The following is a 57,671-nucleotide window of genomic DNA, read 5'->3' as shown; positions in this document are numbered from 1 at the left end:
TAAAAGCTGAGACATTTCACTAATTTCTTCCTCTCCTGCTCTAATTGCCTTCCAATTAATTAAAGAAAGGCTATTATACAGAAAGTGTGGGTTAATTTGAGCCTGTAATGCTCTCATTTCATATTTTCGCTTTAATATTTCACTTTTATATACTTCTTGTATAAGAGTTTTAATCTTTACAATCAACTTATCGAAACTATTTATCAGAATTCCAATTTCATCTTCTGAATTGTTTTTTACTGTAACTTCTAGATGCTCAATATCCATGTCTTTCATATTTTCAGTTAACTCTTCAATACGATTTACAACCATATAAGATACTCCATATCCTACGATTAATAAAACAGCAAAACAAATAGCTACTACAAATAAAACAGTATAAATTATATTTTTAGAAGACTGCACAACTAAATATGATGGTTTATACAAATACCCAGTCCATCCTGTACTTTTGATTTCAGCTTTTACTAAAATATAATCTACGTTGTTATAATTAAGTTCTCCATTTTCTGCGTTATCTAACTGATTAACTGGAAGTAAATAATCCACCCCATTATCATAATTTCTATTTTCAAAAACTATATTCTTACCTTTATCTAAAATAACAACGCCACAATTATCATTAGAAATATTATATAAGGATTTAAAGAAGTCCCTATAATTCAGTTTTACATATAAAATATTTTCTATGTTCTTATGTTCATCACTAATAAATTTAACTGCTAAAGATAAATTTTTATTATTATCTAAAAACCAATAAGGTTTATATTGTCTATATATATGTTTATACCATTCATCTTCTTTAATGTGATTAATTGGTATTATGTAATCTGAATGCTTAGTAATATTATTACTAGTATATACTGTCATTTGTTCTATATCATTATGCAAAGCTTTAATCATATCAATATATGGATCTAAAACATTCTTAAATCTATAATACATTTCATAATAACTGTTATAATCATAATTAACTGTATCTAATATAGAAGATGTAAATGTGGTATAAGTAGATAAGTTATTATAAATATTACCTGAGTTATCTATTCTAGAAATTTCTTCTGAAAATGCTTCTACTAAGTTTTCCTTTTCTTGATTAATTAATAATTTATTTGTTTCTTTATAGCAAAAAACACCTAATATTGTAATTGGAATAATGCTCACTATAAAATAAGTTAAAATTATTTTTTTTCTAAACTTTAAATTTATTAAAAAATTTTTTATTCTATTCATTTGTTTCATCTCTTTGTCTATATTTTTCAGGTGTTAATCCATAAAATTCTCTAAAGCTTTGGCAAAAATAAGATATATTTGTGTATCCAACCCTATTTCCAATATCCTTAATTCTTATATTTGTGTTTTCTAACATATCTCTGGCTTTTTCCATACGATAATTTTTAATAAAATTATTAATCCCCATATTAGTTGTTTTTTTAAATATGCTACTTAAATAACTTGGAGTCATATAAACATATTCCGCCAATTTATCCAAAGACAAATCACTACCATAATTTTTATAAATATAATTTTTCACCATTTCTACATCATGTCTCTCATTGGACATTCCTTTAGAAGACTGTTCCTCAAGTTTATTTATAATATTATTTAATATTTCACTAATCTCTTGTATTGTTCTACAAAAATAAATTTTATCTATTTTCTCATTTAGATCAGTTTCATTAACTTTTCGTATTTCTTCATATACTTCCTTGTATATATTAGATAAAATAAATTTCACATACATCTGTGAGAAACTTTTGTGCGAACCATATTTCCTAATTAAACAATCAACATGTTTTCTTAAACTAAAAAATTCTCTAGATTTTATGTCATATTGAATATTTTTAAACATTGTGTCATCAAATTTTTCATCTGTTGACTCTAATTGTAGTTTTGAATCATAAAAAAACACATAATTATTAGCTATAAAAAATCGCTGTTCCATAAGTTGTTCTATATTTGAATATTCTTTTGTAAGCGTATACGAAGATTTCAATAAATTACTTACTGCAAAATAACAATTAATCTCATAATCATTAAAAATTCTATTATGAACCTTAATTAATATATTCTTTAATTCTTCCTCTTCTATAGTTTCAAAAGTAAATATTATACTTTGCTGAGGATTTAAATTTAAATAATCTATTTTAATATCTATGTTATTTCTAATTTCTTCCATATATTTTTGATTATCATTAAAAAACTCATCATCAAATTCCATTAAAATCATATTTTTATATTTATCCATAAAATCTATATGTTTGTCCATAAAAAATTTCTCTTTTAAATCATCTATGGAACTTCCATTTATTATCTTTAATAAAATATATTCCTTTTCTCTAAATTGCCTAAGTTCATTATTTTTATTTTCTTTCTTCTCCTCATTTACATCATTAATAACCTTCTCCATAGTTTCTTTAAATTCCTTTGGATTTATCGGCTTTAATATATAATCACTTACACCAATATCTATGGCTCTCTTGGCATATTCAAACTCACCAAAGCCACTAAAAATTACTATTTTTAAATTTGGATATATTTCTCTAGCCTTTTTTGATAATTGAAGTCCATCCAAAAAAGGCATCTTAACATCAGTAAATAAAATATCCACTGTATTTTCCTTTATATAATTTAAGGCTTCCTCACCATCACTGCATTCTTTTATATCTAATTCAAAAGAAAATTTGTTAATTAAAAATATAATTCCATCTCTTTCAACAAATTCATCATCTGCAATTAAAATTTTTATCATACATTCCCCCCCTTACATATAATATAACATTCTATATTTTTCTACAATAAATCATCAATAATATACAAATTTAGTTTAAATTCTCTACATATAATTCTTTATTTTATATAATTAGGTATCAAACTAAGAAAAATATGCGATATATCATATTCATAAATTCATTATACTAATAGATATATCGCATAAAATTTCTTAATGAATCAATCTAATCATATTATTCTATGATAAAAATAAATAAACATTATCAATTTGTAAATTTGTATTTTCTTGTGCATCTTGATAAAAGGACACATTAAGCCTTCCATTTTTAACTTCTACTGTTCCATGGATTTCTATATAAGAATCTCCATGTGGTATATTTACATGTACATCCTCTCCACCATAATTAGTAAGTTCCATTCTGCTTATATTTGTATTTCCAGTATTTTGTTTAACCATGGCTTTTACTGTGTATTTTCTATTTTCTAATCCAGTTATTGTTTGTTCTATTTTTTGAGTATAGCTTTCAGTGCCCCAAAAATAACATTTATAATCACCATCTTGCACATCTACATCATCTACTCCAACATTTGTACCAGTTGCTATCCATCCATCTAAATTTCCATTTTCAAAACTTCCATTAATGATTTCATTATCTAACTGGCTTATTGGTTCATCTTCACTCATATAAATCATATCCCAATATTCTAATGATGGAACTGTAAATTCTATATATTTTCCTGTATCATCTGAAGATTTTTTCTCAATTTTGATATTTCTTGTTTCACAATTATATTCTGGATCTGGTGATGCTACATAAACAGAATTTATGTCATCTGTATAATAATATTTCACTTTAATATTAGTCTGCTTATCTGGTGTCTTATCACTATTATCATAATTTGCCCATTGATTATCCTTTATTCCTATTAAATTAATCATTTGAATAATTTGATATTTATCATCAGCTTTGGTGCTATACCATATATTTCCCGTCTCATCTTCTCTGCTTGCTGATTTATCATAAATATACACTTCATTATCTGTTTCATTCTGTCCATCTCTTAATAAATTTTCATAAGCAACTATAAAGTCATACATATTACGTTCACGATTAATTAATTCATCACTCATCTTTAAATTTTCAGCTGGAAAATATTCGTGATTTAACATTTTACCATCATCGCCAAGCTCCAACCTGGATCCTCCTGCTGAATAAACTGCTGCATCAGTTAAAATAACAGCTCCTGTATTAAAATAATTTCCTGGATTATCTATACCATAATCCTTTTGCATATAAGCTGGAACTATTAGGGATTTACCACCACTCTCAATTCTTGACTGTTCAACCTCTTTCTTTAATGCTCCATAAGTATTATATTGAATCCCTTCACTATCATGATCCCAAGGCCAGATCTCAGTATAAAGAACATCTACATTACTTCTATTTACATTTTCTATTCCTTGTGCTCCAACTGGATTACACATTAGGTATTTATCACCAAGAGCTTGTTTTGCATTGTTCAAAAAATCTGTGTATGTATCTTTTACTGTTATGTAATGTCCATCAGCAGTTTTCATTTCTCCCCATTCACCTATAGTATCTCCATGCCAACCATCATATCCTAAAGCATTTAAAGACTCATTTTCTTTTTGAAAAATGTAATCCTGCCATCCTTTATTCCATAAATTGAAGAAGTATAATGTACTATCTCCTGTCGGTGTGTCTCCCATAAAGAAGGTAAATCGTTCACCTCTTTTATCTACATGTTGATTATTTTCTGAGTACCACAATCCCCATCCTTCATCAACACCATCATCCCAATAATTACTTCCATCAGTACTATTAGAAGTTGCTGCATAAATCATATTATATTGCATATTTACCATATTTGATGCTCTAGCTGAAGAAATATAACTGCGAATTGTATCTCCATAAATATCTCTTCCAGTCCAATCTTCCCAAACATCTGTATTATCTGCTGCTGGTTTATGGTGTCTATATTGTGCATCATAATATTCAAGTCCATTAATATGATAATTTTTAAGAGTCCAGATATATTTTGCTGTATCTACATTTTCTGAAAAATCAGTTAAATATCCATATCTAGGAAACCTTCTCCAATCTGATGATACATCAACTCCAACAGTTTCTGTATCTAAAATAATACCATCTTCATTTTTGCATATGGCTTGTACAAGATACCCTTTATAATCTTCATTAGGAACAGTCCACTCGTAATTTATATAGGCTTCTCCACCATTACTAATTGCCGAATACGTTACCACCTTTGAATCACTTACTTCTTTTTCAAGATGCTTAAATTTAAAAGTAATTGTTCCATCTTCTATATTATCTTCAGTATCATTCTTAATATCAAGATAAATTTTAACTATGTCCCCTGGATTGTACATAGATTTATCAGTATTTAAATCTTTTATCATTTTCCCTGTACTAGATGATGTTGCTAACACTTGGCTACCTCCTGTAATCATAATTGAAAAAATTAAAATCAATGAGAACAATAAACTTTGAAGTCTTTCTAATTTATTTTTTCCATCTTTCATAAATTAAAATCCTTCCTATATTAATTTTTTATTTATCAGTCATTTCATATATAATTAGAGAAATAACTTTATTTTAATTGTATTTAAATAATTCTAATTCAATAACTTTAAATATTTTAATAAATTATATTTGTTTATTTATTATGATTTTAACCTACAATAATGGTGCTAGAATCTATAATTTCACACAAAAACTATCTTCCTCCAATTAATTATTCTATTATCATTATTAGATTTGCTATCCAATATATCTCAGAGCATCTTTAGCTTACAAATTTGCCTTTCTTATCTGCTGTTTTCTCAATCAAATCATTTTCATTCTTATATATACCACCACCCAATAACAATAATTTCAAATTAATTACACTTTCAATATTAGCTAAAGCTTTTTCTAGTTATGGTTAAATTAATATGCTAATTTATCACCATTCTTTTCAAAATCAAAATATCATTAGCTGATAAATCTTAAAAATCTTTTAATTTAAGCTTTCCTATAATTCTTTAAAGATTCATCAGCTAAATTAGCAACGTTAATTGCAATTTAAATAACTTTACCTATTTATTACTTTAATTATAAAGTGAGTTTATATATCCTAGCTTCATATGGCTTTAATTCTATACTATCTATTGGGTCATTTATATCTACCTCATAATTAGAAATGAGCAATTCTCTACAAGTAAAATTAATTTCTCTATCTAAATTGAAATTTGTATTGTTCTCTGTAAAATTACATATGACTAATAATTTTTCATTTTCTAAACTTCTTAAATATGCAAAAATCTCTTTATTTTCTTCTAAAATTAGCTCATATTTTCCATAAACAACTACTGGATTTGCTTTTCTTATTTGTATTAATTTTTTATAATATTTGAATATGGAATTTTCATCTTTTAACTGAGATTTAGCATTTATTTCTTTATAATTAGGATTTACCTTTATCCAAGGCTTTCCACTTGTAAATCCAGCATTTTCACTATCATCCCATTGAATTGGAGTACGTGCATTATCTCTTCCTTTTGCATATATAGACTTCATTATTTCTTCGTGTTTATATCCTTTTTCAATCCTTTCTTTATACATATTTAAAGTTTCTATGTCTTTATAATCTTCTAAATTATAAAATTTTATATTTGTCATTCCAAGTTCTTCTCCTTGATATATATAAGGAGTTCCCTTCATCCCATGTAATAAAGTGGCAAGCATCTTTGCACTTTCTACTCTGTATTCTTTGTCATTTCCCCATCTTGAAACTATTCTTGGCACATCATGGTTATTCCAAAACAAACTATTCCATCCTGTACCTTCTAATTCCACCTGCCATCTAGATAAAGCTTTCTTTAAATCTAATAACTCCAACGGCTTTAAATCCCATTTTTCTTTACCTGGCTGTTGATCTAATAAGATATGCTCAAATTGAAATATCATACTAAGCTCAGTTCCATCAGGATTTGAATATTGCTTTGCTATTTCTGGATTAGAACACCAAGCTTCTCCAACTGTTAATAAATTTTTATCTCCAAAAGTTTTTTTATTCATTTCTTTGATGTATTCATGAAGTTTTGGTCCATTTTCTTTGATTTTTTTATCTGGAATCTTACCTATTAATTCAATAACATCCATTCTAAATCCGCCAATTCCTTTATCAATCCAAAAATTCATCATGTCATAAACTTTGTTTCTAACCTCTTCATTTTCCCAATTTAAATCCGGTTGTTTTTTACTAAATAAATGTAAATAATATTGTCCTGACTCTTTATCATATTCCCATGCACTTCCGCTGAAAGTTGATGTTAAATCATTTGGTTCCCTTCCATCTACAGGATCTCTCCATATATAATAATCTCTATATGCATTGTCTTTTGATTTCTTGGATTCAATAAACCACTTATGTTCATCAGAAGTATGATTAACAACTAAATCCATAAGAATTCTTATCTCCCTTTTATTAGCTTCAGATATAAGATTATCCATATCTTCCATTGTTCCAAACTCATCCATTATATTTTCATAATCACTTATATCATATCCATTATCATCATTAGGAGATTTATAAACTGGAGATAGCCAAATAACATCTATTCCAAGCTCTTTTAGATAATCTAATTTTTCTATAATTCCTCTTAAATCTCCAATTCCATCTCCATTGGAATCATTGAAACTCCTTGGATATACTTGATAAACTACACTTTCTTTCCACCATTCTTTTTTCATTAAATTTCCCTCCATTATATTATTTATTTCTATACTTTAAGCAAACATTTACTATAGATTTTTAAAACAAATTCTAGATATTATTACGTATATTTTGCTTATTTTTACTTAAACGCTTACGTAAATTTCAAAAATAAAATTACTATTATTTTAGTAATTTTACTGTCTCTCTTTCAACAATCTTGTGAGAAAGAATTACATTATCTCCGCTATTCCCTGTTTCTAAAACACTTAATATTTTAGCGAATGCTTTTACTCCCATTTCGTAAAGAGGTTGAGCAACTGTAGTTAGAGGCGGATTACTCATTTGAGCTATTAAAGTATTATCATATCCTATAATAGATATCTTTTCTGGAACTTCAATCTTATTTCTATGCATAACTGATAAAGCTCCAAGTGCCATCTCGTCACTAGTTGCAAATACAGCTGTAAAATCTTCTTTTTCCTGTAAAAGATCTTCCATGCACATAATCCCACTATTATAAGTAAAATCCCCATATTTTATTATATTTTCATTAATATTTATATCATAGTCTTGAAGTGCATTTCTATATCCATTCACTCTAGTTATTCCAGATATTTTATCTTCCTTGCCTCCACTTATTAATGCAATTTTTGTATGCCCTTTTTCTATTAAAAATTGTGTTGCTGTATACGCTGCTTGTTGATCATCAACTTTTATGTAAGGTATTTTATACTTATATGATAAAGTTGATACTAAAATATATGGTATTTTTAATGAATTTAGCAAATTATAATATTCATCATTTATAGTTAAGCTAACTACTATTATTGCATCAACTTGACGTTCTCCTAACATTTTTATATAATTTATTGCCCTAACTCCATTAACTCCAGTATTACAAAGAAATATTCCATAGCCATTTTCATTAGCTTTTTCCTCTATTCCATTTAATATCTCAGCATAAAGATATGCTGAAACAATTGGTATTAGAACTCCTATTGTCTTTGTTGTCTTAGTTACCAATCCTCTTGCTATAGCATTTCTTTGATATCCTAACTCTTTTATTGCCTCTAAAACTTTTTCTTTAGTTTCATCGCTATAACCATCAAGATTATTAACAACCCTTGATACTGTTGCTACTGAAACATTAGCCCTAGTAGCTACATCTTTAATTGTTGCTTTCATAAAAATTCTCCTTTAGTTTACGTAAACGATTAAGTACAAGTTAAATATAACATATATTTTCCTAATTGTCTATTAACCAATATTAATTTTTTATGAATTCATTTTTTTATTAAAGTTACATCATTATCTTTTGTGGATTCAATTGCTTTCTTTGAAATATATCGATAATTTTACGTGTTTCTAAAATTTCAATAAATTATCATGGCATTATTATAAATGAAATACCTTATATGAATTTTATTCATATAAGGTATTTCATTTTATAATTCTAGTATAAACTATCCAGATTATATTACATTAATGATTTTCCATAAACATCTGTGTCAAAAATTGCTTTTACAAATTCTTCTTTAGTTATTTCATATGGTGCACAATACCATTCAGTAACAGTTGAAGCCTTTTCAACTATTGTAGCTACATCATCTTCACAAAGATCAATATCTCCTAAGCATACAGGAAGTCCTATTGACTTATTAAAGGCTGCAATTTTATCTCTCTCTTCAAATTGTTTGTCATAAGTAAGAAGACATAAAACCCCAAATGAAACAATCTCTCCATGAAGATGCTTAGCTGCTTTTTCAACCATAGTTGAACCATAATATACACAATGTGCAAGGCTACTATTATAATAATATGACGGATCCGAAGTCATATTTGAAACTATTCCAGTTGAAATAATTATATCTAATGCAACTTGCTCTAATTCATAACTTGCTTCATTGTTCTTACAATCTTCTAATGCTTTCTTTCCACATTCTAATAATGGTGCTCCACATGCTTTACTTAATTGAGCTCCCATAAGGGTAGTATGAAATAATTTCTCAGCACGTGTTGCAAATAATACTTCTGGTTCTTTTGACAATGCATCCCCTATTCCTGCCCAGAATAAAGAAACTGGTGCTTCTGCAATTATTTTTGTATTTATGAATGTATGATCTGCTGGTGTTTTAGGATAATAGTATTCTCTAAAAGTATCATCCTCATTATATATTACTGAAATAGCTGTGCATGCTGCACAGTTAGATGCAATTGTAGGAAATGTAAATAATGGTTTGTCCAATTGATCGCAAACAACTTTACAAGTATCTACTGCTCTTCCTCCTCCAACAGCAAATACCATATCTGCTTCTTTTACTAATTGGTTATTTTTCAAGTTATCTACATTTTCATATGTAGAATTACCACCATACCAAATAAAATCAGAAATTGTTACTTCAGAATCCTTTATTCCCTCTAAAAGTTCATTCTTAGCTTTTTCAATTGCTGTTTTTCCTCCAATGACAACTGCCTTTTTTCCATATCTTCTTGTTATCCATGGTATTGCTTTATAAGATTCAACTCCTACACTATAATTAGGTAAAAATCCATTGTAATATTTCATATTTTTTCCCCCGTTCTTTTATTATATTGCTTATTAATTATAAAAATTTGTATATAAAAAGGGCTTGTCCATATATTAAGACAAAACCCTAGTTCTGCGGTACCACTTAAATTGCTGTATTGCTACAACCTCTCTTATTACATCTTAAGCTGATTCTTGCTAATGTAAAACATTTTAACGGGTGTTATCCGTCCTTGCTTAATTGAAATTTCTTCTTTCAGCAGGCTGTTCATGAGTGATTTTCTAAATACAAAATATATACCACTTTTCAGCATACCATGGCTCTCTTTAATAATTTTGTAAGTATACTCTTCTCAATCAACACATTTATATTTTTCATTATATTCCTTTATTTTTGTTTGTCAATATCCCATTATTTAATACATTCTTATCCATTTAACTCTTTAAGCCAATTACCTTTTACGTAATATGCAATAAAACATATTGAACATATAATCCATGATACTGGATAGCACCAGCTTAATACTTTTATATCACTTTTAATTGGAAGTGCTACAATCATCCATATAATACGAAGTACACATATATTTAATGCTGTTATTACCATAACTTGAACAGCTGATCCTGCACCACGTATTGCTCCGCCTAAAATTTCTGTAAATGAATGTGTCCATGTAAAAGGTGCAAGTATAAACATCATTAATATACCTATATTTTTAACTTCTTCATTATCTGTAAATACATTTAATAATCTACCACCTGTAAGCAAAACTATCGCACTTCCAATCATTGTCATTATTACAGACAATACTAAACATACATTTACTCCTTTTTTTATCCTTTCATATTTTCCTGCACCAATATTTTGTCCAACAAAAGTTGAAATTGATAATCCCAAAGCCATCATTGGCATATACAAAAATCCATCTATCTTTTCATATGCAGCACATCCTGCCATTGCAACTGATCCAAAATCATTTATTTTTATTTGAACAATCATATTTGAAATATTAAACATTGATGATTGTAACCCACAAGGAACGCTAATTTTTATTATTTGCTTGGCTGTTTCTTTGTTGAACTTAATCTTACGAATATTTAATCTATAGCTATATGGTATTCTTACAAGATTCATTATTACCAAAAATGCTGAAAAAAATTGTGAAATTGCTGTGGCTAAAGCAGATCCAGCTACCCCCATATTAAATCCTGCAACAAAAATCAAATTAAGTATTAAATTTAAAATACCACTAAACATTAAATAATAAAGTGGGTGCTTTGAATCACCACAGGCACGTATAATACCAGATCCAACATTGTATACAAGCATTCCTACCATTCCTAATAAATAAATTCTTAAATATGTAGTAGCTAGATTTATTACATCTTCTGGGCAATGCATTATTTTTAATAAATCAGTTGTCCATATAAGTCCAATAATCATAATAAAAATACCACAAATAATACTTAACATCACAGCAGCATTCATTACGTCTAAAAGCTTCTTTTCATCATCTGCACCAAAATATCTTGAAAATATTACACCTGTCCCTGTAGAGATTCCAAGGAAAAATCCAACTAATAAATTAATAAGTGCATCTGTGGATCCTACTGCAGCTAGTGCTTCACTTCCTGCAAAATTCCCAACAACAGCACTATCACATGCATTATATAATTGTTGTAATAAATTACTCAGCATTATTGGAATAGCAAATAATACGATTTTCTTCCATATAACACCTTCAGTCAAATTTTCTATTTTGTTTTTCATTTGATATGCCCTTTCTTTTAATAAACAGATTATATATTTTATATAATTAATTGTTTTATTCTACTGGCTATACTTAATAGATAATTATAGATTTCTATTAATAAACTAGCTAATAATCCACATAAAAAAGAATCATGATAAACATGATTCATTTATTATTAACCCTCAAAATATATTTTTTTAAAGTTTTCTTTTAATCATTAAAAAATTTCATATTAAGTTTATTTTCTCTTTGGATTTTTAGGGAACCAACCCTTATTTACTCTTTCTTCTTGCTCAAATAATTCTTTTATACTCCAAAAGCAAGTAAAACCTAATGCTCCAAGCAAGATGCTTACTATATCATTTGTGCAAAATAGTGATACAACTGAAAAAATTATTCCCATTATTAAAAATGCAGGCCAAATTTTTTTAGTGAAATAATACTCTGCCTTAATCACAATAGGATGAAATATACCAATAATTAAAAATACCGACACTCCTATAATCAAACCATTAAACTGCATGTCCTTCCTCCTGTTATATTATAAAACACAAAGTTTATATAATAGTCAATTTCAACTTTCTAACTAATTATATCATAGTTTTAAAATTTCTCCATAAAAATACAATAAATATATTATATAGTAAGTTTCATCAATATCAAGCAAAATTCACTATCTTATATGCTCGATTATAGAGATATCTATTCATATTCATTAAGATTCACCCCAAAATGCAAAATTTAAATTTCATATTTATATGAAACAAATAAATAAAGCTATTATTTTCTGCAGAAACTTTTCATTCAAATAAAAAAAGGTTAGAATTTTTGCATAAACAATTATCCCAAAATTGTTTCTCCATTTTTTATATGATTAATTATAACCTTTGTTCAATAATATATAGGCACATATCATGGCTATAATTATTGAAACAACAACATTAATCCTTCTTTGCTAATTTTTATTTTAGCTGCATAGCTTGATATACTATCAAATTTAATACTTCCGATTAAAGTTCCAATAATTTTATCATTTTCTTTAATTGGATAAGATATAAAAATAGCTGTAACGCTACATGAAATGTGTATAGCGTTACAGCTATTTTAATTATAAATATATTATTTATACATATATTCTCTTGTCCATGGCAAATCATTATTTACTCCTTTAGTAAATAAGAATTGATGTAAATTAATATTTCCACAATTGAATGAAGCTGCACAAGAGTTTAAATACATCCTCCACATTCTTATGAAAGTTTCATCCTTCATCTTTTCTATTTCAGGCATCGCATTTTCAAAATTAGATGCCCAGCATTCCAATGTTTTTCCGTAATGTAATCTAAGATTCTCAACATCTATTACATTAAAGTTTTTCTCCGACATATAATTAACTAATTCTTGAATTGATGGTACATATCCACCTGGGAATATATATTTATTTATCCAGCTGTTAGTTCCACTATCAGAAGTGTTAGTTATGCAATGAAGCAAAGATACACCTTTATCATTTAATAATTCTTTTACGGTAGAAAAATACTCAGAAAGATTATCTTTACCAACATGTTCTAACATTCCTACACTGACAACTCTATCGAATTTTCTATTTTTTATTTCTCTATAATCTGTAAGTTCAACTTCAACTAATTCATTTAGTCCTTCACTTTCTATTCTTTTTTTAACTTTTTCAAATTGCTGAGTACTTAGTGTTACGCCCATAGCTTTAACTTTATACTTTTTAGCTGCAGTAATTATTAATTCTCCCCATCCACATCCTATATCTAATAAAGTTTCTCCTTCTTTTAGGTTCAACTTTTTAAGTATGTGATCAACCTTATTTTTTTGTGCATCAGTTAATGAATCATTTTGAGATTTAAAGTATCCACAAGAATATGTCATAGTATCATCTAGCCATAACTTATAGAAATCATTTCCTACATCATAATGGAATTCAATATTTTTTTTGCTATTTTTTATATTATTCTTAACCATCTTTATTAAATTAGCATACTTTTCATTACCTAAAAAGCTCTCTTTACTATTATATAATGATTCTATAACATCTTGAATACTTCCTTCTATATCTAATTTCTTAGTCATATATCCTTCACCAAAAGCAATTGATGGATCTTTAATAATATCCGCTTTTGGAATTGGTTCATTAAAAATTATCTTAAATTTTGGTTCTCCTTCACCATAAATCTCCGAACTTCCATCCCATAGCTTTAGTTCAAATGTGTCTACAAATAAATTTTTAAATAATGTTTTATAAAACATTTTATCACCAATCATAATATACCTTCTTTCTTTATATATAAATCAAAGGATATAGTAGTGTTTAAAGTAAAATTTCACATACTTAACATGTATCCTTCTATTTAAATAATGCCCAACTCTAAATGTTTTTTTACATATTCAGAAGCTTTCTTAGAATCTCGACTTTCTAAGGCCTTGTATATTTCTTCATGTTGAAGTTTAACCACTTTTTTATTTATATTGTGAATACGAGAACTATCAATATATTTCTCTATGAGAGATGAAATTGAAAACATTATTGTAGAAATCAAATGATTTCCTGAAGCCTGTGCTATTTTATAGTGGAATTTTTTATCTAATTGTGCACAAATTTCAGCATCTAAAGAATTATTTAATTCTTTCATTATTTCTTTTAAATCTCTAAGCTCAGATTCTGTTATATTTTTTGCAGCAAGACCTGCTGCTTCTGGTTCTATTATTCTTCTTAATTCAATAATATCTTCATTTTTACTTCCTATAAGTAAAAAAACAATAGATAATGGCTCTAATAAACTATTTTCAAAATTACTTTTTATAAAATTACCTTCACCATGTTTAGATTCTATTAGTCCAAGCATAGTTAAGGCTTTCAATGCCTCTCTCACTGATGTTCTGCTCACTTCAAGCTTATCAGCCAGTTCTCTTTCGGATGGAAGTTTCTCTCCGCTTTTTAATTCTCCCTTTTTAACAATATCTTTTATCTCTTCCATTATTACTTCATATACTTTTATATTTTTTACTGGATTCAGCATCTATAACTTCCTTTCATTAGCTATCTTTTCTGTTAAATATGAATTTAACTCAGAGTAATTCTTTTCTGCTAAATCTTCTCTACCTTCAAAGTTCTTTATTTCGCAATTATGTTTATCAATATTATCTTTAAAATTAGCTAATGTACTAAGAAGTTCTCTTTTAAATAATGGTATTACATCAATTATTCTCTTTATTCCATATAAATATTCATTATCACCAATAGAGAAACATTGAAATAATCCAGATGTTAATCTACCGTCAGAAAACATATAAATATACCTATCTTTCATATCATCCGATAAATCTACTTCTATCTTATGCTTATATAATCTAAAAGTAGCATTATTATCATTTATAAATATAGGAAATATACTGTCAAAAAGTTTAACTACACTTTCTTCTTCATCAATTATTCCTGTAAAATCACATTCATTAAGCTTAGCTAATATATCATCTGTAAAAATACTGTTTTTTATTTGCTTGCTTAATTTTGCTTTTAATCTTTGTTCTTTTCCTTCTATCAATAACTTATCAATGGAGCAGATAATTTTTCCTATTGACATTATATTTTTTCTTGAGTTATCAGCCATACCTATTCCCCCTTAAATTACTAATTAATAAGTTTTAGAAAAAAATTCCACAATATAGGTGCCAACACAACTGTTATTATCCCTGAAATTGCAATAGTTAAGCCGCTCATTGCGCCTTCTGTTTCACCTATCTCCATTGCTCTTGCCGTACCAACTGCATGAGATGAATTTCCCATAGCTATTCCCATTGCAACTTTATCATTTATTTTTAATAGCTTGTACAAAAACGGTCCAATAATTGATCCCAATATTCCAGTTACTATAATTGCAACGACTGTAATTGATGGCATACCTCCTAACTGTTCTGATAATGCCATTCCTATTGGCGTTGTTATTGATTTAGGTATTAATGATTCTGTAAGCTCATTTGAAAGATGAAATAACTTTGCAAATCCAATAACACTAATTATTCCTGATATAGCCCCACATAAAATTCCAGCCAAAATAGGCAGTGCATTTTTCTTAAATAGAGAAAACTTCTTATATAATGGTAATGCCAAAGCAACAGTGGCTGGTGCTAAAAAGAAAGAAATTATTTCTCCTCCCTTATTATAATCACTATATTGAATATTAAATTTTGATAATATTATAACTAAAAGTATTATTGCAATTAATAATGGATTAAAAATTGAGAACTTTAATTTGTCTTTAATTAGGCATCCTGTTAAATAAACAGCAATGGATATTAACACCCCAAATACAGGAGAACTAATTATATCTTTCACTTAGAACACACCTTTCTTAAAAATTTCACTACATATGCAGTAACCACCCATACAATAACAGTTGAAATTATTATTATAGCTGAGAAAGCCATAATTTTTCCTTGTAAAAATTTGAAACTAGTGATTAATCCAACACCTGCTGGAATAAATAAAAAAGACATATGGGATATTAAAATCTCACACATATCTTCAATCATTTCTGCTTTAATTATTCCACTATATAATCCCAAGAAAAGTAAAATTAATCCTAATACAGTTCCTGGAATTGGTAAGTTAAAGACAACTTGTACTACTATCCCTAAAATATATGCTGCTAAAATAATCATTAATTGTTGTAAATATTTCATCAAATTCACCTCCTCACAAAAGCAATTGGTACAGTGGTAATACCACTATACCAATGTAGCACTTTTTTTACATTTTTTCAATAAATATTAATGTTAAATTTTTTAATATTATTCTATTTATAACTTAATTAAATATAGTAATTGTATTCTAATAACTCACCAGTCACATAATCTATAAAAATAGATATTTGTCTACTTGAATATTTATTTTTATAATAAATCGCAAATGTTTCTCCAAAAAATTCATATTTATCTATTTCAAAACTGTCTATATCATATATTTGAAGCTTCTCTATATTTTCTTCTGCAATATCCAATAATTCCTCTAAGGACTTTTGCGTATCTTTAGATTTAACTTCAACTTTTTCAAGTTTTATTAAGCTATTTAAAATTCCTTCATCTATATTAAAACTTATAAAATAACCTGTTGTCTCTTTTGTTAAGAAGTAAGCATAAAAAATACTATCTGATGATAAATTTATATCAATGTTAAATTTGGTAAAATCATTTTCATTATATATTGCTGTTAGTATTTCTTTTGATTTTTCTATAATTCGAGTGTCATCAATGTCAAGCGGTGCACCTTTACCAGCAGAAAAATCTATATTTTTAGTATATATTTTGTTTTCTTCAATTTTAGTACTTGTATGATTATACGAAATATAAGTTACTATAAAAATTACTATTACAATAACTACTACTTTTTTCACTCTCTTAAGCTCCCTTTAAAATTCAATATTATTTCTGTTCCCACATCAATTTCACTTTTTATTTCAATGTTTATATCTAATAAATTGCTAATTTCTTTACATATACTAAGTCCTAATCCAAAGCCATCTACAGATTTATTTCTTGATTTATCAGCCATATAAAATGGTTCAAATATTTTATTTATATCACTTTTTGAAATACCTTTACCAGTATCCTTTATTATCAATATATTTTTATCAACTATTGATATAACTTTTCTTATATCTCTATCAATTGTTGCTTTAATTGCATTATCAATAAAATTAGAAATTAAAATAGTTAATAAATTTTTGTCTGAAAAAACTTCAATATCATCGCCTTTAATAAGTAGCTCCACATCATATTGAATTATTTTCATGTTTAATGCATTCCTAACATCATACAAGATCTCTTTTAAACTATAGTTATTTAATTTTAATGATTTTTTATCTAGCGTAATTAATGAAACAAGATTTGATGTCAGTGCTAAAATACGTTTTCCTTCCCTATTTATATTATTAAAGGATTTATAAATTAAATCTATATCTTGTACTTTCTTATTCATCATTAAATCAGAATATCCAATAATTGATGTTAAAGGTGTTCTTATCTCATGGGTTAAATTATCAATAAATCTCTGTTTAGAATTATTTTGTTCTCTAAGTTGTTTTATTTTTTTCTGTATTTCCTCATTCATAAGTGAAAAATTATTGGAGATTGAATTGATTTCAGAAATATTGCTTTTATAAGTAAATTTTTTGTTATAATTTCCTTCTATAATATCTTCCATACTATCAATTAAATTATTAATTGGTTTTGTTATTTCTATTGATATTAGATATATAATAAATAGTAAAAAAACCCCAATTACCACATTTAGCTTTATAAGAGTAAAAATACTCTTTATCCTATCGTTATATAAATTATCCAAGTTGTTCATATATGTAAAATAGTATTTATTATTATTAATTGAAATAATATTAGTTATTAAAAGAATCTTATTATTTTCTTCTTTATATATCATATAATTACTTAAATTATCTTTAATATTATAAATCTTTTCCGAGTATAATATATCTGAATTCTTAGTACTATAAAACATCTTCTTATCAAGTGTTCTAAACTCTAATGAGATATTTGGGTTATTAATATTTTTAAGGTATGAATCACTCTTTATTTTAATAATATCTCTATTAGTTAAAAAAATATTACTCATTGTTTCTTTAGATTCAAGATTAGTGTAAATAACCGAATATTCACCTAATGAAGCATTCACTGTATTTTTAACTGTTAAATTAAAATTTGATTGAATTAATACCATTCCAAATATATTTATCGTAAAAAAAAATAAAATACCAAAATATAAAAATAACTTATTTGTTAGTTTCATAAAATCTCCCTCAGTCTTTTAATATATATCCTACCTTATACACAGTCTTTAAATACTCTTTCAAATCTAGCTTATCTCTCAATTGCTTAATATGCATATCAACAGTCCTAGTTTCTCCATAAAAGTCAAATCCCCAAATTTTTTCTAATAATACTTCTCTAGTAAGTACATTATTAATGTTATTTAAAAATATTAATAGCAAATTATATTCCTTTAATGTTAGCTGCACTATAACATCATTAGATTTTACTAATCTCTTATTAGTTTGTACTAATAGATGATGATATTTAATTACATTTTCTTCTTTCTTACTGCTTTTTTTTCGTCTTAGAACAACTTCAATTCTTGCCAATAATTCTAATGGCTCAAATGGCTTAGTAATATAATCCTCTGCTCCAAGCTTTAATCCTAAAATTTTATCTTGAACTTGAGATTTTGCAGATAAAAATATAACTGGAACACTCTTATCATCAATCATTCTTATTAATTTGAATCCATCTATTTTAGGAATCATTATATCTAAAAGAATTAAATCAAATTTCTCATTTTCTATCTTGCTTAATGCTTCTTCTCCATCTTTTGCAGTAATTGTAGTATAATTTTCCATCTTTAATGTCAACTCAATTAAATCCCTTATACCATAATCATCTTCAACAACTAGTATTTTTATCATTTTCTTCCTCCACATATTTTTATTTCTTCTATATTTAGTATATACATATTATTATCATATACACTAAAATACAACATGATTTTACAACTTTATTACAATTTAAAAAAATTTATCATATATTTAGATGTTAATATTAACTTGTTCAAAAGATTTAATATTTATGAGGTAAATTGTTATGATAAAAAGAAAAAACAAATTCATGTATCAAAGAATTAGACAAAAGAAGCTACGTAGAAAAAGAGCTATAAAATTAACCCTTAATGCATTAATTCTTATTACATTAGCTAGTGGAACATTTTCAATTATGGGTGGAGTAAAAACCAATGAGGTTATTGCATCAGATAATTTAAATACAAATTCAGATAATTTAAATACAAATAATGAAATTGATAAAGAAGAAAATATACCTATTCATAAAGACACTGATATTATAAAATCCAGTAACATTACTTATGGAGGAGAAAAATATTCAGTTCCTGCAAAAAAAGTGCAAGAAATTGTTAATGGCTCTTCAATTGATGAAAATAAATATGTATTTTTAACATTTGATGATGGACCAAGTCCTAATACAGAAAAAGTATTAGATATATTAAAAGAAAAAGATGTAAAAGCAACATTCTTCGTTCTTGGACAGAACTTAGAAAATAATACATCTTCTCAAGAATTATTGAAACGTGCTATAAAAGAAGGAAACGCTATTGGAAATCACTCATATTCACATAATCTGAAAAAGCTTTATCCTAATAACAAAATAAATATAGATGCTTTTATGGATGAAATAAATCGTACTAATAATTTACTAAAAAATATCTTAGGTGATGATTTTGATACCAAATTGATTAGAATGCCAGGTGGATATAATAGTAGACAATATTATAATGACCCATTTCTTCCAGCTTTTAATGATAATTTAAATAAAAATAATATTGTGAGTATAGATTGGAATGCATTAAATGGAGACGCAGAAGGTAAAAATTATTCTACTCAAGATATGCTAAATTATGCTATAAAAACTTCAGAAAATAAAAATCAAATAGTAATTTTAATGCATGATACATATGGAAAAGAAAAAACCGCTCAAATGCTACCAGAACTTATAGACTATTATAAAAATCACGGATATGAATTTAAAACAATTCAATCATAAGGCATTATCCAAAAATAACAAGTCCAAATATGCCTAATAATTAAAATCTAATATGTATTAAATCTCCTCATTAAACACAATATATATTTAAAATATACTGTGATTAATAAGGAGATTTATTATGTCTAAAAAAAACTACATTTATTACATAAATGATATAAAATCAAAAATTAGTTCTATAGAAACATCTGTTACTGAAGCTCATTCTTTAGCAGATATTTCTGATAAAGCAGAAATCGAAAAATTAATGGTTGATATTCAGTCATTTAAAAGCACTTTAAATGAGATTGACTAAAAAACAAATAAATGTAACGGTACACTAATATTAGATATAGCGTTACATTTAACTATGTTTTTATATAAATATAATTATTTAAGTCATATTCTCAAACATTTTATAAAAATTCAACACCCCATATCCCCAATTGGGATTTGGATATAAATCTCCAGGCCTTTGAATAACTCCTCTTCTAATAAAAGTTTTTATACTTTGCACATACATATATGGGTACTTTCCTTGAACTATTCCCCATTGTAACAGTAAGATACATGCTCCTGCACCGATTGCTGCTGATAAACTTGTTCCATTTATAGTTGCAATAGAATTATCTAATCCAACTGTCTTTGTATTTACACCACCTGCTGCAACATCTATTTTATCTATATTCTCTTCTCTAAATCCAATTCCAGAATAAGGTAATAAACTATTATTGTTTTGATTATATGCAGCCATTGTAACAATAAAGTCTGAATCTCCTGGTATAGTTATAGTTCCATACGGATCACTAGACGTAAATCTTGTGCCTTTAGATACTATTCCACTTTGCATAATCCAGCTATTATATGTTGCCATTTCCCCTTCTCTCATTCTTAGCTTTAATGTCCATAATCCTGATGTTATATTTCTAAAGTTTATTGATATTAACTCCTCTCCAGAATACTCCTCAGGTAAATAATATGCTATCCTCATTGTGGTGTTTGCTAAAATGAATGAATATTTTTTTTCCATATTTAACATAGCTTGAACAAATCCTGTTTCTTCACCAGCAGGTGATACTACACTTATATCAATTATATTCGGTAAATCAACCCATATTTCTACTGATAAATTTATCTGATCTTCTGAAATTAGTAGACCTATAGATTCTACTCTATCTTTATTTTTAATAACTCCTGACACATGTCCATCTTGGAGTGCTTCATTTCCTGTTCCTGTGACTATAACTATTCCTACATTACCTAATACACTTTCTATAAAACTATCAAATACATTATCCCCTTTGTGGTTACCATTATTACTACCCAATGGCAATAATATAACTACAGGTTTCCTTTTATTAAATAATATTCTTCTTAAATACCCTACAGCCACCATAATTGGGGGCAAATTGTATACTGGTATATCTAAATTCGATAGTTCTTCAAAAAAATTTGCTTCAGCTAATTTTACTGCAACAAATTTGCATTCTGGTGCTACTCCTTTAAGCTCAATATTTTTACCTGTTGCTCCAACGATTCCGGCCATAGCGGTTCCATGCCCATTTTTATCTACACTTGGAACAATGCTATATGGATCACCTCCAGATTTATATAGTTTTATGGCTTCGTTTATTTGATCTTTCGTATAAATAGTTCCAAACGGTACATTACTTTTTTCATTTGTAGATGGAGGTATAGTTTGATCCCATATTTCCTCTATCCTTGTCTCTCCATTCATATCCATAAATTCTTCATTTAAGTAATCTATACCTGTATCTATAATTCCAACTATAACCCCACTCCCAGTTAAATTTAAAGGTACATTTGCCTGCAATGAACTAACTTGTGCAGCTTCTATTGCTGATATTTCTTGCAATGTATATAATTGTGGTAATGATACAAATCCCAATCTAAAATTCTGATCAGTCAAATATTTTTCTAGTATAGTCCTAACTTCATTATTGTCTAAATAATCTTCTAAAAGTGTTTTTTTTATAGAAGCTATAGCATATTCATTATCTATTAATGTAATATATATATCTTTATTCTTATCTATCTCGCTATCAAAATTCCCAATATATTCAACTATATACTGAATATAATTCGGACTATTAAAAATATTGGTTACATTCGCATATTGGTTATTTTCCATTAATTATATCCCTCTCCTCCAAATAAATTTGATTAGTCGGATATCTTATAAATAACTTATTTGCATAATACTCTGTATATTCTTGTTTATTTCTGTGAATTCCACTGAATACATTAAAAACACCTTCTAAATCTAACTTTCCATACCCTATATTTTCATTTGGATAATCATATATTTTTTCCCTTTCTGCCCCATATATTAATTTACTTCTTAATTGAGTCGAAAAAATATTTCTTAGTCTCTTATCACCCATTCCCCATTGTATTAATATACAACATGCTCCAGTGACTATTGCAGTAGCTGCTGAACTTCCACTCACTGTAGTTATTTTGTTATCTATTCCTGATGTTGTAAGTATATTAATACCAGGAGCCGCGATATCTGGATTTATTAGATAATTTGTATTGAATCCTTTTCCAGATGATGCAAGTATAGAATTATTAATACTGTCATAATGTGATACTGTTACAACTCTTCTTGCCGTAGATGGTATAGTCAAAGTATTATATGGGTTAGGTTTCAAAAATTTTGTTCCTTCTGGTAAAAGCGTTTTATCAGGTAACCATATATCATATCTACCAGTTGTAATATATTCTCCTCTAAGCTGAAACTTCCAAATTCCTTCTTTTATATTGGTAAAATCAATAGCAAATACTTCGTGACCTGTAAAATTTTCTGGATCAAAACATTCTACCTTAACATTAGTATCAATTAAAAAGAAATTTTTACTTTCAATTGAATATATTCTTGGACTAGTAAATCCAAGTTCCTCCCCTACAGGATCTATTATATTTAATGACATTCTATCTGGTTTCCCTACCAATATAAAAAAGTTTAAGGACTTCATTGCTTTTGAAATTTTTAGTTCTACAGTGCTAATCCCACCAACATTTTTCACAAAATCCGTTACATGCCCCTCTGAATCTCCCGAATTTCCTGTTCCTGATGCAAAAACAATCCCAGCTTTACTTGCAATTGAAGTAATAAAACGTGCTGTTATATTATAACCATCATGACTTCCTTCATGACTACCAACTCCAAAAAATACTATCATTGGTCGTCCTAATTCATAGTATTTTTTTCTTAAATATTCAATAGCTGATAAGATTTCTGAATTGCTATAAACAGGAACTTCAGTTATATTATTATCTCGTAATGTCTTTTTATAACTAGGTGAAGGTAATAATTTTACAGCTATAAAATCACAATCATTAGCTACACCTTGCATTTCCCCATTATATCCCCTTGCTCCTATTATTCCTGCCATTTTTGTTCCATGATCCATTTCATCCTTACTTGGAACTATACTATATGGATCCCCACCACTTTTGTATACCTCTATAGCTTTATTTATCTCTTCACTCAAATATTCGGTTCCAATATAAAAGTCATTTTTTTCTTTGCTTTGCACTGTCTGATCCCAAATTGAAAGTATTCTTGATGTATTATCTTCTCTTATGAACTCCTGGTTTATATAATTTATTCCACTATCTATTAGACCAACCACAACTCCTCTTCCAGTCAAATTTAAATAGGGATTGATTTTGATTGTTTTTATATTGTCCGCTTCTGATGGATTAATTTGCTGTAATACATATATACTCCTTGCTTCTATAAAGATAATTGATGGAACATCTTTTCTTAATCTATCTAAGTTTTCCTGATTTACTGCTATTACCCCTAATGTTTCCGTTATAGCATCACCACATGCATAGTCTAGTTTACTTATTTCTTCTTTAAATGATCCTCTATACTCTATTACATAATGCTGATAATTTTCATCTAAAAATTTTTCACAATCTATCCTACGTTTCATTAAATGCTCCTTTCTACGTTTTATAAATATATATTAGTAATAAAATGTATTTATTAGTAGAATTCACTTTGTACACAGTAATCAATAATTTGCTTATCTATCCCTAATCTTATTTAATTTTTCAGTATGATATTTAAATATTCAATATAAAAAAAAGAAATGCAGATAGATTTGTTTACATCTATCTGCATTTCTTTTTTTCAAGTTTTGTAAAATATAATCAATTCACATTGTTTAATAATTTTATCTCATATAAACACTACCATATAAATGGAGTTCTTTATATTTGAAAGTTTGCTTTTCATATTTTTACTTACTATTCATTTCCTATTATTCTTCTTGCTTTATCCGGATAATTGGTTATTATTGCATCAATATTATTTTTATTTAAATACTTCATTTCTCTTTCATCATTTACTGTCCAAACGTGAAGCTTTATATTTTCTTCTTTACATTTTTCTATAAGATTATCATACTTAAGATTGCAGTTCCATGGATGCAAAGCATCAACTTTTAATTTTTTTGCATAATCTATAACATCTATCCATCCATCACAATACAGCAACCCTATTTTAGCATTTTCATCTAATTCTTTTACTTTCATTACTGAATAATGATTAAACGAAGAATATATTATACGTTCTTCCATTTTCATTTCTTTTGCTAGAGACAATACTTTTTCCTCTATTCCTTCATAAAAAAACACACCTGTTTTGAGTTCAACATTAATATCCATTTCAGTTGATTTCAAAAGTTCGAAAACTTCTTTTAAAGTCGGAATATTCACCTTATGGTACTTTGAATTCGAGTGATTAAAATTAAACTTTTTAAGCTCTTTTAATGTATAGTCTTTAACAAATCCTTTTCCATTACTTGTTCTATCTATTTCTTCATCATGTATTACAACAAGTTCTCCATCTTTTGAAAGCTGAACATCAAGTTCTATTCCATCTGACCCAATATCTACTGCAAGTTTAAATGCTTCCAAAGTATTTTCCGGTGCATAAGCTGATGCACCTCTATGTGCCCATACTTTTGTATTGTTCATACCTACTCTCTCCATATATCTTATCAACAATTTTATACTACACATAAAGAGTATCACTAATTTTTAATTAATGATACATTTTTATTATTAAATTAATATAATTCTTTACTAATAATAGCTCTGTTAATATTATAATGTTTTATTGTAAGTCTCTTTTATTTTTTTTCATATGTTATATAATAGTAGCAGAACATCTTTTGAGAGGAGTTAATTTTTATGCATAACCAATTAACATCAGAAAATATGAAAAAACTTCAGGAAGAATTAGAATATAGAATGACTGTTAAAAGAGCAGAAATAGCAAAAGAAAAATTAGTTGCTGCTGCACATGGAGATAGATCAGAAAATGCTGAATATAAGGAAGCATGCAGAAATTATAGAGAGAATGATAATAGAATACAATACTTGTTATCTATGATTAGTACAGCTACCATAATAGATGAAGATGATATAGATAAATCCGTTCTCGGAGTTAATAGCAAAGCAAAAATAAAATTTGTAGAAGATGACGATGAGGATACAATAACCCTTGTAACTACCATGGATGTAGACCCTGAAAATATGTGTATAAGCATAGAATCTGACCTTGGTAAAGCTTTATTAGGAAAAAAATCTGGTGACATAGTGGAAGTTAATGCTCCTGGTGAAAATTATACTGTAGAAGTGTTGGAAATCTTATAAAAAACAAAGATTAAGTGCTATCTTACAAACTAGAATTTGTTTATCAATTCTCAATAGTCAACTTTCAATAATCAATGAAGGAAAAAAGCTTACAGCTTTTTATTATATATATTGCATTGCTATGGCATTAGCCATAACATTCGCTGGCATATAGTGCTTAGTGAAGCATGAACTTAGCACTATAGCCAATATTTTTCTGGAAGAAAAATATGTTTCCTAATCAAACAGCGAATTACATTTGCTTTGGCAAATATAGATGCAATACTATAGTCTTAGAAAAACTGAAAGTTTTTCATCCTTCATTGAAAATTGATCATTGATAACTGATCATTAAAAGACAAATTCCAATTTATATTACATACAAAAAAGCTGATGTCTATTACACCAGCTTTTTTACTAAAGTGTCCCCATCCTAAGCTTCATATATTCTTTTATGCACCCTACTGTTTTTTCGAATCCTAATTTTCCTGTATCAATACACAAGTCATAGTTTTTCATATCTTCCCATTTATTTCCTGTGTGATAAGTATAATATTCACTTCTGTAGGTATCCCATTTCTTTATATATTTCATTGCTTCTTTTTTCTCTGTACATAAATAGTAAATTTCATGTTCAATACAGAAATCATCAGAAGCATATAGGAAAATTTTAAATACATTTGGCTTGTCTTTCAATACATAATCTGCACAACGCCCTATTACAACATATGATTCTCTCTCTGCAAGTTCACGTAATACTTTTGCCTGATAATTAAACAAGTTATTATCAGAAGCAAAATTATCACTTTCAGGAGGTATTAATTCTCCCTTGTAAACTTTTTTAGATACACGATATAACAAACTATTTTTTATTCTTTCATCTGCATTTTCAAATAGAGCCTCATTAATGCCACTATCTTCTGATGCAAGTCGGAGAAGCTTTTTATCATATAAATCTATACCAAAGTCATCAGCAAGCATTTTACCAATTGTAGTTCCTCCACTACCTGCACGTCTTGTAATTGCAATCACAAATCGTTCCATATAATCCTCTCCCTTATAACTTATATTAATCACCAAGATATGCTTTTCTTACAGCATCATCATGTAGTAAGTCATCTGCACATCCTTCCAAAACTATATTTCCTGTTTCAACTACGTAACCACGATCTGCAATTTGAAGTGCCGCATTTGCATTTTGCTCAACAAGCAGAATTGTAGTATTTTCTTTACGTATGCTTTTAATAATTTCAAATATTTCTTCAACAACTATCGGCGCAAGCCCCATTGATGGTTCATCCAATAATAATAATTTAGGTGAAGCCATAAGTGAACGTCCAATTGCAAGCATTTGCTGCTCTCCGCCTGAAAGTGTTCCTGCTAATTGATTTCTTCTTTCTTTAATACGTGGAAACCATGCAAAAACTTTTTCCATGGATTCATTAATTTGTTTTTTATCTCTTTTTAGATAAGCTCCTAAAAGTAAGTTTTCTTCACAAGTCTGATCTCCAAAAACACACCTTCCTTCTGGGACCTGACTTATACCTGCAGCCACAATTTTATGCGGTGCAATATTACTTATAATTTTACCATCATAGCTTATAGATCCGCTTTTTACTGGATTTAAACCACTAACTGCCCTAAGAGTTGAAGTTTTTCCTGCTCCATTTGCTCCAATCAAAGTAACTATTTCTCCATCATTTACCTCAATACTTAAATCATGTATTGCATGAATTGCTCCATAGTATACATTAATATTTTCAATTTTAAGCATGCTTATCAGCCCCCCTTCCAAGGTATGCTTCTATTACCTTTGGATTCTTTTGTATTTCTTCTGGTACTCCATTTGCTATAATCTGACCAAATGAAAGAACATAAATATATTCACAAACATTCATAACCAGCTTCATATCATGCTCAATAAGTAATACAGATATTTTAAATTCATCCTTAATCCATCTAATCATATCTGTTAATTCCTTTGTTTCTTGTGGATTCATTCCTGCTGCTGGCTCATCTAATAATAATAACTTAGGCTTTACAGCTAAAGCTCTGGCAATTTCTAACCTTCTCTGCTCTCCATATGGTAAATTTTTTGCAAGCTCGTTAGCTTTATTCTCTAATTTCATAATTTTTAAGAAGTTCATTGCTTCTGCTTTCATGCTTTCTTCTTCTATAATTTGCCCTGGAGTATGAAGAACAGATCCAAGCAAACTTGTTTTAGCTTGACAGTCAAAGCTTGTCATTACATTTTCAAGAACGGTTAATTCTTTAAATAGACGAATATTTTGAAATGTTCTTGAAATTCTTTTTGACGCTATATCATAAGGCTTAATACCATCAATTCTTTCATTATTAAATTCTATCTTTCCATATGTAGGTTTATAAACACCTGTAAGCATGTTAAACAATGTTGTTTTTCCAGCTCCATTAGGTCCAATAAGGCCTACAAGACTTTCCTCTCCAATTTCCATATTCACTTCAGAAACTGCTGTCAATCCTCCGAATTTTATTGTTAGATTTTCTACATTCAATAAAGCCATGCTATGCACCTACCTTTGTTTCTGATTTAGAAGTTTTCTTAGAAAATAATTTTTTTATCCATTTAACTATACCTTTTACTGTTATTTCTTTAGAGCCTAAGATTCCATCTGGCCTAAAGATCATCATTAAAACAAGTAAAAATGCATATATTAACATACGATTTTCCTTTAATGCATCACCTAAACCACGTAATGATTCTGGCAAAAATATTAATATAGATGTTCCAATTACTGTTCCTGATAGGCTTCCCATTCCTCCAAGTACAACATAAGTAATTAATTCAAATGATTTTGAGAAATTAAATGTTACTGGATCAATAAATGTATTAAAATGGGCATACAATCCTCCTGCAAGCCCAGCCATGCCACTTCCGATTATAAAAGCGATCATTTTATATTTTGTAGTGTTTATTCCCATTGCTTCAGCAGAAATTTCATCTTCACGGACTGACATTATAGCCCTTCCCTTAGATGAATGCAGTAAATTTTTAAGAAATGCAAAGCATCCACATACACACAAGAAAATAATTAAGAGACTTGACTTTGTAGGTATGCTTGTCATTCCTCTAGCACCGCCTACATAATCGATGTTTTGAATAATAACTTTAACAATTTCACCAAATCCTAATGTACATATTGCTAAATAGTCACCTTTTAATCTTAAGATTGGATAACCTATTGCTGCGGCTAAAATACATGCTACTATAGTTCCTACAATTAATGATACTGCAAAAGGCATATTAAAATTTTGAGTCATTATTGCAGAACCATATGCACCAATTGACATAAAAGCTGCATGTCCCATAGTAAGCTGACCAGTAAACCCTAGTATTAAATTAAGTCCAAATGCCGCTATCATAAATATACCAACCTGCTTTATAATTCTTAGGGTATAGTTATCCATAATACCCATTTGAATCATCATCAATGCTATCCAGTATATAATCAATATAACTCCGAGAGTAACAGCATTATTAATGTAGGTCTTTTTTATACTTTTTTTAAAATTCATTTTTTCTGCATTAATATCCATAAATCTTTTCACCTACACTTTCTCTCTTGCATTCTTTCCAAATAAGCCATCTGGCTTTACTAAAAGAATAATTATAAGTATTGAAAATGCTATTGCATCTGATAAACCTGAACTAATATAAACCTTTGATAAAGTTTCAATTAGTCCCATAATAATTCCACCAACCATTGCTCCTGGAATTATTCCAATTCCACCAAGAACAGCTGCTACAAATGATTTTAAACCTGGCATAACCCCCATTGCTGGTGTTAGTTTTGGATATAACATACCAACTAATACTCCGGCAGTTCCTGCGAGTAACGATCCCAATGCAAAAGTTAATGAAATAACTCTATTTGTATTAATTCCCATTAATGCTGCTGCATCCATATCAAAAGAAGTAGCTCTCATAGCTCTCCCAACACTTGTCTTCTTAATAATAAATTGTAATATAATACAAAGTAATAATGTTGTAAGAACAGCAATAATTTGATAATTGCTTATGATGATACTTCCTAATTTATATGATGTTAAAGGTAATATTTCAGGAAATGATTTTGTATTTGGTCCTGCGAGGACATTTGTTTTAATTAAATTTTGTAACAATAATTCCACACCCATTGTAGTAATAAATAATGTAACTTTTGGTGAATTACGCAATGGTTTGTATGCAACTCTTTCTATGAGCATTCCTAATGCTGCACATGCTACCATAGCAAAAACTAATGTTCCTGAAAAACCAAATCTGCATACTGAAACAGCAAAGTATCCTGCGTATGCTCCAAACATATAAATATCACAATGTGCAAAGTTAATTAATTTTATAATTCCATATACCATGGTATATCCTATTGCTATGAGTGCATAAACACTCCCCTGACAAATACCATTCACGATTTGCTGCACCAAAGTATTCATCTTTTTTCGCCTCCCTATAATCTGTACTATAAGCTATATAAAATGCTTGCATTATTTTATACAATTTGCTGCAAACATTTTATATAATTTCCCCTAATCTTCCCTATTTAGGTTCAATTTCTTTTACAAATTCGAATTGTCCATTTTTAACTTGATTTATTACAACACTCTTAATAGGATCTCTATTTTCATCAAATTTATAGTGTGTAGTTCCACAATCTTCATCTAGTTTATTTAATGCATCTTTAATTGCATCTGAGTCTGTACTTCCTGCATTTTTAATTGCTGCTGAAATAATGTATACTGAGTCATAAGCCAATACTGAGAATGCACCTGGATCTTGTCCAAATTTATTTTTATAAGTCTCTGCAAACTTAGCTAATTTTTCAGATTTAATCGATACGTGATCTGTAAAATATGCACCTTCAACTGCATCTCCTCCAACTTCTATAAGTCCTGGATCTGACCATGAATCACTACCTAATAATTGAACTTCCAAACCAATTTCCTTTATTTGTTTTGCAATTAATCCTACAACATCATAATCATCAGGTATATATAGTACTTTTACACCTTTATTTTTTATTTCTGTTAAGTAAGATTTGAAATCACTTTCTCCAGTATTATATTTTCCTTCATATGCAATTTCTCCACCTAAACTTGTAATTGTTTCTTTAAATGTATCTGAAATTCCAACACAATAGTCTTTTCCAACATCATATAAAACTGCAACTTTTTTTGCATCTAAATCGTTATATGCATACTCTGCTGCTATCTTCCCTTGGAATGGATCTATAAAGCACGCACGGAATACATATTCTCCACCTTCACTTGTAACCTTAGCATTTGTAGAACCAATAGAAAGCATAACTTTTTTATTTTGAGCTGCAATTGGGGCCATTGCGATTGAACAACTACTCGCATATGTTCCGAGTACTGCATCAACTTTATCCTGTTCTATTAATTTTGTAATAGCATTTGGTGCAGTAGCTGGTTTATTTTCATCATCTTCAATAGTAGCTTTAATTTTTTTTCCATTAATTCCACCAGCATTATTAATTTCTTCAATTGCTAGCTCTGCACCATTCTTCATTGCACTACCAAGATTAGGAACACTACCTGTTAAAGGAAGTACAAAGCCTAAATTGATAGTATCAGACTCTTTACCGGATGAGCTACTGCCCCCACTTTTAGTTTCACTACATCCTGTAAATGACAGCATACACATTGAGGCTACAGTAACTATAGCAGCTATTTTTCTTAACACTTTTTTCATAAAAATCCCCTTCTTTCAATGTAATAAAATTTTTTATTTTCATTCGCTAAATAAATGTATTTCTATATAAAAACAAACAAAGACATTAATATAATTTATACATAACGCCTTTGTTTGTAATTATTTTATATATATATTGATTTTTTTGTAATTATTTATTTAAAAAATAGCGAAGCTTAATCTTTTAAATAAGCTCCGCTGCTTTATTATTTATCTTTTTTTCATTATACTACCTGTTAATTATATATTTCAACTTGCAATTGAATAATATTCTTTGTGCAATTGCACATTTTCTTTATTATATTAATTTTTTAACATAATATCACATATAACTTCAACTTATTTTTTAAATTAATTATGTCCAACTATAATTTTATATGTTTTTAAGAGTATCTCTATTTTATATTTGTCTTGCCACTTCTACAGCCTCTGCAATACAATTTAAAGCCCTACGAGCTCTAACTGCATCTCCAATAGTATAATATTTTATATTGTTTTTATCACAATAATCTGATATTTCATTGAATTTACGAGATTTTGCTCCAATAGATACAACTACTGAGTCACATTCAATTTCTTCTATACTTCCTTTATTATCTATAACAACTGAGCTTTCTTTTATTTCAATACATTTAGCATTCGTAATAGTATTGATTGACTCAGCAAATAAATTTTCCATAACACAAATTTTACGAAGTTGTCCTAAGTCTTTTGCAACTTGGTCAAGCATTTCAATTACAGTTATCTTATCTGCCTTACCTGAAATATATTCTGCAACCTCTAAGCCAACAAGTCCTCCTCCTATTATTACAACTTTTCCTGAAATATTAACTTTTCCTGAAAGTACATCATGTGAATTAGTTACATTTTCTAAATCAGCTCCTGATACTTTTAAATTAATTGGTTCAGATCCAACTGCTACTATTACTACATCTGGATTTATTTCTTCAATAACCTTAGGGGTAACTACTGTTGAAAGCCTTATTTCTATTCCTTTTCGTTTAGCCATTTCTCCCATAGAAATTGCGGCTTCTTTCATTTCTCCCTTTCTAGGAGCTGCACCTGCAAGAACAAACTGTCCTCCAAGTGAATCAGAAGCTTCACAAACTATTGGATTATGTCCTATATCCTTTAAATTTATTGCAGCTTCTAACCCAGACACTCCACCACCTATTACTAATACTTTTTTAGGTGAATCTGTCTTTAATAAACCATATTCCGCTTCTCTTCCCAGTGCAGGATTTCTCATACATGTTATAAATGGAACCTCTGGAGATGCATATCCATCATAACAGCCTTGATTGCAACCTACACATCTTATAATATCTTCTATTTTTCCATTCATAGCTTTATTGCAGAACTCAGGATCTGCTAATTGAGCCCTTCCAATTACAACCATATCTGCTTTACCACTTCTTATAATTTCATCAGCTTGTTCAGGGGCATTTATTCTTCCTACTGCAACTGTAATCATTCCAGTTTCTTTTTTAATTCTAGCTGCGTTTTCTACATTAAATCCTCTTGGCAAATCTACTGGTGGCACTTCATATTTTATCGCAGCACTTGAGAAATTTCCTCTAGACACATCTAATACATCTACGCCTGCCTTTTTAGCTGATTTACAAAATTCAATAACTTCTTCAATTGTAAGTCCATCTTCTAAACAATCATCATGAGCATCGATACGCATAAATAAAGGCATATCTTCTGGAATATTATTACGGATTGATTCTATACATTCAATCAGGAATCTCCCACGATTCTCTAAGGTTCCTCCATATTCATCTGTCCTTTTATTAAAGGCTCCACTTAAGAAAGAATGCGGTGTATAATTATGTCCCGCATGAAATTCTATAGCATCATAACCAGCTTGCACAGCACGTTTAGCTGCTTTTCCAAATGCAGCAATACATTCTTTAATAACCTCTATACTTGCACCTGGTATCACATAGTCATCTCCAACCTTAAATTCGCTTGGAAGTACTACATTAACATCTGTATCACCACTAAACATTACAGCTGATCCACCTAACCAAAGCTGTACACCTGCTTTAGCCCCTGCCTCATGAATTGCATCAGCTAATTTCTTTAATCCTGGAATGTACTTATCATCTGAAATCGCTAAAAAATTCTTAGGTGAAGCTTTTTCATAAACTGAACATACTTCAGTAAAATTAATACCATTTCCTCCACGTGCTCTAGCCACATGATAATTTATTAATTGGTCAGTAACATATTTACTACCATTTAACATCTTAGTTCCCATAGCTGGAAACTCCACTCTATTTCTTATTTCCATCCCTCTTATTTTTATAGGACTAAAAAGATTGTTATAATACATAAAAAGACCTCCTCTATATTTAATAGTTAACGATTTCATTGACTTTATTATCAACTAAAACCTATGAATAAAATTTCATACTGTTTATAAGCAAATTATAAAGCATTTTAAATTTTAAAACAATATGTTTTAAACATTTTGTTTTATTTATAACAAATTAAAAAGTCATCTAATTAATTCTATTAGATGACTTCTATAATTTATCTATTTCCTTTTAATATTTTTAATATGTATTTTATGTAATTTATTCTTCCATCTTTATTTTTTAAAAATTCTTCATTAAATACTTGAATATTTTTATCACTTGTAGGATATAAAACTGATGATAAAACAATCATTCTATGATATTTAAAATCTTCTTCTGAGCTATCCAAAACCTTTATTAAAATTTTATCAAGCTTCTCATTCATACTAGCTGTTATATTTATAATTTGATTAGACATTTCATCCTTAACTTCAGCATTTACTGCTTCTTTATGCATTACAATAACTCCTGGGTATCTTAATGAATATTCCATTATTTCATTAAGACATAAAACTACCTTTTCTTCATCATTTAGTTCATCATTATCTAATGGTAAATAAGCAGCTATTGTATTTTCTATATAAAATCTCTGAACAGTTCTTATCATTTCATCTTTGCTTCCAAAGTAATAATTTATTGCCCCTACATTTACATTAGCTTCTTTTGCAATAGTTCTTATGGGCACATTAGTAGATCCATTTTTACCAAAAAGGTAAAGTGATCTATCTAAAATTTTTTCTTCAACACTCTTTAGTTCTCTCACATTTTCACCCCAGTTAATTAAATACTAAATATAATAAATTACTATATTTAGTATAAACTACTTTTTCATAATTTTACAATAAGTTAATTATGAAAATTAGTTTTGATTAATTTAATTATGCATTCTTACTATTAACTTTATCTAATAACCAAATTGAAATATCGTTCATTACTTCCTCTTTATTATCTTCATTCAATATTTCATGGCGTTTATCTTTATAAAGTTTATATTTAACATCCTTAATTCCATTATTCTTTAGTTTTTCATATAAATTCATTATTCCTTTCCCAAAGAATCCAACAGGGTCCATATCTCCAGCTAATATATATATTGGCAATTCATTCGGTATGGATATAAAATTTTTCTCATTATGAATTTCCTTAAGTCCTCTTAAAAGATCATAATAAAATGAGGAAGAGCACACAAATCCGCAATGTTCATTAGCAATATATTTATCTACTTCGCTATCTACACTGCATAACCAGTCATAAGGAGTTCTATTGGGTTTAAATTTTTTATTAAAATTTCCAAAAGATAATTTATCCATAACTTTACTAGTATGTTTTCTTCCAAAAAGCTTAATTTCTAATCTAGATATTAATATTCCAAATGGTGTTAATTTAGTTGGTTCTCCATTACTTCCTGATAGTATTAATCCATCTATGTCTTTTCCATGTAATTCTACAAATCTTTGACTAACAAATGATCCCATGCTATGTCCAAATAAATAAATTGGTAACCCTTTATTCTCTTGTTTAGCATTAGAAATTAATTCATATAAATCTCTAACTAACCAATCAAATCCTTCATTATCAGCTATATATCCTAAATCTTCTTTTGTCCTTGCAGTTAATCCATGTCCTCTATGATCATGACCATATACAATAAAACCTTTATCATTTAAATATTCTGCAAATTCATCATATCTTAGTACATTTTCTGTCATTCCATGAGATATTTGTACTATTCCTATTTTTTCATCTTTAGGAATCCATTTGTATACATTTAATTCAATACCATCACTATCCTTAAATTTAAAGTTTTCTCTCATATTTTCACCTCATATATTAAATATATCTTCATCCTGTCGAATTATGTTTGATTATATCAAATCCAACTTAATTGTACTAGCAAAATTCTCTTTGTTGCTATTTATTAAGAAGCATAGTAAATCGTATTATATTTTATTCCAAATATATGTCATGAACTTTTTTTGCTGATTAATATCAATCATTTTAATATCTTTTACTAAATAAGCCTGCTCCTTCTATAATTTTTTGTTCCATAAACAAATTCGCAATTTCTTTATTATAATCTATTAAATTTTGCGCTTGCCTTATTTTTTTAATATAGTTCTTATTATCTGAAAACATATAAATCATATATGACCACAACTCTTTCATTTTAAATAAAGCACCTGTTTCTTGTGGAAATAATTCTATATATTCATTCAAAATATAATCATGAAACTTTTTTAAAGTTTTTTTATCTATATTGATATTATTCTCAATTTCATTTATTAATCCTGGATTCGCTAATATTCCTCTTCCAATCATAATTGTATTTACACTCGGAAAAGTTTCTATTAATTTGTTATGATTTTCTACGGTAAAAATATCACCATTATAACATACTTTATTTGTGCTTAAAGATAATGCATCTTTAAATACTTCTAAGTTAGGTTTGTTTCCATAAAAATCTTCTCGTGTTCTAGGATGAATAATTAATTCTTCCAAAGGATATTTATTATATATTTTTATAAGTTCATAAAACTCTTCTGGTCTATCTTTTCCTATTCTCGTTTTTATAGAAATCTTCATATTATCTATTTTAAATATTTCATCTAAAAATTTATCTAATTCATCCCTGTTTGCTAGAAATCCTGCGCCTCTCCCCTTCCCAACCACTGTTCCAGAAGGGCATCCTAAATTCAAATTAATTTCATTATAACCTAACTGCTTTAATTTATTTGCAGTTATAATAAAACCTTCTGCATCATTAGTTAGTATTTGAGGAACTATATTTAATCCTTTATTATTTTCAGGTTGAACATCTATTAGTTCTTTAGTTTTTAAACTTTTGCTTTCGTTTGGAATAATGAAAGGCGTAAAATATTTATCAAAACTAGGAAAGAATTTTGCATATGAATTTCTATATATGTATCCTGTGATTCCTTCCATTGGTGCTAAATAATATTTCATTTACTGGCTCCTTAAAATTTATATAATATTTACTTTTATTATAATATCATTACTTGAAATTATCTTCTACTTAAATGTTAGCTGAGTTTCCTTGGCATATACTGCTTGGTGAGGTACAAACTTAACATTCTATCCCATATTAATCTACTAATAAATATGTTTCCTTAATCAGAGAACCAAAATCTGCGATTTGGTGTGAAGCGCTTATACCTACGAATGTATATGAGTAGGTATTTCCTCTAAAAGAATTCCTTCTAACCCTCATAAAATAAGAAAAGATCCGTATTGCAGCATAGCCGCTCTTTTTATGGGTGCATATTCTTATATTCTTAAGAATATATCTTCTAAAATTCTTAAGTTCTTAAGATCTAAAATTCTTAAATTCTTATATTCCAAAGAACTCATTTTGCTAACTTAATATTTTCTCAGTAATTTTTTTAGAAAAAACTATTCATAGTACTTGTTAATTTTTTAAAATAATTTGAAATTTAAATAAATTTCGTTATTATGGATAATCTAATATAGTAATACTTTTCAAGGAGGATACAAATTATGAGCGATAAAAATATTCAGTCTAATGTAGATGTTACTTTTTCAGATCCTGCATCACCAAAATATAGCAAAAATATAAAGAATAAGGCACATGAAAAAAGTCCTTATGGAGAAGCTGAACCTTCTACAGGTACTACTTATAAATAAAATATTTAAAGGAGATAATATATATGTCTAATATAACTGGTATTGTTAAATGGTATAATAAAGAAAAGGGCTATGGATTTATTTCATGCAATGATGGAAAAGATGTTTTTGCACATCACTCACAAATTAAAGAAAAAGGACCTGAAAAAGATTTACATGAAGGAGAAAATGTAAGCTTAGATATACAAGATGGTCAGCGTGGTCCAATGGCTATAAATATACAAAAATTATAGCTTTATAAAAGAATCGTTTAAACATAATACTTAATTAATTTTATTAATTAAAATAAAATAACTTCAGCCCAATATTATTAGGCCTGAAGTTATTCAATTATATAGTACAAACAAAATATTTACTATTTTTAAATTCAATTTTCAATATATTCTAATTTTCATAATTGATGTCTAGAGTATCCCTATAATTGAATATTTTTATTTCTTTCGCATCTAAATATTCTTTATTCATATCTATTGCATTTATTCTATTATTATAATATGTATTATAATAATAAATTCCTTTCTGCTGACACATGCATGAAGTATAAAGAGTTATATCATTTTTCCCTTTTTGGGTCCTTACGGCACCATTTACCATAGCTACATTATTCAATATATGAAAAAACTCAATTATTCCACGTTCTAAATCACTAACTGTATTAATTCTAGATTTAAAAAATGCTGTTCTCACAAATCTAGATACCGTAGAAAAATCCCCAGGTATCCCCATAGAGCCCAAACCTTGCCCTAAAGGAGTTAATTCTTGATTATTCCATACTGTATTTTCTGGCTGAAGTGAACTAATGCCCATATACTGTCTTAAATTAGTTATATGCCAGTCAAATGTTGGAGAATTAGTTAAAACTCCAACTTTATTTTCGTAAACACTCAATTTCTCTTTTGTTTTTTCTATTACTATAGAATTTCCATCTTTATCTGATACCATCCAATGGAGAGTTGGTAATGGAGTAAATTCATTAAATGGCTTTTTAACTATATTTACATTTTTAATTTCTTTTCTAACCTCATCTACAGTTTCAAAATTAGATAATATCCAAAGTATTAAATCATATGGTGCTAAATTTATTTTATTAGGGATTACTTTATCCTCATAATAAGCATATCCAGGAAAGTTTAATCCTGCACAAGCTAATCCTTTTTCATTTAATCCATCTGCAAATGCTGGATACCCTTCAAATAAAGTTCCCATGCCTATTATTGCATATTTAGTTTTTTTCATTTCACCTGTTACATTATCTTTATAAGCAAATTTTCTAGGTACTAAATGTATCGATTGATTAAATGAATATTCTATATCCATATTCCTGCCAAATAGGTTATATCCATCTTTTGTTTCTAATGCTAATGCTGTACACATACTACTTTCCTCCGAATAATTTATATATTTATTATTTTAATCTAATAAAATAAAATTTATTCATCTATAAATTCTTAGCAACATCATATATCTTTTTCTTTAATCCAATTAATTCATTTCTTATAAAATTTAAATCTCCGCTGACTAATTTCTTATTTCTTACAACAATTTTACCATCCACTAGCACAGTATCAACATTTGCTGGATTAGCAGAATATACTATAGATGCATAGTAATCATATATTGGCTGCATATTTACTGATTGAGTTTCTATTAATACTAAATCAGCTTTTTTCCCTTTTTCTATTGAACCAATCTTTTTATCTAATCCAAGGACTTTCGCCCCACCCATTGTTGCCATTTCAACTAACTCTACTGATGGAAGCACTGACCTATCATTTGAAAATAATTTATGTATCTTTCCAACTAAATTCATTTGAGTAATTATATCTATTGTATTTCCACTCATAGGGCCATCACTTCCAAGTCCTATATTTATCCCTTCTTCTCTCATTTTTAAAATAGGAGCTACCCCTTTTGCACCCTTTGCATTTGCGCCAATATTATGAGATACTTTAACTCCTCTCTCTTTTAAAATATTTATATCTTCATCATTAACTAATACACTGTGGGCTGCTATAAAATTTTCATCTAATATTCCTAATTTATCGAGATATTGAACTGGTGTTAAATTATATTCTTTTACATACTTATCATACTCATAATCCATTTCAGCTACATGCATAGTTAATGGTACATTATATTTTTTGCTTAATTCATAAGCTTTTTTTAATGATTCATCATCATTAGTATATGGAGCATGTGGCGCAATGCCTGGTATTATTAAAGAATCATCTATCCATTTTTCTATAAATTCTTTTGAATACTCTAGTCCACCAAAAGGCTCTTTTGAATCTGGGGCAGGAAAATTTATAACTGATTCACATAATACTCCCCTAATGTTTAATTCCTTTGATGCCTTTGCAACTTCATCTTCAAAGTAATACATATCGCAAAATGTTGTTACTCCCCCTAACAGCATTTCACATATTGCATATTTTGCACCTATATACACTAATTCTTTATTAACTAGCTTTTGCTCTAATGGAAATAAATATCTTTTTAATCTATCTTTATAATCATCAGCTAAGCTTCTAAATGGAATCATAGATGCATGAGTATGACAATTAACCATTCCTGGAATAAGTATTCCTTCATCACCATCTATAACTTCAGCTTCTTTATATTTTTCTCTTATTTCATTATTTCCTACTTCTAATATTTTGTCATCTCCTATTACTACAACACCATTTTCTATAATATCTCTATTTTCATTCATAGTTAGTATTGTTACATTTTCTACTGCTTTTATATTTTTCATATAATAAAATCCTTTCTTTAATTTATACCACCTAATATCTTTAAAGCGCTACTTCACAATTAAAACTAAAATTGCAACTAAGTTTCTTAAATAATTATACTAGCTGTTATCTTTATTTGTTCATTTATAATTCAAGCCATTATATTTAATTCTATATAATTATTATTAATTAATCTAATAATACCGTTTTTAAAATTAAATAAAAGCTGCCTGCATCGCTTTCTGCAAACACCCTTTATTTATCTTTGTATTATTTAGACAGTAAAACTATATTATTTCCTTTAAATTAGTTCATTATTCTATTCCAAGTATCTAACCAAGTACTCATTTGCGAATTAATGTATTCAAAGTTTAGTACTTTTGCATTATCAACAACTGATCCATAAGTTAAATTTTTAGCTTCTTCATCAGTTAATTCTACTTTTGTATTTACTGGTGATTCACTTAAAGCTTTAGCTGCCCTTGCTTGAACTTCTTCACTTAATGCATAATTTATAAATTCATATGCTAAATCTTTATTTTTTGAATTCTTGTTTATATTTATAGTATTAAAGTTTAAGTATGTTCCGCTTTCTGGTACTACATATTTTACTTCAGGTTTTGCTTTAGCAATTGTTTCATAAGCAAAATTTGCTGATACAGCTGCTACTATTTCACCACTTGAGAACATGTTTGCAAGGTCTGATGATTTGCTATATGTTTTAACTACGTTTGGCTTTAACGCTTCTAACTCTTTAAATGCAGCTGCTCCATTATCACTTTCTAAATCTACTCCAGCTTTTTCTGATGCCATGGCAACAATTGCAGGACCATTAGTTGTTGTTATATCTGGTATTGCAATCTTACCTGCAAGTTCTGGTTTCCATAAATCCTCAAATGAATTAATTTCTACTCCTGCTGAAGGATCAACAACAATTCCTATACTATTTAATGTATAAGCAGGACCAAATCCTCTTTCTACAGTTGTTTGTGCTTTTTCATTTAAAAGCTCTGCATTAGAAACCTTTGAGTAATCTATTTCTTCAAATAATCCTGCTTCTATTCCTTGTTCAGCAAATGATTCTGCAAGGTATATTAAATCTACATTTGAGTTTGGATTGTTTTGAAGCTTAGTTAATCTTTCTGAGTTGTTTCCTATTTCTAAAACTACATCCACTCCATACTTTTCTTCAAAAGGCTTAAATACATTTTCATTTAATAAGTCTTCACTTAATCCCCATGTTGATATAACAAGTTTCTTTCCAGATTCATTTGATGATGCGTTGCCACATCCTACTAATGTTGTTAAAGTTAATGTTCCTAATAATATTGCTGCTAAACTCTTCTTTATCATTTGTAATTCCTCCATTATATAGACTTATTATACTAATACTATTTTATTACTTGGTAATTCTAATGTTATTTTGTCCCCTTTATCATAAACAGCTGTGTTTTCACCATTAACTATGATATTTCCAATTGAAGTTTCAACTTCATACTGATAAGACTTTCCAAGGAATGTTCTTATTAATATAGTTCCTTCAATAGTGTTTTCTTTTTTAGAATCAACTATCTTAATATCATCGGGTCTTATTGTACCTTTTACTTTTTCTTTTGTATTGCCTTTATTTACATTAAATATTACTCCAGATTCATCTTTATAAACATTATCTGAAATCCTGCTTAAGTTTATGAAATTTTCAAACCCTACAAACCTTGCTACAAATTCTGTACTTGGATTTGAATATATATTTTCCGGTGTATCAAATTGCTCTATTACACCTTTGTTAAGTACTGCGACTCTATCTGATATTGAAAAACATTCTTCCTGATCATGAGTTACAAATAAAGTTGTTATTCCAAGCTTTTGTTGAAGTTTTCTTATTTCAACTCTCATTTTTAATCTTAATTTTGCATCTAAATTACTTAAAGGCTCATCTAAAAGTAATAAACTTGGTTCTATAACTAAGGCCCTTGCTATAGCAACTCTTTGTCTTTGTCCTCCTGATAATTCCTTCGGATATCTTTTAGCTAAGTGACTCATATCAACTACTTCAAGCATTTCAGAAACCTTTTTATTTATTTCATCTTTACTCATCTTCTTCATCTTTAATCCAAATGCAACATTTTCTTCAACTGTTAAGTGTGGAAATAATGCATAGCTTTGAAATACCAATCCAAAGTTTCTTTTATGTACAGGCATCTTTGTATAGTCTTCATTATCTAACATGAATTTACCACCAGTTGGCTCTATGAATCCTGCTACGACTCTTAAAGTTGTTGTTTTTCCGCATCCACTTGGTCCTAAAAGCGAAACAAGTTCTCCCTTTTTTATTTTTAAATTCAGGTTTTCAAGTATATTATTTTTGCCATCATATGATACATCTATATTTTCTAACTTAATTAAATCCATTTTCATCCTCCGTAATTTTAGCTTATTTTTATGCTACAAATTTACCTAGACCTAAAGTCTTTTCTGCTACAAACATAACTCCAATAGTTATTATCATTAATAATACTGATAACGCTGAAACTGTTGGGTCATAATTATATTCCACATAATTCATCATTGTTATTGGCAGTGTGCTAACTCCAGGTCCTGTCAAAAACATTGATACTGGTACATTATTAAATGAGTTAATAAAAGCTAACATAAATGATGCAATTATTCCTGATGTTATATTAGGAATTACTACTTTAAAGAATGACTGAACCTTAGTACATCCAAGGCTTACAGCTGCTTCTTCAATAGAGTAGTCTACTCCTTCTAAACTAGAACCTACAACCCTTATAATATAAGGCACTATTACTAATGTATGACCTATAAATAAACTAAGATATATTGGTAATCCTAGCTTTACAATAAGAAATTGGAATAAGGAAAAACCTACAACTATTCCTGGAACTATAAGTGGTGAAAAGAAAAAACTTTTTAAAGCACTTTTTCCTTTGAAGCTTCCCCTGCTTAAACCATAAGCTGCAGGAACACCTATAATAAGCGCTATTAATGTTGATATACCTGATATAGTAAAACTAATGCCCATACTGCTCATAAAACTATCTGAATTAAATACATTTAAAAACCACTTTATTGAAAAACCTTTAGGTGGAAATGCTATGTAATTTTCTGTTCCTATACTTGTCATAGCTATTATAACTAGTGGAGCAAATAAGAAAATATATACTAATACAACGAAAATACTTAATAATTTCCCTTTTTTCATATTATGAAACACCTCTCTTATCCATTTTTGATGCTAAGAAATTAATTCCTTTAATAACTATAAGAGTTGTAACTATCATTATAGTTGCTACTACTGCTGCTCCTTGCCAGTCACCAAGAGTCATTGTCTTTTGATATATAAGAGTTGCTAAAACAGTATTTTTATTTCCTCCTAATAATTGTGGCGTAGTATATGCAGTTAAAGAACCTGTAAATACTAAAACTGTTCCAACAATTAATCCTGGTAAACTTAATGGAAATACTACTTTAAAGAAAGCTGTAACTTTATTTGCACCTAAACTTTCAGCTGCTTCTAATAAATCTTTTTCTATATTTTCCATAACACCTATTAGTGAAATAATCATTAGTGGTAAGAATATATATACTGTACCAATTATTATTGCGCCTTCAGTATATAACAAAGATAATGGTTCATTAATTAAATTTAGCTTTAATAATATGTTATTTATAACTCCATTTTTTCCAAGTATACTCATCCATGCAAATGATCTAACAACTGAGTTTGTTAATATTGGGAAAACAGTTAAAGCTATAAATAAACCTCTAAACTTTTGAGATGTTCTTGATATGTAATATGAAACTGGTACTCCTATAATCATACATATGATTGAAGATACTAATGATATTTTTAAAGTTCTATAAAATATATTCATCATATATTCATCTTTAAAGAAATCTGTATATAATTTCAATGAAAAACCGCTATCATCATTAAAAGTTGGAATTATTGTTCCAAGAAGTGGCGTTATCATGAAGTATAAAATCAATATTAAACATGGTATAAACAGAAAATAAATCCATTTCTTCTTCATTTGTTAAATCTCCTCTTTAAAATAATATTACGAACATTAATTTTATTTTACAAGTTAAAATACGTGTTTATTTTAAACTTTTCAAGTAATGCCTGCCAATATTTTTTGTAGATTTCTATCATATTTAAAAATTTTAATTTAATTTAGTTTTATTTAATATAAAAACATTTAAATAATTTTACCCTTAAATATAATTATTTTGTCAAAATTGAGCAGTATATATAATTAAATCATTATTTTTATAAAGATTCGCTAGAAAGGTTTTTAATATAAAAAAATCGCCAAGGCGACTTCCTAACTTTTTCCTCTCAAAGAAATAAATACATTAACAGTCAATAACTTTAATTAAAGTTATTATGAGCCGTCGATTTTTTTAGCGCATTCTGGATTTTCTGAACTTGCCGAAGAAAAGTCCAGGCGCATATATTTTATTCTTTAGGAAACTTTTCTTTTATCTTCTTCTAAATTACAAATTAAGTTATCCACATATTAAAAGATAATATAATTTCCTAAAGAATAAAAATAGACTATGTTTTAGTCTATTTACTAAAACATAGTCTCATAAATAAAATTCATATTATATTTATAGTTGTCCTACTATTTTTAAAATTTTTTTTACATTCTTTTCGCCATTTTTTATTCCCATATTAATAATTATTGATGAAATTGTACACACAATCATAATAATTATTCCTATAACTCCAAAAGCAAATTGTAATGTAGTTCCTTGAATTCCCCAACAAGCTATAACTAAACCTATAGTTGAAAATCCCATAAAGTTTCTAAGCCACTTTTTTAAATTTTTCAATACCTTAACTTGCTTATCAGCTTCATCTATTAACAATTTCTTCTTTTCATTTAACATATTATAGCCTCCAGCTCTGGATATATCTCTAAATTAGTATTGTAATCCAGGGTTAAAGAATCCTACAAGTACTCCTATAAATGCTATTACTACAAGAATAAGCATAACTTTTGTAGGTGACATTTTCTTTTTGCTCATTAAGAACCAGCAAAATATTACTGTTAATAGTGGCAATAATTTAGGGAAAATACCATCACATACATTTTGAAGATCAATAATTATCCCGCCTTCAGAATTAAACATTTTAAATGAGGTTGTTACACTTATCCATGATGCAGCAACTGCTCCTATAACTATTGTTCCAAGCATAATAACTGATTCACGTATAGCATTTGCTTTTTCACCAACTATAATCTCAACTGCTTTTCCACCTAATTCATATCCTTTGTAATAAAGAAATCTCATCCCTAAAGTAATAACTAAATTCCATACAACAATATAAAATATTGCACCTAATGGTGATCCATTTGTTGATAGACCTAAAGCTATACCTAATAATATTGGAATTAATGTACCTACAACAAGAGAATCTCCTATTCCTGCTACTGGTCCCATAAGTCCTGCTCTAATACCATTAATCATTTCTCCATCTATATTATCATCACCATTAGCTCTCGCCTCTTCAAGACCTGCTGTAATACCAACTACAACTGTACCTAATTGCGGCTCAGTATTAAAAAATGCTGTATATGTTTCAAGTGCTTCTTTTTGTTCTTCCTTTGTATCATATAAGTCCTCAATTATTGGAAGCATTGAACATAAATATCCGAATGTCTGCATATGCTCTTGAGAGAAACAAGTTAAATGTCCATAATACCAATTTCTAAAAGATTTCTTTAATGCCTGTTTAGATATTTTTTTATTACTTTCAGCCATTTTATATCTCCTCCTCATCATCATATACTGCATTTCCTCCACCGGAGGCTACTGGCTTTGCAATTTGAATCATCTTAATTTTATAATTAATTACAGCAAAGAAACCTCCTACTATTGCAGATCCAATTAAATTTACTCCCATAAATGCTGCTAAAATGAATCCAAATAAAAATGTAAGCATATCTGTTGCTTTATTTACAACTTGCTTTAATAATATTGCTATACCAACTGCTGGAAGCAAACTTCCTACAGTAAATAAAGTTTTCATAGCTAGTCCATCCATAGGCAATGTTGTTTTTATTATATCAACCATATTAGCACCCATCTTAGTGATAATTAATGTTGGGATAAAGCTAAAAAGTATGTGTGAAACCCAAGGTAATATCATATCTACAGCATAAAGTTTCTTGAAATCACCTTTTTCAACTGCTTTCCAGCCTATATGCTGCCATACTAAGTTCATAGTAGCAGTTCCATAAAAAAGTACTGTTCCAAGTGTTCCAACTGCTGCTCCTAAAGCTGCTGCCATTTGAGCAGCTTCAACTGTTGAAGGATCAATTCCAAGTCCTTTTATTGCTGCTATTGATAATGGAATTCCTATATAACTTATTGCACGAACATCAGCTGATACTGTTCCACCTGGTGTTACTAATGCTATATATATAACCTGAATAGCTGCACCAACCATAATACCTGTTGAAACATCACCAACTATTAATCCAACTATTAATCCTGCAACTAATGGTCTTCCTAAAGTATAGTTTCCTATTGCTGTACCTCCCATACCTGGCATACTTGCTAGACATGCAAGTAATCCAAATAATATTGCCTGAATCCAAGTAATTGTCATTTACACCATCCCCCTTTATTATTTAAATCCAAATTGACCTCTAAATTTTTTCCAATTTCCAATTGCTTCTTCTTTTAATAATGCAAATTCAACATTATAACCAGCATTCATAATCTTTTCTAAAGCTTCTGCTTCTTCTTGTGTAATTGATTGATTATTACCAAGTTTTATTGAACCTGGTCTATCATTACATGGACCTATAATAACTTCTTTAATTCCTGGTTCAAATTTATCATCTACTAAAATTTGAGCCATAGAAATTGGATCTTTTGTTATTAAAAAATAACGGCTTTTACTTTCCATTACCTTTTGGGATTTTTCTTTCCATTCTTCATGCGTCCATACAAAAGTCTTTTTCCCACTCGCACTTTTGTATGCTGCTTTTAATACAGGTGTATGTGCAGCTTTATCATTTACAGCTATTAGTCCATCACAAGGATATTCTAATGCCCAGCGTGTGCATGTTTGACCATGAATCATTCTATCATCTACTCTAATAAATGAAATTGACATAATTTATTCCCCCTTAAATATCATCATCATTTCCATCTGAATCTAATTCAAATTCTTTTATAGATTCTTTTGACTCTTCGATTAGTACTTGTTTAAATTCATCTTGTTTTAGAACATCTTTCATTAATACTGCATTAAGCGCTAATGATAAATTCATTCCACCAAAGACCATTGTGTTTTTTAACATATCTTTTTTACTTAAAACATTTAAAGTTGTTGTTAGTGGTGATCCACCTATAAGATCTGCAAGTAATATTATTTGGTCCTCTTGAGTAATTTCTTGAACTAGTTTCTCAACTTCACCTTCGAATCTCTCTACAGTCATACCATTAATTAAATTAGTGCTTAAAATATCATTTCTATCACTTCCAGCCATCATCTCTAACACGCTATGCAGTCCATTTGCAAAAGTTCCATGACTTACTAATAACACATACTTCATATTTCATCCCTCCCCTTAAATATAAATTAAACATTTATTTGTTTGATTAAAGTGTAACAATTTATTAGAACGATTACATGTGTCTATAGTCATCGTTTTCATATTACATTTGTCATGATCATAATGATAAATGTAATATGAAAAACTTTTCTTCCCTATTATTCATCAAAGAATATACTATCTTCGTATTTAAAATATTATATTTCTTACATAATGTAGTTATAGATTTATCTTTATATAATAATTTAGAGTATAAAAATAGCCTTCTTAAAATTATAAGATGGCTATTTTTATATACTATTTAAAACTATATTTTTTTAATACTTCAAATATACCCTCATTGTTATTATCTAATGTCACATAGTCAGCTTGCATCTTTACTTCTTCTGGAGCATTTCCCATGGCATAGCTTTTTCCAGTAGTTTTAAGCATATCTATATCGTTATAGTTATCTCCAAATGAAATAGAATGTTTAATATTTATATTCATAGAATCACATAATATTTTAACAGCATCAGCTTTATTAGCCTGTCCCTCCATTATTTCTAGATAAGTATCCTTGGACTTGTAAATTGAAAGCTCTGGATATTTTTCTTTTAATTTATTTACAGCCTCATTAATAATATCAGCATCTCCTATACATAGTATCTTATGAATTTCTTGATTATTTTCTAATACATCTGTAAGTTCTCCTATTATTGGAATTGCTTTAGTTATCTCACTTTCTTGAATGATCCACTTATTTTTTATATCATCAGCAATCCAATTATTATATGAATAGACACTGCAGCAAATATCTTTCCAGTTATCTTTTACATATTTTTTAACTTCAATGGCTTTACTTACTTTAATTCCCCTACTATCAATTATTTTGTTTTCTTCATCTATTATTAGACCACCACTATAACATACGATTGGTGATTTTATATTTAAAGCTTTTTGAACTAGATAAATACCTTCTGGCATTCTTGCTGAAACCAAAACAAATGGTATACCTAAATATTCAAGTTCTTTAATTTTCTTATTAGTATTTTCGCCTATCTTATTCTCGCTAGTTAAAAGTGTTCCATCAATATCACTAAATACTATCTTACATTTATCCATTATATATCCTCCTCCAATATCTCAATCTCCACATTAGCTTCTTTTAAACTTTCTACAATTTCTTTAGGTGGCATTTTATTTGTAATTAGTATATCTATATCACTTAGTCTTGCTCCTTTAAACTTGCTAGTCTTTAAAAATTTACTATCATCAGCTACTACGCATACTAAATCTGATCTTTCTGAAACCTTCTTTTTAATATAAGAATCTTCTTGATCTTCAACATATATTCCATCTTTTTGAATTGCTGCAGCACCTAAAAACGCAATATCAAAATGAATATTTTCTATTTGTAATATTGTAGCTGCACCATAAAGAAATCTGTTATTCTTATTAAGTTTTCCTCCGAGTATATTAACATCACACTCTTTTTTATAAAGTCGTTCCATATTGTCTATTGAATGAGTAACCACATAAATACCATTTTTAACATAATCACATATCTCATTTAAGGTTGTAGATACATCAAGAAAACAAACCTGTTTGTTTTTTAAGTGATTTGAAGCTTTTTTAGCTAACTCTATTTTTACTGATGAATTCATATTGATTCTTTCCTTATAGTATCCTATTTCAGAAAACAATTCAGGTATTGTAATTCCACCATGTGTACGCACTGCCACCCCCTCATCAACAAGTTTTAATATATCCCTTCTTGCAGTATCCCTAGATATATTAAATTTCTCCATAATTTCTTGATTAGATAAACTCTTCTTTTCTCTTAATAGTTTTAAAATTTTGTATATACGTTCTTCTTGATACATTATTATCACTCCTTAAAAGTGCTTATATTTATATTAATATATTAAGCGTTTTTAAGTATTTTTTCAATATATATAAGTATTTATAAGTATAATTTTGATATTTTAAGTATTTATAAGTGATATATTGATTTAAATACGATTCTTTAATCATAATGTATCTTTATTAAATTCCTATAACACAGTCTTCTTCATAAACTATATCTTTGTATTTACAAAAAAGCTCATCAGATTCTTTAGATATATATTTTTATAAAAAAATCCAATGAAGTTATATTTTATAATTAACTTCATTGGATTTTCTCATACAAACTTTAGTTTCTTAAAATATTATTTACTTCACGCTGAAGCTTTGATAAAAGATAACTTAAATTATCGTCCTCATCATTTATAGCTTGATTTATCATATTATCTGCCATATCCATTACAGAATTATATTTTCTAAACCTTGGTGAAACAATTCCACTTTCCATTATTTCATTTAACAATGTCATATCAATATAACTTCCATTAGGTGTACTTTTACTAAGCTCCTCTATGACTTCTTCTGAATTTGTAACATTTTTTAATACTGATACTCCTTGAGAATACTTGAATATTTCTTTTTGTACGTCTTCATCATAAGTTAATGTCTTTAAAAATTCCCATGCCAGCTGTTCTTTCTTTGTCTTAGAATTAATACCCATAAGCAGTGTAGTAACTTCTGATATATTTTCTCCATTTTCACCTGCTGGCAGCTTAATACAATCCCATTCAAATCCAGAATATTTTTTTATCTTCCATGGGTAAGTCTTATATGTAGTATATTCTGAAAATAATAAAGGATGAAAGGCTACTTTTCCATCATCAAAATCTTTTGATGTTACTCTATAGCCATTATTAAGCTTATCTAATTTCTGTATAAAGCTAACTGCTTCTTCAACTTTTTTATCTCCAAAATATGATTTTGTTCCATCTTCATTGAATAAAGTCACTCCATTCGAATATATAGCATCCTCCCAAGTATAATCATAATATCCAAATTGATCTATTATCCCATCATTATCAGTATCCTTAGTAACTTCTTTGCATATCTTATAAAATTCATCAAATGTCCAATTATTACTTGGCATCTGTATCCCTTCATTTTCTAGCAGAGTTTTGTTAACAAACATCATAGTTGGTACACTTTCATAAGGTAATGCAAATTGATTTTCTTCATATTGTCCAAACTTATAAGAAGTATTATAATATTTATTTTTATCAAACTCCTTATCCTTTTGAATTAATTTATTAAGATTCTCCATTGCACCAACATTAGATAATGTATTAAAATCTTCTGGCAAAATCATAAATACATCTGGTGCAGTTCCTTTTAGAAGTTCACTTGATAACCACTCTGAATAATCTTCCTTCATTATTCCATTTACATATTTCACTTCTACTCCTGGATTTTTTTCTTCAAATCTTTTTATAGCATTATCTATTATTTCATATGAATTACTATAAGGAACATCCCAATTACTCCCTGCAAACATTCCAAAAGTTATAATTGTTTTCTTTTGTGATGCTTTTAATACTATAAAAAATATTATTACCAAGAATATACAAACTAGTAATCTAAATATAAATCTTCTATCTTTCATATTTATCACCGAAATCTCTAGTGGTTACGCCTGTTTCTACTGCCCAAATAGCCAATTGAGTTCTATCTCTTAAGTCTAATTTATTTAACACCTGACTCAAATAGTTTCTTACAGTTCCTTCTGATAAAAATAATACTTTTGCTATTTCTTTGTTTGATAATCCTCTTCCAACCTGCTGTATAACCTTCCATTCTGTCTTTCCAATTGTTTCGATGTTCTTTTTATTCACCTTTATTCCTAAATTTCCCTTTGCAAGTTGTGAGAATAACTTAACTACCTTTGTAGCAATATCTGGATTTATCATTGCACCACCTCTAGCTACTGTATGTATACCTTCTATTAATTCCTTCATAGAAACCCCTTTTAATAAGTATCCACTAGCTCCATACTTAATTGCATCATATATATATTCATCATCATCAAAAGTTGTTAATACTATTATTTTTATATCATGATACATTTCTTTTATTACTTTTGTACACTGAACTCCATCCATTTCTGGCATACGGATATCCATTAATATAACATCCGGATTATTTCTTCTTACACTCTTAATAACATCTAAGCCATTGGAAACAATATCAATAACCTCTATTTTTTCATCTGAACTTAATACAATTTTTAAGCTCTCTCTTATTAATTCCTGATCATCAGCAATCAATACTTTGACCATATATATCACCTCGTCTAATTGGTATATTAGCTATTATAGTAAAACCGTTTTTACTACTAAATTCTATACTCCCATTTAATAATTCTACCCTTTCCTTCATATGCTGTAAGCCAAATCCACTTTCTATTTTTTCACATCCTATTCCATTATCCGTTACTATTAAAACTAAGTCATTTTCTCTTTTATATATAGTTACATAAACCTTTGTAGCATGTCCATGCCTTATTGCATTTGTTATACTTTCTTGTATTACTCTATATATAGCATCTTCTTCATCTGAATCAAATTTAAGGTCATCCATTTGATTTTCTAATATTATATTGCATTTAGAAGCATCTCCTATTTCAAATATCATCTTTTCTATTGCTTCTTCAAATGATAGATTTTCTAGCACATCTGGTCTAAGAGCTTTTACCGACCTTCTTACATCATTAATCCCTTGCTTGGCTACTTTTCTTATAACATCAAGCTGTTTTTTAACACCTTCTGGCGAATAATCTATAATTGTACTACATGCATCTATACCTGCAATTATGCCTGTGAGAGAATGTCCAATAGTATCATGAATTTCTCTTGCAAGCCTATTTCTCTCTCTTGTTTCTGTCATTTTTTCAGTTTTACTTGCATAATCTTTAAGTTTTATATTCATTATCTTAAGCTCACTATTAGCTTTATTTAATTTATCATTAAGGACTTTTATCCTTTCATTTTCATCACTTTGTATTCTCATAAGAATAATTACATACAATATAAAACTCATTATATTTATTGATGTAAGCATACTTTTTAATCCTAAAATATAATTTTGAATTCTAGTGTTATAATAAACTAAGTACTTTGAAAATGAAACCATACTAAATTTTAGTGACACAAAATCATAATCACATAAAATATATATAATAATCATAATACTTAAAAATATTAATTTATTATTTCTATCTTTTACATGATAAATTATATCTGCAATTACCACTAGAATTATGCCGTTATAGCTCATATTTAACGCATATAATACTACTGAACATAAGGCTAACTCCATAGTAGAAAACAAGATTATTACACCTAGACGTTTTCTTTCCTGTTTTTCTTTTAATTGCATAATGATTAAAAGTACTATATATGTGATTATTGAAATTATAACAGTAAGATTAGGCTTCATTGGCAAAGTAGGTATTTGCTCTAAAAATTCTCTTGATCCACTAGAATTACTTATTAAATAAGTACTATACGCCATAGTTATAGAGATAAAAAGAATTATTAATAAATTCAGCCATTTCATAAAATAACCAATATACGATAATATCTTATTCCATTTCATTATACTGCTCCTTATTACTATCTAATTTTCTTACTGCCATGCATCTATTTTATATTTATCTATATTCTCACTGTTTATAATCTCAACTGGAACAATTATTTTCTTCTCTATAGAATTTCCTTTAAATATTTCGTATAATTTTTCTGCTGAAATTCTCCCAATATTCTTTGGAGATTGTGCTACTGTAACAGTCATTCTGTTATCCTCTATCATTCGCTTTCCATCTGGAGATCCATCAATTCCATAAACCTTTATATTTTTTATATTCTTTTGTTCTAAAGCCATAATCGCACCTAGTGCACTTGGATCATTCAATGCCATAATAACGTTTGCATCTGGTGCTTTAGCTAGTAAGTTTTCTACAACAGGCATTGCTGTTTCTAATTGTCCATCACAGTTACTTCTTGCAACTATTTTATAATTATTATTATTTTTAATTGTATCTTCAAATCCTTTAATCCTGTCTATAGCTGATTTTGCTATTGTATGCTCTAATAAAATTATATTAGCTTCTTCACTATTTTTCATTAAATCTTTTGCACATTCTACACCAGCATTATAATTATCAGACAAAATGGTACAATCTATTAAATTTTCATCATATACATCTGTATCTATTGCAATAATAATGATTCCTGCCTTTTTTGCATCTTCAAGAGCTGGCTTTATCCCTATCCAATCAACTGTATTTATAAAAATTGCATCCACTTTCATATCTATAAAGTCATATATTTCTTCAATTTGTTTGTCTAAATTTAAAGCTGGATCTCTTGTTATTAAAACATCACCTTGTTCTTCAACTATATAACGTATTTCTTGATTTATGACTTTAAAATAAGTATTATTCATAGTCATATAAGTTGCACCAATTCTTCTTTGATTTTCTACTCCATCAGCAGAATATATGCCATCACTATCAATATAAATAAAAATACCTATTGTGCCTATAAAAAACATGAATATAAGAATAATAGCTATTAGTGTTCTTCTATACTCCCTTATCATATCTCCCCCCACTATTTTCTAAAAACTCATTACAATACAACTATATATTATCTCATTTTTTCTATTAAATCCAGTTTATCACAATATATTCTATTTAAGTATATAATAGAAATACTTAATAAAATGTAGTATGACAATTGTATATCAATTTTATATAATAAAATCAAAAAATTATCTAATTAAAGAATCTCTCAATTTGATTTAACCTTTTATCAGACAGAAACATGTAATATATATAATTAATTGAATCATATGAAATAAAATCATATAATCAAATAGAAGTAAAGAATATTTAGGAGGGAACCAACATGGAAAAAGGTAATTTTAAGTTAGGCAGTCTACCTTATGATAGATTCACAATTGAATCCTTCGAAGCTGAAGGCAAAAATATTTTAAATAAATTTAAAGAGGTAAATTCTGGAGAAGAACAATTTACAGTTCATAGAAAATATTATGAATTAATAGAAAAAATGGCTACAACAAGAATTTTAGTACAATTAAGATATGATGGTAATGTTACTGATAAGTTCTATGAAGATGAACAAAATTATTATGATTCAATATGGCCTAGAGTTACAGCTTTCGAAACTGAATATAAAAAAGAATTATTCAATACTAATTTCAGATGTTATTTGGAAGAGAAGATAGGAAAGATCGCCTTTAAAGATATAGAATTTGATTTAAAATCTTTTGATGAATGTATCATTTCTCTAAAGCAAGAAGAAAATACATTAATTTCTGAATATAACAAGCTTCTAGCAGAAATTAAAATTGATTATGAAGGTGAAAAATTAAATCTTTCTCTTTTAGGAAAATATTTGACTAATAAAGATAGAAATATAAGAATATCAGCCACTAAAGCTAGAAGTCTAGAGCTTTCAAAAATCAAAGATAAGTTAGATGACATTTATGATAAAATGGTCAAAAACAGAACTGAACAAGCTAAGAAATTAGGCTATAAAGATTATGTAGAACTTGCTTATTACATTATGGGAAGAACTACTTATGGAATAGAAGAAGTAAGAAAGTTTAGAAATCAAGTCAAGAAATATTTAGTTCCTTTTGCAAGTAAATTACATGATGAAAGAAGAAAGAGATTAGAATTAGAAAACTTAGATTCTGTTGATGAAGGAATTTATTTTAAAGAAGGAAATCCAACACCTATTGGAACTGCTGATGATATTTTTAGAGCTGGAAAGAAAATGTATAGTGAATTATCTGAAGAAACTAATGAATTCTTTAATTTCATGTTAGATCATGAACTTTTTGACGTACTTGGCAGACCTAATAAAGCTGGTGGCGGTTATATGGAAATGCTATTTACTTATAAAGCCCCAATAATTTTTGCAAACTTTAATGGTACAAGTGGAGATATAGATGTTATAACTCACGAATGTGGCCATGCATTCCAAGGATTTATTACAAGAAATGATGAAATTAGAGAACATAACAATATAAAAATGGAAACAGCTGAAACTCATTCAATGTCTATGGAATTCTTTACAGAAAAGTGGATGGAATTATTCTTTGGCAATCGTGCTGATGATTATAGAAAAATGCATTTAGAAGATGCTATAGCCTTCATTCCATATGGCTGTATGGTAGATGAATTCCAAGAAATAGTTTATTCTAAGCCTGAACTTACTAAAGAAGAAAGAAGACAAGTTTGGAAAGACTTAGAAAAACAATATAAACCTCATTTAAAATATGAAAATGATGAATTCCAAGGAGAAGGGCGTAGATGGCAGCTTCAAAAGCACATATACATGTATCCATTCTATTATATTGATTATTGTATAGCTCAAACTTGTGCTTTACAATTTAAAATTAAAATGGATGAAAATTATGAAGATGCATGGAATAAATATTTATCCTTTTCTAAAGAATCTGCAAAAGATAGTTTCCAAAATATGCTTCATCATATAGGATTTAAGAGTCCTTTTGAAGATGGATACATGAAAGATTTAGTGTCAAAACTAGATAAATAAATTTAAAATAATTCCAATATAGAATCAATTATAATTATTCTATAGAATAAATCCTATAAAAAAAGTATAAATAGGCAATTTTGTTTTACTCCACTGTCTATCTATACTTTTATTTATTTTATTAAAACTAAGCCCTTACTTCTCGCACAAGTACATTCTCTTGGTTCCTCTGAATGTAAACATTGATATTTGATCTTTTTAGGTGCTTGAATTTCAACTTTCTCTTTTATGTTATTTAATTTATTTTCTTCTTTACCTATTTTGACCACTTCCTTTTATAGCATATTATGATTATATAATAGTAATTATTATTAATCAATCATTTTCCATATTAAAATAAATTTATTCAAAATGCTAATTATTAAGTGTTATCTAAAAACTATTAAATCTAATTATAATTTAGATCATAATATAACAGGCATAAAAAACATCTGCTTTTTATTTTCAACTTTATGAATTTCAAAATCCATTTCATATACTGCCTTTAAGTTTTCTTTTGTTAAAACATCTTCTACAAAGCCATTTGCATAAACAGAACCATCTTTCATCAAAACAATTTTTCTGCAATAAGCTGAACTTAAACTCAAATCATGTAATATTGCAATAATTGTCTTGTTTTCTTCTTCGTTTAATTTTTTTAATGTCTCCATTAATTCAACTTGATATCTAATATCGAGATGAGAAATTGGCTCATCTAAAATCAAGTATTTTGTATCTTGAGCTATTGCCCTTGCTACTAATACTCTTTGTGCTTCTCCTCCACTTAAATAGGAAAATACTTTATCTTTTAAGTAAGTGCAATTAGTGACTTCCATAGCATGATCAATAAGCTCCCTATCTCTTTTAGATAAATCCTGGAATCTCTTTTGATACGGAGTCCTTCCCATAGAGATAATATCATAAACTGTAAAATTCACATCCATATTAACATTTTGAGGTACAAAAGAAATATTAGTTGCTATTTCTTGTCTAGAATATTTATTTATATTTCTATTATCTAAGCAAATACTTCCTTCCTTTATCTC

At 28.0% G+C, this 57,671-nt stretch carries 54 protein-coding genes and 1 other annotated feature (2 of these 55 running past the window's edge); of the genes, 6 read left to right on the top strand and 48 right to left on the bottom strand.

Going from position 1 to position 57,671, the window contains the following annotated elements:
• The 16 genes from BN2920_RS06435 to BN2920_RS06360 all read right to left on the bottom strand — a co-directional run.
• On the bottom strand, positions 1 to 1,233 hold the 5' portion of the coding sequence (locus tag BN2920_RS06435; RefSeq protein WP_058294186.1) for a sensor histidine kinase. It extends 516 nt beyond the left edge of the window; 1,233 of the gene's 1,749 nt are visible here — the first part of the coding sequence; its start codon is at positions 1,231 to 1,233; its stop codon lies beyond the left edge, outside the window.
• Entirely contained in the window at positions 1,226 to 2,752 is a 1,527-nt protein-coding gene (locus BN2920_RS06430; protein ID WP_058294185.1) for a response regulator, read from the bottom strand. The genes BN2920_RS06435 and BN2920_RS06430 overlap by 8 nt, the downstream gene beginning before the upstream one ends.
• A 219-nt stretch (positions 2,753 to 2,971) precedes the next feature.
• A complete protein-coding gene (locus BN2920_RS06425; protein WP_198157483.1) occupies positions 2,972 to 5,299 on the bottom strand; it encodes a glycoside hydrolase family 66 protein in 2,328 nt (775 codons plus the stop codon).
• 571 nt (positions 5,300 to 5,870) lie between these two features.
• The gene (locus BN2920_RS06420; RefSeq protein ID WP_058294184.1) at positions 5,871 to 7,511 is read right to left on the bottom strand and encodes a glycoside hydrolase family 13 protein; all 1,641 of its coding nucleotides are present in this window, start codon (positions 7,509 to 7,511) and stop codon (positions 5,871 to 5,873) included.
• 145 nt (positions 7,512 to 7,656) lie between these two features.
• Positions 7,657 to 8,661, bottom strand: a complete 1,005-nt coding sequence (locus BN2920_RS06415) for a LacI family DNA-binding transcriptional regulator (protein WP_058294183.1) — start codon at positions 8,659 to 8,661, stop codon at positions 7,657 to 7,659.
• Positions 8,662 to 8,953: 292 nt separating this feature from the next.
• Entirely contained in the window at positions 8,954 to 10,042 is a 1,089-nt protein-coding gene (locus tag BN2920_RS06410; RefSeq protein WP_058294182.1) for an iron-containing alcohol dehydrogenase family protein, read from the bottom strand.
• A 73-nt stretch (positions 10,043 to 10,115) separates the two neighbouring features.
• Positions 10,116 to 10,373 (bottom strand) — a binding site (T-box leader).
• Positions 10,374 to 10,430: 57 nt separating this feature from the next.
• Entirely contained in the window at positions 10,431 to 11,774 is a 1,344-nt protein-coding gene (locus BN2920_RS06405) for an MATE family efflux transporter (protein ID WP_058294181.1), read from the bottom strand.
• Between the two features lie 221 nt (positions 11,775 to 11,995).
• Positions 11,996 to 12,280 (bottom strand): DUF4491 family protein, encoded by a 285-nt coding sequence (locus tag BN2920_RS06400; RefSeq protein ID WP_058294180.1) that lies wholly within the window; start codon positions 12,278 to 12,280, stop codon positions 11,996 to 11,998.
• A 596-nt stretch (positions 12,281 to 12,876) separates the two neighbouring features.
• Complete coding sequence (locus tag BN2920_RS06395) at positions 12,877 to 14,049, bottom strand: SAM-dependent methyltransferase (protein ID WP_058294179.1); 1,173 nt, start codon at positions 14,047 to 14,049, stop codon at positions 12,877 to 12,879.
• A gap of 86 nt (positions 14,050 to 14,135) precedes the next feature.
• The gene (locus BN2920_RS06390) at positions 14,136 to 14,804 is read right to left on the bottom strand and encodes a FadR/GntR family transcriptional regulator (protein WP_058294178.1); all 669 of its coding nucleotides are present in this window, start codon (positions 14,802 to 14,804) and stop codon (positions 14,136 to 14,138) included.
• Complete coding sequence (locus BN2920_RS06385) at positions 14,805 to 15,395, bottom strand: hypothetical protein (protein WP_058294177.1); 591 nt, start codon at positions 15,393 to 15,395, stop codon at positions 14,805 to 14,807.
• 20 nt (positions 15,396 to 15,415) lie between these two features.
• Entirely contained in the window at positions 15,416 to 16,120 is a 705-nt protein-coding gene (locus BN2920_RS06380; RefSeq protein ID WP_058294176.1) for an LrgB family protein, read from the bottom strand.
• Complete coding sequence (locus tag BN2920_RS06375; protein WP_058294175.1) at positions 16,117 to 16,467, bottom strand: CidA/LrgA family protein; 351 nt, start codon at positions 16,465 to 16,467, stop codon at positions 16,117 to 16,119. The genes BN2920_RS06380 and BN2920_RS06375 overlap by 4 nt, the downstream gene beginning before the upstream one ends.
• A 128-nt stretch (positions 16,468 to 16,595) precedes the next feature.
• Positions 16,596 to 17,177 carry a hypothetical protein gene (locus BN2920_RS06370; protein ID WP_058294174.1) on the bottom strand — a complete coding sequence of 194 codons (582 nt, stop codon included), beginning with the start codon at positions 17,175 to 17,177 and terminating at the stop codon, positions 16,596 to 16,598.
• A complete protein-coding gene (locus BN2920_RS06365; RefSeq protein ID WP_058294173.1) occupies positions 17,174 to 18,586 on the bottom strand; it encodes a sensor histidine kinase in 1,413 nt (470 codons plus the stop codon). The genes BN2920_RS06370 and BN2920_RS06365 overlap by 4 nt, the downstream gene beginning before the upstream one ends.
• A 10-nt stretch (positions 18,587 to 18,596) precedes the next feature.
• Complete coding sequence (locus tag BN2920_RS06360; RefSeq protein WP_058294172.1) at positions 18,597 to 19,259, bottom strand: response regulator transcription factor; 663 nt, start codon at positions 19,257 to 19,259, stop codon at positions 18,597 to 18,599.
• A gap of 175 nt (positions 19,260 to 19,434) precedes the next feature.
• Here BN2920_RS06360 and BN2920_RS06355 point away from each other — a divergent pair, with 175 nt between their 5' ends.
• A complete protein-coding gene (locus BN2920_RS06355) occupies positions 19,435 to 20,406 on the top strand; it encodes a polysaccharide deacetylase family protein (RefSeq protein WP_058294171.1) in 972 nt (323 codons plus the stop codon).
• Between the two features lie 121 nt (positions 20,407 to 20,527).
• Positions 20,528 to 20,701, top strand: a complete 174-nt coding sequence (locus tag BN2920_RS21260) for a hypothetical protein (RefSeq protein ID WP_157065762.1) — start codon at positions 20,528 to 20,530, stop codon at positions 20,699 to 20,701.
• A 78-nt stretch (positions 20,702 to 20,779) separates the two neighbouring features.
• On the opposite strand, the gene BN2920_RS06350 is transcribed toward BN2920_RS21260, so the two are convergent.
• The 3 genes from BN2920_RS06350 to BN2920_RS06340 all read right to left on the bottom strand — a co-directional run bounded on the left by BN2920_RS06350 (position 20,780) and on the right by BN2920_RS06340 (position 25,401).
• Positions 20,780 to 22,537 carry a S8 family peptidase gene (locus BN2920_RS06350; protein WP_058294170.1) on the bottom strand — a complete coding sequence of 586 codons (1,758 nt, stop codon included), beginning with the start codon at positions 22,535 to 22,537 and terminating at the stop codon, positions 20,780 to 20,782.
• The gene (locus tag BN2920_RS06345) at positions 22,527 to 24,353 is read right to left on the bottom strand and encodes a S8 family peptidase (RefSeq protein WP_058294169.1); all 1,827 of its coding nucleotides are present in this window, start codon (positions 24,351 to 24,353) and stop codon (positions 22,527 to 22,529) included. Before BN2920_RS06345 ends, BN2920_RS06350 begins: the two co-directional genes overlap by 11 nt.
• A 316-nt stretch (positions 24,354 to 24,669) precedes the next feature.
• Positions 24,670 to 25,401 (bottom strand): glycerophosphodiester phosphodiesterase, encoded by a 732-nt coding sequence (locus BN2920_RS06340; RefSeq protein ID WP_058294168.1) that lies wholly within the window; start codon positions 25,399 to 25,401, stop codon positions 24,670 to 24,672.
• A 216-nt stretch (positions 25,402 to 25,617) separates the two neighbouring features.
• Between BN2920_RS06340 and BN2920_RS06335 the strand changes: the two genes are divergently transcribed.
• A complete protein-coding gene (locus BN2920_RS06335; RefSeq protein ID WP_058294167.1) occupies positions 25,618 to 26,082 on the top strand; it encodes a GreA/GreB family elongation factor in 465 nt (154 codons plus the stop codon).
• 396 nt (positions 26,083 to 26,478) lie between these two features.
• Here BN2920_RS06335 and BN2920_RS06330 read toward each other — a convergent pair whose 3' ends face one another.
• From BN2920_RS06330 to BN2920_RS06285, 10 genes are all read right to left on the bottom strand, one after another.
• Positions 26,479 to 27,105 (bottom strand): cytidylate kinase-like family protein, encoded by a 627-nt coding sequence (locus BN2920_RS06330; RefSeq protein ID WP_058294166.1) that lies wholly within the window; start codon positions 27,103 to 27,105, stop codon positions 26,479 to 26,481.
• A gap of 25 nt (positions 27,106 to 27,130) precedes the next feature.
• Entirely contained in the window at positions 27,131 to 27,835 is a 705-nt protein-coding gene (locus BN2920_RS06325; RefSeq protein WP_058294165.1) for an ABC transporter ATP-binding protein, read from the bottom strand.
• Complete coding sequence (locus tag BN2920_RS06320) at positions 27,828 to 28,604, bottom strand: ABC transporter ATP-binding protein (protein ID WP_058294164.1); 777 nt, start codon at positions 28,602 to 28,604, stop codon at positions 27,828 to 27,830. The genes BN2920_RS06325 and BN2920_RS06320 overlap by 8 nt, the downstream gene beginning before the upstream one ends.
• Position 28,605: 1 nt before the next feature.
• The gene (locus tag BN2920_RS06315; protein WP_083498725.1) at positions 28,606 to 29,637 is read right to left on the bottom strand and encodes a branched-chain amino acid ABC transporter permease; all 1,032 of its coding nucleotides are present in this window, start codon (positions 29,635 to 29,637) and stop codon (positions 28,606 to 28,608) included.
• 12 nt (positions 29,638 to 29,649) lie between these two features.
• Complete coding sequence (locus BN2920_RS06310; protein WP_058294163.1) at positions 29,650 to 30,534, bottom strand: branched-chain amino acid ABC transporter permease; 885 nt, start codon at positions 30,532 to 30,534, stop codon at positions 29,650 to 29,652.
• Between the two features lie 103 nt (positions 30,535 to 30,637).
• A complete protein-coding gene (locus BN2920_RS06305; RefSeq protein WP_058294162.1) occupies positions 30,638 to 31,810 on the bottom strand; it encodes an ABC transporter substrate-binding protein in 1,173 nt (390 codons plus the stop codon).
• 400 nt (positions 31,811 to 32,210) lie between these two features.
• Positions 32,211 to 34,151 (bottom strand): bile acid Fe-S flavoenzyme BaiCD, encoded by a 1,941-nt coding sequence (gene baiCD, locus BN2920_RS06300; RefSeq protein ID WP_058294161.1) that lies wholly within the window; start codon positions 34,149 to 34,151, stop codon positions 32,211 to 32,213.
• 200 nt (positions 34,152 to 34,351) lie between these two features.
• Entirely contained in the window at positions 34,352 to 34,939 is a 588-nt protein-coding gene (locus BN2920_RS06295; protein ID WP_058294160.1) for a TetR/AcrR family transcriptional regulator, read from the bottom strand.
• Positions 34,940 to 35,054: 115 nt separating this feature from the next.
• On the bottom strand, positions 35,055 to 35,990 hold the full coding sequence (locus tag BN2920_RS06290) for an alpha/beta hydrolase (protein WP_058294159.1): 936 nt from the start codon (positions 35,988 to 35,990) through the stop codon (positions 35,055 to 35,057).
• 184 nt (positions 35,991 to 36,174) lie between these two features.
• A complete protein-coding gene (locus tag BN2920_RS06285) occupies positions 36,175 to 37,140 on the bottom strand; it encodes a tRNA dihydrouridine synthase (RefSeq protein ID WP_058294158.1) in 966 nt (321 codons plus the stop codon).
• A gap of 552 nt (positions 37,141 to 37,692) precedes the next feature.
• On the opposite strand from BN2920_RS06285, the gene BN2920_RS21660 reads away from it, so the two are divergent.
• Together BN2920_RS21660 and BN2920_RS06280 are read left to right on the top strand one after the other, a co-directional pair.
• The gene (locus tag BN2920_RS21660) at positions 37,693 to 37,839 is read left to right on the top strand and encodes a hypothetical protein (RefSeq protein WP_172437841.1); all 147 of its coding nucleotides are present in this window, start codon (positions 37,693 to 37,695) and stop codon (positions 37,837 to 37,839) included.
• Between the two features lie 23 nt (positions 37,840 to 37,862).
• A complete protein-coding gene (locus BN2920_RS06280; RefSeq protein ID WP_058294157.1) occupies positions 37,863 to 38,072 on the top strand; it encodes a cold-shock protein in 210 nt (69 codons plus the stop codon).
• Positions 38,073 to 38,223: 151 nt separating this feature from the next.
• Here BN2920_RS06280 and bsh read toward each other — a convergent pair whose 3' ends face one another.
• The 17 genes from bsh to BN2920_RS06195 all read right to left on the bottom strand — a co-directional run bounded on the left by bsh (position 38,224) and on the right by BN2920_RS06195 (position 54,658).
• Positions 38,224 to 39,213, bottom strand: coding sequence for a choloylglycine hydrolase (bsh, locus tag BN2920_RS06275; protein WP_058294156.1), 990 nt, complete (start codon positions 39,211 to 39,213; stop codon positions 38,224 to 38,226).
• A 64-nt stretch (positions 39,214 to 39,277) separates the two neighbouring features.
• Positions 39,278 to 40,594 (bottom strand): amidohydrolase, encoded by a 1,317-nt coding sequence (locus BN2920_RS06270; protein ID WP_058294155.1) that lies wholly within the window; start codon positions 40,592 to 40,594, stop codon positions 39,278 to 39,280.
• 286 nt (positions 40,595 to 40,880) lie between these two features.
• A complete protein-coding gene (locus BN2920_RS06265) occupies positions 40,881 to 41,927 on the bottom strand; it encodes an ABC transporter substrate-binding protein (RefSeq protein WP_083498724.1) in 1,047 nt (348 codons plus the stop codon).
• Between the two features lie 27 nt (positions 41,928 to 41,954).
• The gene (locus tag BN2920_RS06260; RefSeq protein WP_058294154.1) at positions 41,955 to 42,986 is read right to left on the bottom strand and encodes an ABC transporter ATP-binding protein; all 1,032 of its coding nucleotides are present in this window, start codon (positions 42,984 to 42,986) and stop codon (positions 41,955 to 41,957) included.
• Positions 42,987 to 43,014: 28 nt separating this feature from the next.
• Positions 43,015 to 43,797 (bottom strand): ABC transporter permease, encoded by a 783-nt coding sequence (locus tag BN2920_RS06255; RefSeq protein ID WP_058294153.1) that lies wholly within the window; start codon positions 43,795 to 43,797, stop codon positions 43,015 to 43,017.
• 1 nt (position 43,798) lies between these two features.
• Positions 43,799 to 44,629 (bottom strand): ABC transporter permease, encoded by an 831-nt coding sequence (locus BN2920_RS06250; RefSeq protein ID WP_058294152.1) that lies wholly within the window; start codon positions 44,627 to 44,629, stop codon positions 43,799 to 43,801.
• A 583-nt stretch (positions 44,630 to 45,212) separates the two neighbouring features.
• Positions 45,213 to 45,494, bottom strand: a complete 282-nt coding sequence (locus tag BN2920_RS06245; protein WP_058294151.1) for a hypothetical protein — start codon at positions 45,492 to 45,494, stop codon at positions 45,213 to 45,215.
• 33 nt (positions 45,495 to 45,527) lie between these two features.
• Positions 45,528 to 46,370 carry a PTS system mannose/fructose/sorbose family transporter subunit IID gene (locus BN2920_RS06240; RefSeq protein WP_058294150.1) on the bottom strand — a complete coding sequence of 281 codons (843 nt, stop codon included), beginning with the start codon at positions 46,368 to 46,370 and terminating at the stop codon, positions 45,528 to 45,530.
• A gap of 1 nt (position 46,371) precedes the next feature.
• A complete protein-coding gene (locus BN2920_RS06235) occupies positions 46,372 to 47,220 on the bottom strand; it encodes a PTS mannose/fructose/sorbose/N-acetylgalactosamine transporter subunit IIC (protein WP_058294149.1) in 849 nt (282 codons plus the stop codon).
• 18 nt (positions 47,221 to 47,238) lie between these two features.
• Positions 47,239 to 47,733 (bottom strand): PTS sugar transporter subunit IIB, encoded by a 495-nt coding sequence (locus tag BN2920_RS06230; protein WP_058294148.1) that lies wholly within the window; start codon positions 47,731 to 47,733, stop codon positions 47,239 to 47,241.
• Between the two features lie 13 nt (positions 47,734 to 47,746).
• Positions 47,747 to 48,175, bottom strand: coding sequence for a PTS sugar transporter subunit IIA (locus BN2920_RS06225; protein ID WP_058294147.1), 429 nt, complete (start codon positions 48,173 to 48,175; stop codon positions 47,747 to 47,749).
• Positions 48,176 to 48,472: 297 nt separating this feature from the next.
• The gene (locus BN2920_RS06220) at positions 48,473 to 49,279 is read right to left on the bottom strand and encodes a Cof-type HAD-IIB family hydrolase (RefSeq protein WP_058294146.1); all 807 of its coding nucleotides are present in this window, start codon (positions 49,277 to 49,279) and stop codon (positions 48,473 to 48,475) included.
• Positions 49,279 to 50,040 carry a DeoR/GlpR family DNA-binding transcription regulator gene (locus BN2920_RS06215; RefSeq protein ID WP_058294145.1) on the bottom strand — a complete coding sequence of 254 codons (762 nt, stop codon included), beginning with the start codon at positions 50,038 to 50,040 and terminating at the stop codon, positions 49,279 to 49,281. Before BN2920_RS06215 ends, BN2920_RS06220 begins: the two co-directional genes overlap by 1 nt.
• Before the next feature lie 311 nt (positions 50,041 to 50,351).
• On the bottom strand, positions 50,352 to 51,662 hold the full coding sequence (locus tag BN2920_RS06210) for an ABC transporter substrate-binding protein (RefSeq protein WP_058294323.1): 1,311 nt from the start codon (positions 51,660 to 51,662) through the stop codon (positions 50,352 to 50,354).
• Positions 51,652 to 52,335, bottom strand: coding sequence for a response regulator transcription factor (locus BN2920_RS06205; protein WP_058294144.1), 684 nt, complete (start codon positions 52,333 to 52,335; stop codon positions 51,652 to 51,654). The genes BN2920_RS06210 and BN2920_RS06205 overlap by 11 nt, the downstream gene beginning before the upstream one ends.
• Positions 52,313 to 53,653: a sensor histidine kinase gene (locus BN2920_RS06200; protein ID WP_058294143.1), complete on the bottom strand. Its 1,341-nt coding sequence runs from the start codon at positions 53,651 to 53,653 to the stop codon at positions 52,313 to 52,315. Before BN2920_RS06200 ends, BN2920_RS06205 begins: the two co-directional genes overlap by 23 nt.
• Before the next feature lie 30 nt (positions 53,654 to 53,683).
• The gene (locus BN2920_RS06195) at positions 53,684 to 54,658 is read right to left on the bottom strand and encodes a sugar ABC transporter substrate-binding protein (RefSeq protein WP_058294142.1); all 975 of its coding nucleotides are present in this window, start codon (positions 54,656 to 54,658) and stop codon (positions 53,684 to 53,686) included.
• A gap of 308 nt (positions 54,659 to 54,966) precedes the next feature.
• Between BN2920_RS06195 and BN2920_RS06190 the strand changes: the two genes are divergently transcribed.
• Entirely contained in the window at positions 54,967 to 56,646 is a 1,680-nt protein-coding gene (locus BN2920_RS06190; protein WP_058294141.1) for a M3 family oligoendopeptidase, read from the top strand.
• 113 nt (positions 56,647 to 56,759) lie between these two features.
• On the opposite strand, the gene BN2920_RS21655 is transcribed toward BN2920_RS06190, so the two are convergent.
• Positions 56,760 to 56,915 (bottom strand): hypothetical protein, encoded by a 156-nt coding sequence (locus BN2920_RS21655; protein WP_159115738.1) that lies wholly within the window; start codon positions 56,913 to 56,915, stop codon positions 56,760 to 56,762.
• A 135-nt stretch (positions 56,916 to 57,050) separates the two neighbouring features.
• Positions 57,051 to 57,671, bottom strand: partial view of an ABC transporter ATP-binding protein gene (locus BN2920_RS06185; RefSeq protein ID WP_058294322.1) — the 3' portion only. 168 nt of this gene lie beyond the right edge of the window; only the last 621 of its 789 coding nucleotides appear in the window; its start codon lies off the right edge, out of view — the gene reads right to left on this strand; it ends in the stop codon at positions 57,051 to 57,053.

This window comes from Clostridium neonatale (genome assembly GCF_001458595.1).
GTDB lineage: Bacteria > Bacillota > Clostridia > Clostridiales > Clostridiaceae > Clostridium > Clostridium neonatale.
The sequence above is the reverse complement of the archived record's forward strand: the minus strand, read 5'-3'. Positions and strand labels throughout refer to the sequence as shown.

Excerpts from the sequence above, each read along its gene's own strand:
- BN2920_RS06430 (WP_058294185.1), bottom strand. The coding sequence starts at position 2,752 with ATGATAAAAATTTTAATTGCAGATGATGAATTTGTTGAAAGAGATGGA.
- BN2920_RS06425 (WP_198157483.1), bottom strand. The coding sequence starts at position 5,299 with ATGAAAGATGGAAAAAATAAATTAGAAAGACTTCAAAGTTTATTGTTC.
- BN2920_RS06420 (WP_058294184.1), bottom strand. The coding sequence starts at position 7,511 with ATGAAAAAAGAATGGTGGAAAGAAAGTGTAGTTTATCAAGTATATCCA.
- BN2920_RS06415 (WP_058294183.1), bottom strand. The coding sequence starts at position 8,661 with ATGAAAGCAACAATTAAAGATGTAGCTACTAGGGCTAATGTTTCAGTA.
- BN2920_RS06410 (WP_058294182.1), bottom strand. The coding sequence starts at position 10,042 with ATGAAATATTACAATGGATTTTTACCTAATTATAGTGTAGGAGTTGAA.
- BN2920_RS06405 (WP_058294181.1), bottom strand. The coding sequence starts at position 11,774 with ATGAAAAACAAAATAGAAAATTTGACTGAAGGTGTTATATGGAAGAAA.
- BN2920_RS06400 (WP_058294180.1), bottom strand. The coding sequence starts at position 12,280 with ATGCAGTTTAATGGTTTGATTATAGGAGTGTCGGTATTTTTAATTATT.
- BN2920_RS06395 (WP_058294179.1), bottom strand. The coding sequence starts at position 14,049 with ATGATTGGTGATAAAATGTTTTATAAAACATTATTTAAAAATTTATTT.
- BN2920_RS06390 (WP_058294178.1), bottom strand. The coding sequence starts at position 14,804 with ATGCTGAATCCAGTAAAAAATATAAAAGTATATGAAGTAATAATGGAA.
- BN2920_RS06385 (WP_058294177.1), bottom strand. The coding sequence starts at position 15,395 with ATGGCTGATAACTCAAGAAAAAATATAATGTCAATAGGAAAAATTATC.
- BN2920_RS06375 (WP_058294175.1), bottom strand. The coding sequence starts at position 16,467 with ATGAAATATTTACAACAATTAATGATTATTTTAGCAGCATATATTTTA.
- BN2920_RS06365 (WP_058294173.1), bottom strand. The coding sequence starts at position 18,586 with ATGAAACTAACAAATAAGTTATTTTTATATTTTGGTATTTTATTTTTT.
- BN2920_RS06360 (WP_058294172.1), bottom strand. The coding sequence starts at position 19,259 with ATGATAAAAATACTAGTTGTTGAAGATGATTATGGTATAAGGGATTTA.
- BN2920_RS06355 (WP_058294171.1), top strand. The coding sequence starts at position 19,435 with ATGATAAAAAGAAAAAACAAATTCATGTATCAAAGAATTAGACAAAAG.
- BN2920_RS21260 (WP_157065762.1), top strand. The coding sequence starts at position 20,528 with ATGTCTAAAAAAAACTACATTTATTACATAAATGATATAAAATCAAAA.
- BN2920_RS06350 (WP_058294170.1), bottom strand. The coding sequence starts at position 22,537 with ATGGAAAATAACCAATATGCGAATGTAACCAATATTTTTAATAGTCCG.
- BN2920_RS06345 (WP_058294169.1), bottom strand. The coding sequence starts at position 24,353 with ATGAAACGTAGGATAGATTGTGAAAAATTTTTAGATGAAAATTATCAG.
- BN2920_RS06340 (WP_058294168.1), bottom strand. The coding sequence starts at position 25,401 with ATGAACAATACAAAAGTATGGGCACATAGAGGTGCATCAGCTTATGCA.
- BN2920_RS06335 (WP_058294167.1), top strand. The coding sequence starts at position 25,618 with ATGCATAACCAATTAACATCAGAAAATATGAAAAAACTTCAGGAAGAA.
- BN2920_RS06330 (WP_058294166.1), bottom strand. The coding sequence starts at position 27,105 with ATGGAACGATTTGTGATTGCAATTACAAGACGTGCAGGTAGTGGAGGA.
- BN2920_RS06325 (WP_058294165.1), bottom strand. The coding sequence starts at position 27,835 with ATGCTTAAAATTGAAAATATTAATGTATACTATGGAGCAATTCATGCA.
- BN2920_RS06320 (WP_058294164.1), bottom strand. The coding sequence starts at position 28,604 with ATGGCTTTATTGAATGTAGAAAATCTAACAATAAAATTCGGAGGATTG.
- BN2920_RS06315 (WP_083498725.1), bottom strand. The coding sequence starts at position 29,637 with ATGGATATTAATGCAGAAAAAATGAATTTTAAAAAAAGTATAAAAAAG.
- BN2920_RS06310 (WP_058294163.1), bottom strand. The coding sequence starts at position 30,534 with ATGAATACTTTGGTGCAGCAAATCGTGAATGGTATTTGTCAGGGGAGT.
- BN2920_RS06305 (WP_058294162.1), bottom strand. The coding sequence starts at position 31,810 with ATGAAAAAAGTGTTAAGAAAAATAGCTGCTATAGTTACTGTAGCCTCA.
- baiCD (WP_058294161.1), bottom strand. The coding sequence starts at position 34,151 with ATGTATTATAACAATCTTTTTAGTCCTATAAAAATAAGAGGGATGGAA.
- BN2920_RS06290 (WP_058294159.1), bottom strand. The coding sequence starts at position 35,990 with ATGAGAGAAAACTTTAAATTTAAGGATAGTGATGGTATTGAATTAAAT.
- BN2920_RS06285 (WP_058294158.1), bottom strand. The coding sequence starts at position 37,140 with ATGAAATATTATTTAGCACCAATGGAAGGAATCACAGGATACATATAT.
- BN2920_RS21660 (WP_172437841.1), top strand. The coding sequence starts at position 37,693 with ATGAGCGATAAAAATATTCAGTCTAATGTAGATGTTACTTTTTCAGAT.
- BN2920_RS06280 (WP_058294157.1), top strand. The coding sequence starts at position 37,863 with ATGTCTAATATAACTGGTATTGTTAAATGGTATAATAAAGAAAAGGGC.
- bsh (WP_058294156.1), bottom strand. The coding sequence starts at position 39,213 with ATGTGTACAGCATTAGCATTAGAAACAAAAGATGGATATAACCTATTT.
- BN2920_RS06270 (WP_058294155.1), bottom strand. The coding sequence starts at position 40,594 with ATGAAAAATATAAAAGCAGTAGAAAATGTAACAATACTAACTATGAAT.
- BN2920_RS06265 (WP_083498724.1), bottom strand. The coding sequence starts at position 41,927 with ATGATAAAGAAGAGTTTAGCAGCAATATTATTAGGAACATTAACTTTA.
- BN2920_RS06260 (WP_058294154.1), bottom strand. The coding sequence starts at position 42,986 with ATGGATTTAATTAAGTTAGAAAATATAGATGTATCATATGATGGCAAA.
- BN2920_RS06255 (WP_058294153.1), bottom strand. The coding sequence starts at position 43,797 with ATGAAAAAAGGGAAATTATTAAGTATTTTCGTTGTATTAGTATATATT.
- BN2920_RS06250 (WP_058294152.1), bottom strand. The coding sequence starts at position 44,629 with ATGAAGAAGAAATGGATTTATTTTCTGTTTATACCATGTTTAATATTG.
- BN2920_RS06245 (WP_058294151.1), bottom strand. The coding sequence starts at position 45,494 with ATGTTAAATGAAAAGAAGAAATTGTTAATAGATGAAGCTGATAAGCAA.
- BN2920_RS06240 (WP_058294150.1), bottom strand. The coding sequence starts at position 46,370 with ATGGCTGAAAGTAATAAAAAAATATCTAAACAGGCATTAAAGAAATCT.
- BN2920_RS06235 (WP_058294149.1), bottom strand. The coding sequence starts at position 47,220 with ATGACAATTACTTGGATTCAGGCAATATTATTTGGATTACTTGCATGT.
- BN2920_RS06230 (WP_058294148.1), bottom strand. The coding sequence starts at position 47,733 with ATGTCAATTTCATTTATTAGAGTAGATGATAGAATGATTCATGGTCAA.
- BN2920_RS06225 (WP_058294147.1), bottom strand. The coding sequence starts at position 48,175 with ATGAAGTATGTGTTATTAGTAAGTCATGGAACTTTTGCAAATGGACTG.
- BN2920_RS06220 (WP_058294146.1), bottom strand. The coding sequence starts at position 49,279 with ATGGATAAATGTAAGATAGTATTTAGTGATATTGATGGAACACTTTTA.
- BN2920_RS06215 (WP_058294145.1), bottom strand. The coding sequence starts at position 50,040 with ATGTATCAAGAAGAACGTATATACAAAATTTTAAAACTATTAAGAGAA.
- BN2920_RS06210 (WP_058294323.1), bottom strand. The coding sequence starts at position 51,662 with ATGAAAGATAGAAGATTTATATTTAGATTACTAGTTTGTATATTCTTG.
- BN2920_RS06205 (WP_058294144.1), bottom strand. The coding sequence starts at position 52,335 with ATGGTCAAAGTATTGATTGCTGATGATCAGGAATTAATAAGAGAGAGC.
- BN2920_RS06200 (WP_058294143.1), bottom strand. The coding sequence starts at position 53,653 with ATGAAATGGAATAAGATATTATCGTATATTGGTTATTTTATGAAATGG.
- BN2920_RS06195 (WP_058294142.1), bottom strand. The coding sequence starts at position 54,658 with ATGATAAGGGAGTATAGAAGAACACTAATAGCTATTATTCTTATATTC.
- BN2920_RS06190 (WP_058294141.1), top strand. The coding sequence starts at position 54,967 with ATGGAAAAAGGTAATTTTAAGTTAGGCAGTCTACCTTATGATAGATTC.